Origin of the sequence: Streptococcus sp. 9903 (assembly GCF_013276625.1) — a bacterium.
In the GTDB taxonomy this organism is placed as follows: Bacteria; Bacillota; Bacilli; order Lactobacillales; family Streptococcaceae; genus Streptococcus.
The window spans coordinates 1-57,671 of the sequence record NZ_VMLI01000004.1 but is presented as its reverse complement, the minus strand read 5'-3'; the positions used below and the strand labels follow the sequence as shown (position 1 = coordinate 57,671).

Below are 57,671 nucleotides of genomic sequence, written 5' to 3'. Positions count from 1 at the left end.
CGTTTTTCCAAAAATAAATTTAAAGCGTTTTTGAATGTCTGATTCCTTGATTTTTACCGCCAAACCTTTATTAGCAAGAAGGAAAACTCCTGCTTCAAATAAGCCACTGTAGAGAACAATCCACCCAATCGATACATTCGAGATTTTCAAAAATGTACCTAAAAGAATATCCAAAACACTACTCAAGAAAATAATAAGAAATAATCTGTATTTCATATAAATCACCTCCTTTTACTACTATTTCCAATCTACTATATCGCTAAAAGTTTAACTTGCTCTAAAAGCTCCCCAAGCCGCTGTACAAAACTGTGCTCCTAAAACCCCGCCGGCAAGAGTTCCCACAACTGGGATAACACTCCCCAGAGCTGCACCTCCTATTGTACAAATTCCTAATGCTTGAACAACTTCTCCAGCCCCTACTTTATCTCCACCTTCAACACGAGCAAGCATTTCATTATCCATAACAGAAAATTGTGACATTGTTTTTGTATTCATGATGAATACCTCCTTTTTATTTTTAATTTTTGTCTTGTTGCAACCTTGACAACATCAATATATCATAATTAACTGATATCATTTCTTTAAAATCATAAAATGTCTTTTTTTCATCACGAAATGTTTTTCATAAATTTTATCAAAGACCAAAACTAATATATACTATCGTCAACTATAAAAATCAATGATTCATCTTACTTAATAAAAATTACTGTTCATGACAATATAAATACCGTTTACGATTTAGCAAGAAGTTTTTTAGTAAAGTTTGGCATAATATACCTATCTACTATATGAAAGGAATTGCCAATGACTTCTTATAAACGTACATTTGTTCCTCAAATAGATGCGAGAGACTGTGGTGTCGCTGCCTTAGCCTCGATTGCTAAATTCTATGGTTCAGATTTTTCTCTAGCTCACTTGAGAGAACTTGCAAAGACCAATAAGGAAGGGACGACTGCTCTTGGCATTGTAAAAGCCGCAAATGAAATGGGATTTGAAACAAGACCTGTTCAAGCAGATAAAACTCTCTTTGACATGAGTGATGTCCCCTATCCATTTATCGTTCACGTTAACAAAGAAGGAAAACTCCAACATTACTATGTTGTCTATCAAACAAAGAAAGACTATCTGATTATTGGTGATCCTGACCCTTCTGTAAAAATCACTAAAATGTCAAAAGAACGCTTTTTCTCTGAATGGACTGGAGTAGCTATTTTTCTAGCTCCCAAACCCAGCTATCAACCCCATAAAGATAAAAAGAATGGTCTACTAAGCTTCCTTCCTCTGATTTTCAAACAAAAATCTCTCATTGGTTACATTGTTCTCTCAAGCTTATTGGTCACGATTATCAATATCGGTGGTTCTTATTATCTCCAAGGAATCTTGGATGAATACATTCCAAATCAGATGAAATCAACTTTAGGAATCATCTCAGTTGGTCTGGTTATAACCTATATCCTCCAGCAAGTCATGAGTTTCTCCCGAGATTATCTCCTAACTATTCTGAGTCAGAGATTAAGCATTGATGTGATTTTATCCTATATCCGCCATATTTTTGAACTTCCTATGTCTTTCTTTGCGACACGTCGTACAGGAGAAATCATTTCACGGTTCACAGATGCTAACTCTATTATAGATGCCTTGGCTTCTACCATTCTTTCTCTTTTTCTGGATGTTTCTATTCTGATTCTTGTAGGAGGCGTCTTACTGGCACAAAACCCTAATCTCTTCCTTCTTTCTCTTATTTCTATTCCTATATACATGTTCATCATCTTTTCTTTTATGAAGCCTTTCGAAAAAATGAACCATGATGTCATGCAAAGTAATTCTATGGTTAGCTCTGCCATTATCGAAGATATCAACGGGATTGAAACTATAAAGTCGCTCACGAGTGAAGAAAATCGCTATCAAAATATAGACAGCGAATTTGTAGATTATTTGGAAAAATCCTTTAAGCTCAGTAAATATTCTATTTTACAAACGAGTTTAAAGCAGGGAACAAAATTAGTTCTGAATATCCTTATCCTATGGTTTGGCGCTCAATTAGTCATGTCAAGTAAAATTTCTATTGGTCAGCTGATTACCTTTAACACACTTCTTTCTTACTTTACAACTCCTATGGAAAATATTATCAACCTCCAAACCAAACTCCAATCTGCGAAGGTCGCTAATAACCGTTTGAACGAAGTCTATCTAGTCGAATCTGAATTTCAAGTTCAAGAAAACCCTGTTCATTCACATTTTTTGATGGGCGATATTGAATTTGATGACCTTTCTTATAAGTATGGTTTTGGACGAGATACCTTAACAGATATTAATCTCACGATTAAACAAGGAGATAAGGTTAGCCTAGTTGGAGTCAGTGGTTCTGGTAAAACAACTTTAGCAAAAATGATTGTCAATTTCTTTGAACCCTACAAAGGACATATTTCCATCAATCATCAGGATATCAAAAACATTGATAAAAAAGTCTTGCGCCGTCATATTAATTACCTACCCCAACAAGCCTATATCTTTAATGGCTCTATCTTGGAAAACTTAACCTTGGGCGGTAATCATATGATTAGCCAAGAAGATATTCTAAGAGCTTGTGAATTAGCTGAAATCCGTCAAGACATTGAAAGAATGCCTATGGGCTATCAAACTCAGCTCTCTGATGGAGCTGGTCTATCAGGAGGACAAAAGCAACGAATAGCCCTCGCTCGTGCTCTTTTAACTAAAGCTCCTGTTTTAATACTAGATGAAGCTACTAGCGGTCTTGATGTCTTGACTGAGAAAAAAGTTATAGATAATCTTATGTCCCTCACTGATAAAACCATTCTCTTTGTAGCCCATCGTCTCAGTATAGCCGAACGAACCAACCGTGTCATTGTTCTTGACCAGGGGAAAATCATTGAAGTTGGTAGCCACCAAGAGTTAATGCAGGCTCAAGGTTTCTACCATCATCTATTCAACAAATAAGGAGAATGTCATGAATCCTAATCTTTTTAGAAGCGTCGAGTTTTATCAGAGACGTTACCATAACTATGCGACAGTGTTAATTATACCTCTTTCATTACTATTTACTTTCATCTTGATTTTCTCCCTTGTTGCTACAAAAGAAATTACTGTTACTTCCCAAGGAGAAATCGCCCCTACAAGTGTCATTGCATCCATTCAGTCAACCAGTGATAATCCTATCCTTGCTAATCATTTAGTGGCAAATCAAGTAGTTGAAAAAGGGGACTTACTCATCAAATACTCTGAAACAATGGAAGAAAGTCAGAAAACTGCCTTAGAAACTCAATTACAAAGACTTGAGAAGCAAAAAGAAGGACTTGGAATTTTGAAACAAAGCTTAGAAAAAGCGACTGATCTTTTTTCTGGCGAGGATGAGTTTGGCTACCATAATACCTTTATGAATTTTACTAAACAATCCCATGATATTGAACTGGGTATCTCAAAGACTAACACTGAAGTTTCAAATCAAGCTAATCTTACCAATAGCAGTTCATCAGCTATTGAACAAGAAATTTCAAAAGTTCAACAACAAATTGGAGAATATCAAGAGCTGAGAGATGCTATCATAAATAACAGAGCACGCTTACCAACTGGCAATCCGCACCAGTCAATTTTGAATCGTTATCTTGTAGCCTCACAAGGACAAACACAAGGAACTGCAGAGGAGCCATTTTTATCTCAAATTAATCAAAGTATTGCAGGTCTTGAATCATCTATCGCAAGCCTCAAAATTCAGCAAGCTGGTATCGGAAGTGTAGCAACTTATGATAACAGTTTAGCAACCAAAATTGAAATACTCCGCACTCAGTTTTTACAGACAGCCTCACAGCAACAACTAACCGTGGAGAATCAATTAACAGAATTAAAAGTACAACTAGATCAAGCAACGCAGCGCTTAGAAAACAATACCTTAACCGCTCCAAGTAAAGGTATCATTCACTTAAACAGTGAATTTGAAGGTAAAAATAGAATTCCAACTGGTACAGAAATTGCTCAAATATTCCCTGTCATCACAGATACAAGAGAAGTACTAATCACTTACTACGTATCTTCTGACTATCTACCTCTACTAGATAAAGGACAAACTGTAAGATTAAAACTGGAGAAGATTGGAAATCACGGCATTACCATCATCGGCCAACTTCAGACAATTGATCAAACTCCTACCAGAACAGAGCAAGGAAATCTCTTTAAACTAACCGCTCTTGCAAAACTATCTAATGAGGATAGTAAACTCATCCAATATGGCTTACAAGGTCGCGTCACTAGTGTAACTGCAAAGAAAACATATTTTGATTATTTCAAAGATAAAATTTTAACCCATTCTGATTAATTTTCAGATAACACTCTAGAACTATTTATTATCTTATCAAAAAGGAGAATCTTAACATGGATAAGAAACAAAACCTAACTTCATTTCAAGAACTAACAACTACCGAACTCAACCAGGTTACAGGTGGAGGATTGTGGGAAGAGCTATATGAAACTATAACAACACCATTAAAATTACGGACTACTTTCAAACCATAAAAAATCTATAGAATTATAAAAACGCATAATATCAGATTTCAAAATGACTGATACTATGCGTTTTATCATGAAAAGATTATAAAAGATACAAGTCACCCATCCCCACCTATACTTCTATCTCTAAGACTTGTTTAAATCTAAAATTAGAACTTGTAGTTTTTAGAATGATATTTGGGTATTTTGTCAAAATACTATTAACATTAGACAAACCAACTCCTCTATTCTGCCCTTTAGACGACATTCCTCTCTCAAATATTTTTGTAACATCAATCTCTCTATCTAGGGTCGGATTTTGGATAATCAAAACTTGCTTATTATTTCTCATATCTTCAAAAAAACAAACACTTAGAGGTTCCTCGACAGTGGCGCTTGCAGCGGCCTCTATCGCGTTATCTAACAATATAGAAACAACTGTTAAAAAATCAATTTCCTCAATCTTTTTGATAACGATTGGTTTTTCTATTTCTAAAGAAACTGGCACTAGTAAACTCTGAGCCTCGGATAATTTTGAGATTAATAAACTCTTCAAGGATAAATCCTCTATATTTCTCAATCTCACTACATCAAATTTTGTATCTTTTAAATTTTTCCCTGAGTCTTTCAAGACACTGTCATAAATTTGAGCAACTAAATCAATATCTTTTCGGTCTATCCCTATCTTTAAACTTGTTAAGATATTTGCATAATCATGCCTAAAGCTTCTAACCTCTTGATAAAGTCCTTCTACTTGTTTACTATAGCTCTTAAGATTTTGAAGTTGAATCTCTTTTTGAAGTACTAAATCTTTTTGCAATTCCTCACGTACATTTCTGTCCAGTATATTGACAAAATAGATAAATAAAAAGAAATAGATTGCAGTTATAGCTCCTTGATAATGATTTACAGATAAATTCAGGCTGTTTTTAATGTAACCAATAAAAGGAATAAGGATAAAATAACCCAACATTGCAGCATTAGCAATCCTCATTATTTGAGCTAAATGTTTATCCAACACTTTACTTCTTAGATAGCTAAAATCATACTGAAAAACTTTTATTATAAGCAAAGATAGGAGACTTGCTAAAATTGAGAAAATGGTAGCATCGTAATAAACATATATGTCTGTTAAACTAGCAAAATTAGGAATAATAAAATCAACAAAGAAATCATAGATAATCGACCAAAATGTGATAGGAAACAGAGCATAAAAAAGTGTCAATATCAGACTGTACTTCTTTTTATCCAACAAAAATGTGTAGATAATAAAAAAGATGGGATAATCTAGTACTGTAATAACAACAGGGATATAGAACGTCTTAATCAAGATTAAAAGTAAAAACTCTAATAAAAAATAGAAAAACAATAACTCTAAAGATCTCTTTATAGTCAATTGATAGCCATAAATTTTTGCATGAAGAAATAAAAGTATGTAAAAATTCAAAGATACTAACACAAATGACATTTACTACTCCTTACTATCATGTAAATCTTTAACTATATTCAGCAATGCCCTCATTTTTAACCTAGATACTAGGCAACTTGACCCGTTCTTCAAATAGACTAGTTTTTCTTCCTTATCTATTGAAGAGATATTATAAGGATTCACAATAAAAGAACGATGACACTGAACCAATCTGGGTTCTTGTTTCAATATATCAGAAATTTTACCGTAAAACTCTATTCTTTCTCTCATAGAATAAAGAACTAGCTTATGAGGAATCATTGACGTTTCTATATAAAGCAAATCCGAAAATGGAACCTGAACGAGTGCTTTAGAATTTGTAAACACAAAAGAATCTTCAGTCATTAGTTGATGTTTATTCTTGTGAACATAAGCGATTGCCTTTTCCACACGTTCCCTAAAAGCACTTTCAGGTAATTCCTTATCAATAAAATCTAAAGCTGATACTTGATATTGAAAACTAACAGGCATAAATTCTGAATGAGTTGTTACAAAAACAATGACTGCATTTGGATCTCTATCTCTGATTTCCAAAGCAATATCTAACCCTTTTCTAACATCGTTTTTAATTTCAATATCCAAAAAGAAAAGTTGATGACCTCCACGTTCCATCATATCTTCTAACAATTGATTTGGTTTACCATAAACACCACAGTGCTTTACTTCCCAACAATTCTTCTCTAAAATATCATACACCAGATTTTCCATCCTAGTCTGCTGTATAAAATCATCCTCTAATATAAAGATATTCATTTCTCGTCTCCTTTAGTATTTAACCATCTTTCTTTTACAGTTTTAAAATATCTTCTAGAGCAGCTAATATCCGATACTCTTTCATCCATAAATAAAATGGTCTTCGTTTCATACTTCAATCCTATTACTTTGGATAAGTTAACAAGAAACTTTCTATGACACCTGAACAATTTACCCAGACTCATTTCCTCAACTCTAGCTAGGCTCATATACTTCTCAAATACTCCATCAGCTGTAATAAAAATAACAGCATGTGCCTTCGTAGGATGTGTTGTCACATAGTAAACCTTAGAATGAGGCACTTTAACAACTGCTCTGCCTTGGCTTAAAATATATTCTTGCATATTTTTCCTCCTTACTCTCCTATATCATATCAAAACTAGTATCCTATGATGGAAAAAATCTTAAAAGGTATCTGAGTTATCATAAATGGTTATTTTTCAACATTTCATGCTAACATTTATACAATCTAAGATTTCGACATCTTCTATCGGATGTTTTTGATATGATAGAGCAAGAGGAGAAATATGGATACAATTCAAATTCTACATTTTTCATTATTAGGATATATCATCACAAGTGACATCAATTCTTATATTAAAGAAAACTTATCAACAAAAATGAGAATTATAGTTTCTAGGCGTATCATCTATTCCTATAACACTACTACCTATTTTATCATAAAATCAATGTTTTTATCTTCAGATACAATGTATTCTTATATAGAAGATATACGACTCCGTTCTGAATTTGCCAACATTATCATCATAGGAAGTTACATTGATTATGATAAACTTTTCCGTAGTCATTACAGAATATTCGGTGTCATTGATACAGCTAGAAATCATTCTTTACAATCTATACGACAAGAAATTCACTCATATTTAGATGATATTTATAACAACCTGAAATAAATTAGGTTTGGTAGTCTTTATACATTTCCTCAGCATACATGGCTTCAAAAACTTTCAAAAAACCACTGCTCTCCCCAGACCAACCTGAGGAAAGCAGTGATTCTTATTTTAGGAGTTAGGAATGAATACACGAAATCAATTGATCTTATGATTTTTTGTTTTTCAAGAATTCATCGTATTGTTTTTGCATTTCGTTCAATACTTTTTCGTAGGCACCTTCAGATTTCAATTTTTCCATCAATTCTGGAATCGCTTTATCTGGGTCTACAGTACCAGTGTTGATAGCTGTATCAAATTGTTGCATTGTGTTAGAAATAGCTGAGATTTCAGATTTCACATTGTCAGTGTTAAAGATAAATCCAAGCGCTGGAGATTCTTTAGCTTCTGCCAATTCTTTCTTAGAATCTGCAATTTGTTGATCTGTAACGTTTTCGTTGATGTAAAGAATCCAGTTGTTACCAGTGTTCCATCCACTCATGTGAGTGTTTCCTTTGTAGCCATCAAGAACGCGAACACGGTTTTCTTTACCTTCAATTTTTTCCCAGTTCTTGCCTTCTGGACCGTAAACAAGGCCGTTCAAAAGTTCTGGGTTCGTATTCAAGAGGTTCAAGATTTCCATTGATTTTTCTTTGTTCTTAGAGTTGTTTGAGATGACAAAGTTAGCAACTTGTGTTGTTTGGTTTTTCTTAATAAAGTTTGTGATTGGTTTGATTTGGATGTCTTTGTTAGCAACGCGTGAGAGCAAGCTGTTACCGTAGTCAGCTGGTCCTACTGTCTCTTCACGAACGAACCAAGTATCTTGTTGAAGGTCAAATGTAGTGTCACTTGTTGCGACGTCTTTTGGAATGTAGCCAGCTTCATAGAATTTGTGAAGAGTCTTTAAGTGTTCTTTGAAACGAGGCACTTCGTAACGGTTTACAACTTTAGTAGTATCACCTTCAAGGTCAATAACGAATGGAAGCCCGTTTGCTACTGGATAGTCAAAGTTCTCAGAAGGGATGAAGTTCTTAGTAGCTGCAAATGGTACTACGTCTGGAGCTTTTTCTTTAATTTGTTTCAAGACTGGCTCAAGAGTTTCGTAAGAAGTAACACCTGAAATATCGATACCATATTTGGCAAGGAGAGTTCCGTTGAAGGCAAAGTTTTGAGATGATGCAACGTTGGCCGCAACTGGAACAGCGTAAATTTTACCATTTACAGTATTACCCTTGATGTAGGCTGGGTCAAGTGCTTTGTAAAGGTCTTTACCTTCTTTTTTGTACAATTCTGTCAAGTCAGCGTAAGCACCTTTTTGAGCATTTACAATGTAGTTATCTGCAAAGGCGATATCATAGTTTTCACCAGATGATGTGATAACTGACATTTTCTTACCATAGTCACCCCAGCCAAGGTATTGGATATCCAATTTGGCACCAACTTTTTCTTCGATGATTTTGTTGGCATTTGCTAACAATTCATCCAAGTTGTCTGGTTTGTCACCGATTTGGTACATTTTGATAACAGGTTTGTCACCTGAATCAGCAGCTTTTTTGCTGTTACCTGTCAAGTTTCCACAAGCAGCAAGACCTGCAGCCAAAGCGACTACACTAGCAGATGCAAAAGCATATTTTTTCCAGTTTTTCATGATAAAAACTCCTTTTTTTATTTTTAAACTTATAAACAATGTAATGATCTTATACTCAATGAAAATCAAAGAGCAAACTAGGAAACTAACCGCAGGTTGCTCAANNGACTGACGAAGTCAGTTACCTATACCTACGGCAAGGCGACATTGACGCGGTTTGAAGAGATTTTCGAAGAGTATTAACTTCACACAAGGGAAGTTGGGAACTGAGAAATGTTATTTCTCAATAAGCACTATTCTTTCACACCACCGATAGTCAAACCTTTTACAAAGTAGCGTTGGAAGAATGGATACAAAATCGCGATTGGAAGGGTTGCTACCACAACCATGGCCATACGACCTGTTTCTTTCGGTAGAGCAACTCCCAGTTGACCAGTCAAGCCGACCGCTTTGGCAATGTAGTCCATATTTTGTTGGATTTGCATGAGCAAATATTGCAATGGATACAAGTTGTCACTCTTGATGTAAAGAAGGGCGTTGAACCAGTCATTCCAGAAACCAAGAGCTGTCAAAAGCGTGATGGTTGCGATACCTGGTAGTGATAATGGCAAACAGATTTGGAAGAAAATCCGAGCCTCACTAGCACCATCGATACGAGCCGATTCGAGAATGGCTTCTGGGATGGTCTTCTTGAAAAAAGAACGCATCAAGATGATGTTAAAGGGTGAGAGAAGCATTGGAACAATCAAGGCCCAAACAGTGTCACCAAGCTGAAGCACACGGGTCACCATGATATAACCTGGTACCAAACCAGCATTGAACAACATACTGAGCAGAACGAAGATGGTAAAAAATCTGCGATACTTAAAGGTTGTCCGTGAAATAGCGTAGGCATAGGTTGTTGTGATAAAGACATTTGTAAATGTCCCAACTACGGTTACAAAGACAGAAATGAAGAGGGCCTGTAAGATTTTATCCTTAAACTGTGCCAAGAACTCAAAACCGTCTAATCCAAATTGGGATGGGAAGAAGCTGTAGCCGTATTGGAGGAGGCTTTTCTCGTCCGTCACTGAAATAATGATAACGAATACAAAAGGTAGGATACAAGAGAGGGCAATCAAACCCGAAATGATACTGAAGAAGATATCTGCTTTCTTACTGAAGGAGTGAATGCCGACATTATCAATTTTTTCTTTTTTAATTTTCTTTTCTGTCATATTCTCCTCCTTTCTAGAACAAAGCTGAGTTTGGATCAACTCGTCTTGCCAGTAAGTTTGATAGAACCACCAGAATCAATCCGACTACTGATTGGTAGAGACCTGCTGCTGAAGCCATCCCGATATCCGCTGTCTGAGTCAATCCGTTATAAACATATACGTCCAAAACGTTGGTTACGTTGTAAAGCTGACCAGCATTGTGAGGGATTTGATAGAAAAGACCGAAGTCTGCACGGAAGATATTTCCGACTGCAAGGATGGTCAATACAGTTACCAATGGTGTCAACTGCGGAATGGTTACATTGCGAATCCGTTGCCATTTGCTGGCTCCGTCTACTGTCGCTGCTTCATAGTAGGTTGGATCAATTCCCATAATCGTCGCATAGTACATGACACTGCTATATCCAAAACCTTTCCAAATACCTAGGAAAAGTAGGAGATAAGGCCAAATTCCCAAATCAGCGTAGAAGTTGACTTCTTTTAGACCAAGACTTTCCAATAAATGATTGAACACCCCTTTATCAATATTTAGGAAGGCATCTGTAAAGAAACTGATGATAACCCAAGACAAGAAGTAAGGGAACAACATAGAAGTTTGGAAAATCTTCACCATTCTCTTGGAACGGAGTTCACTGAGGATAATGGCAATCCCTACAGATACAACTAAACCTAGAAAGATAAAGCCAAGATTGTAGAGGACCGTATTTCGTGTGATAATAAAGGCGTCTCTTGAACTAAATAAGAATCTGAAATTATCGAGTCCGACCCATTTACTATTTATGATACTATCTATGAAACCATTACTGGTCATGTGGTAGTCTTTGAAGGCAACCACGTTCCCAAATACTGGAATGTAGAAGAATAGAATCAACCAGAGTGCTCCTGGCAAAACCATCAAGAGAAAGATCCAGTTGTCTCTCAAGGTTTTTGAAAACTTATTCATAATTTCCTCCCTTTTTATTTTGATATCCATCTAAAAATTCCTTTTTAGACTTTTGATAACGATTACATTATTAGTATACTCCTATTTGCAGATTAGGTTAAACTCCTAATTATAGAAAAAACTCCACAAATTATGTAGCAGATTTAAAACTTTATCACCACTATCAAACAAATGTCCTAAATCAATTGTTTATTTTATCTCTATTTGCACCGTGATGGCGTCACTCTGTTACCCTGTGCTAGTCTCTCAAACAAAATTTTAGGAGCAATGAAGCCCACTATTCTTAGAAAAAAGCCTATTATCAAGTTCCATAGACTTTTGACCATAGAGGTTTTTCTCTTTTTAACGTTTTTTCTCAAAACTCATCCTGATCTCTGTCTAAAAATAAAGGTACTACTTTTCCCAACTTTTTTAGAAAGCTAATACTCTTCGAAAATCTCTTCAAACTACGTCAGCTTCCATCTGCAACCTCAAAACAGTGTTTTGAGCAACCTGCAGTTAGCTTCCTAGTTTGCTCGTTGATTTTCATTAAGTATAAGGCAAGGCCAAATCAATTTATAACAATGTTTTAGAAGCGATATTGTACTAGTCCAGACTCAGTTCATTATAGTGTCTGATTTCTCCCAGACTGACTCCCTACAAAAAGTGCAAATAAGAAATCTCCAGCTTAGTAACTATCAGTGAGTTCTCGAGTCTGAAAATTTTTCAATATACCTCGTTATTGAACAGTTACAGTCAGCCGTCCACTTCCTGACATGCAAAAATCTCCTAGCAGGCTTTCCTGCTAGGAGATTTTCTTATGAGAGGTACTTGTTTCAGCTTTGAAAATCGGACTTATTATTCGATAATTATCAAACAATCTACCAATTAAGCTTCTTCGTCTTCTTTACGACGACGGCCTGCAAGACCAAAACCAAGTAAGGCACTTGCGGCTGCTGCTACCATAGCTACAGTAGAATCTGCTGTACCTGTATTTGGCAATTCTTTAGATTCTTTAGGCGCATTTGCTTGTGCTGATGCTTCTTGGTTGGCATTCGCTGCTTGAGTTGTAGCTGGAGCTACAGCTGGTGTTTGAGATGCTTGATCCTCAGCTGGAGTTACATGGTCAGCTACTGGAGAAACTTTAGCCATGAAGTCTTCAATACGTTTCACCATTGTATCTACTTCTGCTTGACTTGCGTCTGCGTTAGCAAATACTTTCTTAGCATCTGCTGATAATGCATTCGCTTCTTTTGCAGTTTCTGCATCAAGCTTAGCTGATTCTTGGATGATTAGCTCATCTAGCTGATGAATAGCACTTTCTAACTTGGATTTATTCACTTTGGCTTGAGTGTTCGTCATTCCGTTATCGGCAGAAGGGCCGTAGTTTTCACCATTATATGGAGGTATCATATCTTGATTGTTTGGTGAAATCACTTCAACTGGAACTTCAAGTTTTTGTACACTTCCATCCGCTAGTCTTAATGTCACTGTAGAAATTTTAGTACCGATAGTATTCGTATCAGGCAATACCATCTTGATGACTGAGATTTCTTCTGGTAAATCTAATTTCGCTAACACATCTGCTTGGGAAAGGGCTGTGCCACGTTCAACTTTCACTCCTCCATTGATTAAAGCTTTCAGGGCATCTTCTAGTTTTAATTCTGGAAGATCAGTTACAAGTGCATCTTGATCAACTTGGTATAAGAAGGTTCTGAGAACTTTATCGAGTTCTGATTGTTTTGTGGAGTTGTCGATTGCTTCTAATGCTTTTTCTTTTAAGGCTTCAACTGTATCAAGTGCTTTTTGCTTTTCTTCATCAAAAAGTTTTTTATCTGCTTTGATACTTGCAATTTTTTCATTTGCTGTCGTTTCAACTACTTCTCTAGCTTCTACAGCATCAAGTAATGATTTTTTCGCAATTTCTAAAGCATCTTTTGCCTGAATTGCTAGTTCTAAGGCTTTGTTAACTTCAATTTGTGAAGCATTTTTATTATCAATAACTTTTTTAACTTCTTTTAAAACTTTCTCTGATTCTTCTTGTACTTTTTTATACTCATCAATCGTCGCTTTGGTTTTTCCTTTTGTCGAATCTTCTAAAATTAAATTATTTAATGCGTCAGTGGTGTTTATCAATGGTTCTTTATCAGTTGGTGCTCCATCTAAGGCTTTTTTAGCCTCTGTAATGGCTTTGAGCGCTTCATCTACTTGGGTTTGCGTAGCGTTTGGATTCGAGATAACGTCAGCTGCTGCTGATACCGCCGTATCATACGCTTGTTTCTGAGCGTCTGTTCCGTTGTAGTACTTCGCATCCGTTGTTTTGGTGTTTTGCGCATCTGTTGTTGAAGCTGTTTTTAAGGCTTCTTTATCAGTTGGTGCTCCATCTAAGGCTTTTTTAGCCTCTGTAATGGCTTTGAGCGCTTCATCTACTTGGGTTTGATCCGCATTAGCATCAGCTATTACTGTTTGTCCACTTTTTATCGCTTCATCATATGCATCCCTCTTTGTTTTATCTGCATTATAATATTTAAAGTTTCCTTTAACAGTAGTTTCTTCTCCTACCGCTTTTCTTAACTCCGTCTTATTTCCTTTTTCAACTAACAAGCTTTTAGCTTCATCTAATTTGCGTTTTACTTCCTCTACTTTTTGTAATACTTGACTGACCTCATCTTTAGTTGCATTTCCTTGTTTGGCTAAAATAGTCCTTAGTTCTTCTTTTAATGACCGAATGTCCTGATTGTACTTATCAAACTCTTCATTGTATTTATCAATGCTTTCAGGCGTTTTATTTTCTGTTGATACCTTTTTCAACGCATCAACTTGCGCAGATAGATTAGTCTTTTCTTCATTTGTTGCCGCAGGTACTAAAGCTTCTTGTTTTGCTAAAAGCGTTGAAAACGCCTTTTTATAGTCTGCTGTTGTTTTTAACTGTCCAGTAAGAAGATTACGTACTTTTTCAAGTTCAGCTGTATATGCATTGATAGTATCGTCCGTTTTCCCTGCCTTATCAGTCGTTTCCGTTTCAAGTAATTTATCATAAATTCTTTGTAAGAGGTTCTTCGCAACTATACTTGTATCTTGATTTACATTGAAGTCCAATCCAGTAATAGGTAAAGAGTACTGTAAATAAGATGAATTATAACTCATACCAGCTTGATGTTTGTTTTCCAAACTAATTCTCACCTTATATGAAGTTACTCCCTTTGGTAAATTAATTTCTCTACTTGTAAATGTCCCTCCTGTTGCATTCGGTCTATTTTCAGTTAAAGCTAATTTTTCTTCTATCTGTTCTTTTGAAAGACTATTAGCACTAAAAGTCTGATTTTTTGCATTTCCATCTCTTGCAGCAACTACTTTCATTTCAGGACTATTCACGTTTTTTTCTGGTGAGACTACTGCCGTATAAATTAACTGTTCATTGCCATTTTCAATACTGAACACTTCTACTTTATATTTAGCTTTTGATCCATTATTATCACCAGTATAACCCGTTTTAAAGTTCACTGTTACTTTTGTTCCTTCATTCGAAGCATATGCTTTAAAAGTTTTTTCAATTCCATCAAACCACTTAGCTGCTCTCGCTGTTTGTGCACCGGGTTCATTATTTTCTAAATAGGGTTTATCATCATAGACTGGTTCGTCTCTATTCTGTTTAGTAACTAATTTTGATAGTAATAAAATATATTCACTACGTCTATCAAACGATTGCTCCCTAACCCAAACCTGATTAGTTCTAGTAATATTTACTGTATATGCTGGGAAAACTCCAGCTTCAGTTTTTCTAGCAATCGCAAATTTCCCATTTTCACCTACTGCTTTCCATCCACCAAATTCTTTAATTTCAGCAACACTACCCTTTGCAATATTTTTTCCATCCCCTAATGCATCCATATTTTGAATTTTTTTATTATTCTCAATAACTTCAGGCAATGCTTTTAACTTATCTGCTAACGTTTTTAAATCCGCATTCTCTGCAGGTGCTGTGTAAGTCTGGTTTGCTGATGGATCAGTATCAGTCGTTGTCTCACCTGTTCGGAATGGATTGTTTCTATCTAGGGCTTGTCTATTACGTGGATCATGTTGTCCTGAGTTTGCGATAGAGTTGGTTCCTGTAGCTTTCTCAGTATTGCTTGCTTTCTTACCGACAGTCGCTTTTCCTTCTGTAGTATCTAGTTTAGGACTTTCCACTTGCGCTTTAGGCTTACTACGTAAACCGCTGTTCACTGTCGTAAAGAGTCTTCTATAAGCTTTTGTCAACTCCTCTTGACTTGTGGCTGTTGTTAGGGCAAGTTTTGCTAATTCTAAATGTTCTTTAAGGGTTGCGACACTTTCATCTGTCTTAGTCGCATAGCTACCTGAGGCTAATTTAGCATCAATTTCTGCTACGTAATCTTCCAGCTGTTTTTTATCCAAGTCAGATGTAGCTTTTTCTTCTGCTTTTTCTGTTGCTGAAGCAGTCGATGATACTACTGGCGCTGGAGTGGCAGTAGTAGATGTTTCTTCTTTCTCTTTTGAAACAGTAGGTGATTCGACTGATGATGCGCTTGCATCAGTAGATGTTGGAGTAGTTGTTTCTTCTTGACCTTTCGGAGCAGTTACCTCACTGGCACCAGAATTTCCATCCAACTGACTGACTACTGGAGTCGCCCCGTAGGTTCCATTCTGGACATCTGGGTCTTTCAGTGGTGAGCCTTGTCTTCCCTCATTAGTTGGGGTTACACCTTGCTCTGTGGCAGACACTGTCCCATTTCCTGGAAACATGAACAAGGCTGCTACCGCAACACTAGCAGCACCAAAACTAACCTTACGAATCGAAAACCGCAAGCGTTTTTCTCTATCTTCATTACCTTTATAAAACATATATTATTTTGCTCCTTTTCCGATAATTATCGGTTAATATATAATGGAAGGACAAATAAAAAGCCCCCCCCCCTAAAATATTTATGCATATTTTAGACTGGCATAATTTATTATACTCTTTTTTGTTTTATAAATCAAATGTTATGAACTAAGCTTGGTATCATGCATCTTATCCAATTCTTCTGTTTCACGCGAAACACCCTGCGCCAGGCAAGGTGTTCTTGTTTTTAAGTTGTATAAATCGTTGAAGCTGTCGCAATGGTATGCCATTGGTTGGCTGTTGTGGCTGCGAAGCCCTTGTCTGCGTAGAAGTCGTTAAATGGCAGGATTTCCACTTCCAGCTCGTCGATGCGGTCAAGCTGACCAGCCAGATAAGCCTCGATACGGCTTTCTGCTCGCTTGATGCGTTGCAAGAGTCCGCCCATACGGATGTCAACTGTATCCAAACCAAAGACCTTGTTTTCCTTCAACCATTGATGGCTAAAGAGGGCATGGAAGTGTTCGATCGCGCTTCTGAGTTCTGGTAATTCTTGCCTTGCGATTTCTTGTAGACTTTCTTTATCGCCCACTTGGTAAGCCTGACGAATGCGTCTTCCCACATCCACTTTGCTACTTAAAATGGCATTCAACTGAGCCTGAGTTTCAAAGAGGTAAGAGTAAGCACCAGCTTTTTCTTTGATTTCATCAAGTATCTCAGCAGCCTGATCGAAGTGTGGTTTGTCCTGTTCAGGTGTCATGTGTCGGTCAAGAATGGGACAAAGAACATCCTGATAAAAGACATAGCGGTTGGGATTGATGCCACTGAGATTTTCTGGTAGATCTGGCAAGAGGTTAGCAAGGTCAATCTGCATAAAATCCTCAACCGATAGGCCTGTATTGGTCTGGAAGTGTGCAGACAAACAGTCTAGGTCATTGCGGTAGCTTAGTTCTGCCCAGATTTGCAAGCTTGGGAGAATAGAAAACTGGGCTGTTTCACCACCATTGTCCCCCCAACCAGTCACGATGACTTCTTTGATTTCATTGGCACGGCAGGCTTTATTGGCCTCAATAGCTACTAGACGGCTAAAATGGTTGTGAGGTGTAAAGCCAATCCACTTCCAAGCTCCCCCTGCAAAGGCAAGGTCATGACTAATCTTATGATGGTTGCGGAAATTGCGATTGTATTTTTCCTCGCTATCCTGGTAATAATCCCAGTAAACCAAGGTCACACGATCTTTGAGGCGGTCTAGGTATACACGAGTTTCCTCTGGGATTTCCACGTCGCGGTCGTACTGGCCATCTGCTGACATAAGTTTAAAGAACATATCGCTCCACATCTGGCAGTGGAAACCATATTTGTCTGCAATATCCAGCACGCGCTCCAAGTGTTGGCACATGAGAAGACTACGATCCACAACACCGTTCAATATCAAGTAACGTCCCAAGCCAACCAAGTGTGCTTCGTCCATCCCAATATTGACCTTACGGGTTTGCAGTTTAGATAGAGTAGCAAACATGCCGTCAATCAGGTCATAAACCTTTTCTTCGCCAATGAGAAGAATATCCTCCACATCACGGAGCTCCTGCACTTCCTTGACACCCCATTTGACAAAGGCTGACAAGTGGGCCAAGGTCTGGATGCAAGGCACAAAGGTCATGTCAAACTGCTGGGCATAGGCTTCGATTTCCTGCAACTCCTCAGCTGAGTAGGCTCCACGGAAATAGCCAAAGTAAGGCTGCCTTTCAATCTGGTAAGTGTCTTCCATGTAAAGTTCAAAGGTTGAATAGCCCATGAGAGCTAAGAGTTCAATCATCTGCTTGGCAGAAGCGACATTCAGCACCGCATTGCGCGAACAGTCAGCCATATAGGCTAAATCTTCGTAAGCTGCTTGTTCCTCAATCTCTACTTTATCACCTTCTGCTAGAACTGTTGCCAACAAGGACAAGGCACGATAAAGTTGGTGAGGTTTGCGGTAGGTCAATTGATAGTGACCATCCTCACCCTTGATAGAGATAGAAGCTTGATCAGACTGAGTGACTAACACCTCAACATCTGGTAAAGAAATATGCTTTGTCAGCAAGTCGATTGCCTGAGTTTGTTTGGGACTAAGCCCTGTAAATCTTACCATTGGTTTTCCTCCTGTAACCAGTTGACAAGGGCACCGTAGAGATTAGCATCTGCATGATAGGTGCAGGCTTGGATGACGGGTGCGACCGTATATTCTTCGTAGGTATCGACAAAGTCGTCAACAGCTTCCTTGACACCTTGAATAAAATCTGGATTTTGACTGATAGAGCCACCCAGGCTAATGACATCTGGATCGATGAGATACTGGATATTGAGCAAGCCTTGCGCCAAATTGCGGTTCATGCGCTCAATGGCTTCTTGGCAAAGGGCATTTCCTGCTGCGGCTTCTTGGTAAATCTTGCGGCCGTTCCAATCAGTCTGACCAGATTTTTCAATCACGTAGCGCACCATATTTCCAGTTGATGCTAGTTGCGACCAGTTGTTGAGCTTTTCAGCAGGGGCAAGGGTTGTCATATAGCCAAATTCTCCACCTAGGCCGTGGCGACCTCGATGAAGTCTACCATTGATAATCATGGCTCCGCCAATCCCTGTCCCAATTACGACACAGGCTGCATTTTCAAGTTCTGGATGAGCCAGTAATTCACTGAGTCCAACGCAGTTGGCATCATTTTCCAGATGGACAGGAATCTGATAAGAGCTAAGCGCCTCATACCAAGAAAATCCGTGAATGTAGGGCACCGCACTGAAGCCATCAATCACACCTGTCTCTTGATTGACCGCACCTGGAACGCTCATAGCAATTCCGCTGTAATCCTGTTCTGACAAGCGCTGGTCTAGCCAAGCTAGTAAATCCTCCAAACTTTCAGGCGTTGGAATACTTGTCTTATCTAGTATTTTCCCATCAGGAGTCAGACTGGCAAACTTAATCCCAGTCCCTCCGATATCAATCGTTGCAATGGTCATTTTTTTTACCATAAAAAGGGGCAAATCAGCAGTTAATTCTTACCTTTTCGCCCCTCCTTTCTATCTTGTAGTATTAGTTATCAAACATTTTCAAAATCTTAAATTTCTTCTTTTTTGATGAATTCTGTACGAATCTCTTGTGGTGAAATGAGGCCTGAATGAACTGGATATGGTCGTTCAAGCAGGTCAAGGAAGAGATGTTGACTTTCCGGTACACGTACATTTTCACTACACATATTGTAATAACGAAGGACATAGCCTTCTTCATTTTCAGCTACCTTAAAGGCTGTTGGACAGATTTGCGGTATGCTGAGAACAGAATGGCTCAAGAGGCTACCAGTCGCAGCCACGCTTCCTTCTTGTCTAGCAAGCTGAAGGCTGGTAAACGGTGTCTGCAAGGCTTTAGCACGACGATAGGCTGAAAAGCGTTCTTGGGCTTGGTGGCATTCAAGCGCAAACTCGACTTCAAACTCACGCAAGCATTGTGCTTCTGGTGTTGGGAAGTAACCCCAGTCACCTAGCTCACCTGATGCACGCAAAATAGTCACTGCAATGGTGTCGTCTCCAAGGATTTCGTATTCATTCAATCCCTTGTTGGATACAGTTACACCCTTTTCATCGTCATACAGACTGACAAAGGCTTGTTGGTGTTGAGGATTTTCAGGATTTTCCCATGAAGCAGCTGGTTTGTTTGGTCGTGTCACCACCTCATAGATGCTTTCAGAATCATTGCTTGGACGCGTGTTATGAGTCTTGACCAAGAGACGGATACGGTGGTCTTTGGCAGTGTTAGTAAAGCGAGTCTTGCAACGGATTTGTGGATTATCAACGAAGATAGTCATCTCAGTTTCAAGAGGAATGCTTGTCAATTCTTCTGAACGTCCAGCTTCACGCTTCATAAACTCGATGATGCCTTTTTGCTCTTCTTCTAGCTTTTCATCTGCACTGACAGGCACGGTCAATTCATGTTTGAGCAAGATTTTAGCATAGCGAGCTGTGTTTTCCAAGACCTCGTAGCCCTTTAATTCTGCATAGATTGGCTCTGTTCCTTTTGGTTGGAAATAGATATACTCGTTTCCGATGTCACCACGGTCTTCGAAGCGGATAAAGTCTTCATAGGCTTCGTGAGTTGTCTTGTCATAGACTGTGATGTTGTCATCCACACTCACTGTTACAAATGGCGTATCAATCACTCCGTTTTGGTAAATACCGTCGCGGTGTTCTTGCTCTCCTTCCAGCAATTGGAAGGTTGTCCAAGAGAGAGGTGTTAGATGAACAGGGATGGTCACGCGCACTTGACGAGCAATACGAGCTTGGCGGAACTTGTCTTTTGGTAAATCGTACTCAAAATTTGCCCCAAGATCCTCGATTTTAGCCTCTACAGGACGCCCATCCAAGTCCTCCACACGGTAGCTTGGCAAGGTTAAGGCAGCCATCTTCTTGTAACCTTCTGTTGGGTGCAATTCCTTGAAATCACAAACCGCAACATCAATCACTGTACTGACAGTATCAACCTTATCATGCAAGCCTGTGTTAATGACAGTAAAGAGATAATCACTTTGAGCCTTAGCTGTAGCGATTTTACCCTTCCATTCGTTGAGAAGATTGCTCTTAACAAAGTTTCCAACTTGATTGACCTTGGCAAAACGCGTTTCCATCTCGCGGTGAACTTCGTCCACGCTACAGCCACAGATACTATCATGCGGCGCGTTCTGCAAAAGAGTTTTCCAAGCATAGGTCAACTGATCCTTGTGGTTATGACCCCCAGTGATAATCGTCAAGGGTTCTACAACTTGCTCTAGGAGATTGCTATTTTCTTGGAAGGCTTGTTTGAGATAAATACGAGATGAAGAAGTGTTGGCAAGTGTGTACCAGCCGTCTGTTTCCTGACTGGTCAACTCACCTGTAACCGTTGATAACTGCTCTGGTAGGGCACTTTCCACGGCTTGTACATATTCATCAAAAGAACTATGAACAAAGGTTACATCTGGGAAGAGTTCATTTGCTACACGAATGGCTTCGCTCAGATTTTTCTGAACAGGCTGGTGGTCACAGCCGTTCATCATCAACCATTGGTTGGTCGAAGCATAGTCACGCACGTCTGCCAGTTTTTGTTTCCAGAAGGTCAAGGCCTCGTCTTTATCAACTGGGATTTCATTCCCATTACTGTACCAGTTGGCAAAGAGAATCCCGAGGACACGACTTCCGTCCGCACCCTGCCAGTACATTTCTGAAAACTGGGAAGTAAACTGCTCATCTTCGAGGACTTGGTTGTCAAATCCAATCGGTTTCACACCACGACCAAAGGCTGCCACATGAATGCCTGATTTTTGAAGGATTTGAGGAGCTTGTCCCATATTTCCAAAGGTATCTGGGAAGTAACCAATTTGAGTAGATTTACCCCATTTTGCAGCCTCCTGCTGACCAATAAGAGTATTGCGGACATTGGCTTCACTTGAAATCAAGTAGTCATCCTGCAAGATGTAAAATGGACCAATTTTAAGCTTGCCCTCGTCAATGTAACGTTGGACTTTGTCGCGATTTTCAGGGCGAATTTGCAAGTAGTCGTCAAGGACAATGGTTTGACCATCCAAGTGGAAGCTCTTGAACTCAGGGTCATTTTCAAAGAGATCAAAGAGATTGTCAAACAATTCCACCAACTGCATACGGTGGCTTTCAAAAGGCAAGTACCACTCACGGTCCCAGTGACTATGTGAGATGATATGTACGACAACATTTTCCATGAAGTAAAACCTCATTCTAAATTTAAATTTTTATTGTTAACGTTTTTGGATGTAAATTTGTGATTCTTTCCAAGAATCAGTTGCGCTAAAGCATGTTCCTTAGCGAATATCCAAGTAATCCAAGACCAATTCACAGAACATCATGTTAGCCCAAGAGAACCATTCACGAGAGTAGAGAGTTGGATCGTCCACGTGGAAGCTTTCGTGCATGACACCTGTACCACCATCACAAGCAACCAGCTGATCCAGCAAGAATTTCTTCTCTGCCTTATCACTTGTTGTCAATCCTTGGATAGACAGAGCGATTGGCCAGATATAGCGATAGAAGGTATGGGAACTTCCGAGGCCGCTAGCGTATTCTCCTTGGTAGAAATATGGATTTTCAGGGCTCAGAATGGTACGGCGAGTAGCTTGATACACTTCATCATCGACCGAACAGTAGCCCAGATAAGGCGCAGCCAACAAACTTGGTACATTTGGATCATCCATAATACTAGCATTTCCTAGACCATCCACTTCAAAGGCATAGATTTTCTCGCCCTTGCTGTTGCTTGTGTAGGCGTAGTTTTCAATTCCTTCTTGGATTTCATCCTGGAGACGCTTAGCATCAGCAATAATGCTCTCGCTATCAGCTAGATTCAATTCTGTAAAGATTTCTTGCACATAACCCAAGACTACTACAGCAAACATATTTGACGGAATCAAGTAACTATACTGACAACAGTCATCACTCGGACGAAAAGCGGACCAAGTCATACCTGTCACTGCAAAATCAGGGCCAAAGCCATCATTTACCAAGGTGTCTTCCTTACGGTCCGTATCTCGGACAAAACGATAAAGAGAGTTGTTGTGATCTTGTTCTACCGTCCAAAGATGGAGAATTTCCTTAGTCGCTGCGACAAAAGTCTCATCAAACTGACTAGTTTCGCCAGTTTCTTTCCAGAGGAGATAAGCCAACTGCAAAGGATAGCAAAGCGAATCCACCTCGTACTTGCGTTCCCAAATCCAGCCATTAAGGTCTGTATGGTCGGTCTCGTGATGCCCCTTCCAGTTTTCCTCAATGTTGAAGGAATTGGCATAAGGATCCTTGAGTACCAAGGTCATCTGACGCTTGACCAAACCTGCAATGGTCTGACGCAGGAGCGAATCTCTTTTAGCCACATGCAGGTAGGGTCTGAGTTGGGCTGTCGAATCTCGAAGCCACATAGCAGGAATATCCCCAGTCAAGACAAAGGTTGAACCATCTTCTAGGATTTCAACCGTATTGTCCAAGGTGTCTGTGTAGCAACGCTCGAAAACATCCACCCACTCTGGATGGTCCTTAGCCCGCTCTGCTACTTCATCTAGCCATTCTCTAACAATTTCTTTTGAATAAATCATCGTGCAGTATCCTCTTTCAAACAAGTTTCATTTTCAGTATATAGCTTTTGAGACAGAAAATACATACACAAATGATAGTCATTTTTCTACAAAATAGTTATCTTTGAAACTCCTTTTCTATAGGCTATCTTTTTCTGATATAATGTAGAAAAACAGCTAAAGGAAAGACTATGAAACCACTACTTGAAACCATCGATACCCGCTTTGGGACTGCCAGCAAGCATGCCTTTTCTCGGGGAAATACCCTGCCATACACAGGCGTTCCTTTTGGGATGAATTACTTTGTGCCCCAGACCAGTGACCAGGAGGGCTCTTGGTTTTTTGATCCACATCTGCCTATCTTTCAGGGGATTCGATTGACCCATCAACCAAGTCCTTGGATTGGGGACTACTCTTGGCTCCTTCTGACACCTATCACCGGTCAACTGGGTGGAGACAGCCTCTTCCATCGTCAGTCTTCCTACGATATGGATAAGGCCTCTTTCCAACCTCATTATCTGAAGATTTTCTCCCTGCGCTATCAGATTGAAACCCAGCTCACACCGACTTGCTACGGTGCTTCTATTCGTTTGAAGCAAAAGCAAGGCAAAGCCCTCTCCCTCTATCTTCACGCAGCAGATGAACTGACCGTAGAGCAAGTAGATAAGCGAACTCTTGCCCTACGACAAGAAGGAAAAACTGAAACCAACAAAAATCCACTAACTATGTTCACTGCCCTGCAAATGAACACGGATATTCTTGCTATCAGCCAAGAAGGTGGAGACTGGCGAATTGACTTAGCAAGTAGTCAAACCGAGATTCAGCTAGCCACTTCTTTCATCTCTCCTTCTCAAGCACTGCTTAATCTACCTCAAGAAGATTTTGATAGCTGTAAATCAAGTGCCCAAGCGGATTGGGAAAATCTCCTCCATCGTTTTGACATTATAGAGATAGGAGAGGCTGACCGAACCTTCTTTGACCACTGTCTCTACAGACTCTTCCTCTTCCCGCAAACTTTTTATGAGGTTGATGAATCAGGGCAAGCCATCCACATGGATCTGTCTACTGGCACTGTCAAGTCTGGTGTCCTCTTTAGCAACAATGGTTTCTGGGATACCTTCCGTACCACCTTCCCTCTCTTTGCCCTTGTCATACCAGAGCATTATCGTCTCTTTTTAGAAGGCTTTCTCAATAACTACCGCGACACTGGATTCCTTCCAAAATGGCTAGCTCCAGATGAACGGGGTATGATGCCAGGTACCCTGTTAGATGGCATTATCGCAGATAGCGCCTGCAAGGACATGGCTCCCGACTTGGAAGAAGAACTCCTCCAAGCCATGCTTGAAACAGCCAGCAAGGCCGACCCTCTCGGCATCAATGGTCGTCACGGACTAGCCCAATACCAAGAACTAGGCTACCTCTCTACCGACCACCACGAAAGCGTCAGCCATACCCTAGACTATGCCTATAGCGACTTTTGTATCGCCAGCTGTGCTGAGAAACTAGGAAAAACAAACATCTCAGAAACTTATAAAACCGCTTCACAAAATTACCGCCATCTATTTGATGCTGAGACAGGTTACATGCGAGCGCGAGACAATCGAGGCAACTTCCGTCCTGACTTCTCTCCTTATAGTTGGGGACGCGACTATGCCGAATGTTCAGCCATCCAAGCAACTTTAGGCGTTCTCCACGACATCCCAGATTTAATCCAACTTATGGGTGGAAAAGAAGCCTTCAGCAACTATCTTTTGAAAATCTGTCAAGATGCTCCCCTCTTTGAGACAACAGGCTATGGTTACGAAATTCACGAAATGAGCGAAATGGCTACTGCTCCTTTTGGACAAATAGCCATTTCCAACCAGCCTAGCTTCCACATTCCTTATCTCTTCCGTTACAGTAACTACCCTGACTACACTGCCCTTCTTATCAAGACCTTACGTCAAAAAGCCTTTCACCCAAGCTGGCAAGCCTATCCTGGCGATGAAGACAATGGTAGTCTCTCGGCCTGGTACATCTGGTCAGCTCTCGGATTTTATCCGACCTGTCCAGGCAAACCAAACTATGATCTCGGAATCCCTCTCTTTAATCACCTCCGTATTTACCTAGCTAAAGAAAATAAATGGCTAGATATTCATACTGAGCAAAACCACAGCCATTTCAACTTTGTAAAAGAATGCCGACTGGATAAAACACTTGTATCAACTATTCAACACCAAGATCTCCTAAAAGCTGAACAACTAACCTTCACCCTCAGCTGGTTACCAAGTCACTAGCTAGTAGACAAAAGAACCTTTGTATCGTGCAAAGGCTCTTTTATTTTATGAAACTTGTACTTGAAGTTGATCAACCAACTGTCCATCAACAGTCAAATTGAGATAGAAATCCAAGGTCTTATCAGCAGCAAAATACAGGGTTGGTAGATGCAAATCTTTTTTGCATTCCCCTGCTTGGAATTGAAGGATTTGAATCTCGTCCTGATAGGCGACACCATGGACACCTGTCCCTGGTTGAATCGAAATCTTAGCTTCCAAAGGAGTATTACTTTCGCTACGTTCAATCCTAAAATGAAGAGTCTCTCCCTTTGTCACAGCTAGACTTTTTTCTGCAAAAGCTAACCCCTGAACAGCTACTGTTTGTGATAACCTCGGAGTTTTATAGAGGGAAATCTTGGTCAATACAGGCATAGATTGTGCCTCGGTAATTATCACGCGCACCTTCTGTGCCTCTACTAGCGGACCTCGCAAGAGACGCTTATGACCAACGGTAAAGCCCATGCCAAATTCTTGCCAGACACCATCCACCTCTACTTGCACATGAAAAGCAGCGATTCGTTGCCCCAGCTTCAAATCTTCTCTTAACTCAAGCACATCGAAAGTTTTAGGCGCCCCTAAGTCTAGTTCTAGCTGGATGGGCAAGTCTGCAGCGCTTGCCCAAGAGCTAGTTTCAAGGCCGTCTGTCAAATGGCGACAAGCAAAGTCTGCGGAAAGAGCAGGACCAGATACCTCAGCTCCCAGAGCCAAATCTTCTTTATAGAGCTCATTGCGATAGGCCGCAAATTCATAGAGGCGTTCAATATCCTTTGCATCAAAGAGCCCATCTTTATTCGGCGGAATATTAAGCAAGAGTGGAGTTCCCCGACCCACCGAGTGAAAGTAGATTTCGATCAACTCCTCAAGTGACTTAGGATCCTGCTCTTCATGGTAAAACCAACCCGGCCGGATGGAAACATCTGCCTCACCGATTGAAAAAATAGTGCCTGAAGAATCTCCATGCTGAAGATAATCCAGCTCTGCTTCTGTTCCTAGTTTGTCAGGATTCACCTTTTGCCACAGTGGATCACCTGCATACCCTCGTTCATTGCCAATCCAGCGGATACTAGTGCCTTCTGTTGAAAAAATTAAGCAATCTCCCTGCAGTTCACGAATGGTTTCAAACCATTTTTCAAATTCATAATTGACCTTTTGAGCGCCCTCTCCTCTGGCACCATCCATCCAGACCTCAGCAAATTTTCCTGCATTACCATAAGCAGGATTTGATAAGATTTCCTTCAGCTGAGCCAGATAATAGGCATTATAGTCCGCCTCTCGCTCCACATGATAGAGAGGACTGTGGGCATCCCAAGGTGACAGGTAGACCCCCATATCCATATCAAACTCTGTGGCAGCTTGGGATACTTCAAGGAGCAAGTCCCCCTCCCCATTCCTCCAAGGACTGGCCTTGACCGAATAATCCGTATAAGCCGTCGGATAGAGGACAAAGCCATCATGGTGCTTGACCACCAAAATCAATTTTTTGAAACCCGTTTCCTTGAGCACACGCACCCACTCACGCGCATCTAACCTTGTCGGATTAAATCGTTCAGGATCTTCCTGACCGGTCCCCCATTCCTGGTCATAAAAGGTATTAGGCCCAAAATGGATAAAGGCTGCTAGTTCATCCTCTAAATAAGCTAGCTGGGCCTGACTAGGCAAGGGCCCATGCGGTTTTATTTCTCTTACCATACTATTTCCTATCTACATTTTTCTTAACTTTTTTGGCATGTACTTGCAACTCTGTTAACGCTAGAGGGCTTGTCAAGTTTTCAAATCCAAGACGAAGGGCATAAGTCTCTACCTTATCAAATTCAAAACGAAGCTCTTCATCCTTGTCGCTTGAAACTTTTCGGATAGCTGATACAGGGCGCCAATTCTCCTCTTGCTTGAGCAGGGAATCCTTATCCAAATGGTTGGGAGTTCGAGGTAAGCTAGGCTCATTCCCTACATAATAATCAATAAAAGTAGGCTCCATCGCCACGTATTCTTGATTTTCAACATAATACAAGGTCACGTTATCCACAAATCGCGGTTTTAAAATCCCTGCATCTCCAAAAAGCATGCCCACGCTGGCTTGCTCTGACTTGGTAATCCAAGTATTGGCTGTCGATTTCTTCCGAGCAATGACCTTGTCATTGAGATATGAGGCTGGGTGATTCGGCTCTGAGTGAGAAGCAAAGACCAGAGGCAGGTTAGACCCTGTCCACTGATTGGAAATAACTTCCCCATCTACACTGGCACCTGTCACATGAATGGTGACTATTGCTGGCAACTCACAGCCCGCTACCTGCCCTGTGAGAACGCATTCTCCTACCTGAGTATAGATTTGAGGATCGAGTTCATCCCAAGTCACCTTGGCTGTATCTCGTCTGCCATCTGATAAGACTAGCTTGACTCGGTCTGGTAAATGTGGGACTTCCTTGACAAGCGTCCAAACCCTTTCAGGTTCAATAGCGGAAATCCCTTGGACACAAACCTGAGCAGAAGCCTTTAAATCCAAACCCTCTAGCTGACCAGATACCGTAAACTCATGAAAGCTTGCCATATCTTCTTCGGATATTGCCTCCCAAACAACCTTGACTCGTTTTGCACTCCCGAGCTCATAGTCCACCAAAACTGAAGATGGCAGCTGTGGATAAGTTCCCTTAGCTGTATACAAGCGAAGTGGTCGTACAGAAACTGCCTGCCCTAGTGAGGTATTTTCTGTGACCTGCAAATGAGTTTGATAGGTTTTGCCTTGATACATGGCTCGGATAGCCAAGTCGCCAGCAGACAAACAATGAAGCACTCCCTGCTTAATAATGGCGTGGGCACTACCACTCGTCTCCCAAATCACTTCACTATTCCCCACCTTGTTCACAGGGTTATCCACAGTTTGTGGATAAAGTCCAATGGCTGGGGAATCTCCTTCTTGTAAACCGGTCTGCTTGTCCATTCGAATCTCAAACAAGCGCTGATTTTTTACTGGCTGGCAAACCAAAGTCTCTCCCACTAAGAGATCAAAACTTGCTTGCTCTAGCCCTCTGGCACTGGCCTTTACTCTGACTAGACCCACCTGCTCCAAGCTCTGAACTAAGAGGACACCTCTGCCATGAAAGGCTTTCCTCTGAAACCGACCATTTTTCTGGGCTTGGTAACGTTCACGACTAGCCTGCCTACCATTATCCACACCCACAATGCGAGCAGGGCCTTCAATTTTAAAATGAAGCTGATTGGAAGCGCTCGGCACCCAATTTCCATCCTTGTCCAATACATCAAAATAGAGATAGAGGAGGTCTTGCCCATCTGGCTCCAGTTGTGATTTCTCGGCATGTAACCCAATCTTAGCAGGCTTACCTGCAGTCACCACCCTATCTTCTGCCACAAGCTGACCTTGACGGTCATAAGCTACAGCACGCAATTCTCCCGGTTGATAAGCCAAAGGCCATTCGAGATAGAGTTGGTCAGAACCTTCTCCCTCTTGGTATTTTCTACCATCTGAGGTCCATTTTTCCTGAAATATCTTCCTACCTTGGGATTTTCCATTGAGAAATAGCTCTACCGAACCAGCATTTGAATACACTCGAACAGGTATATCCCCATACTTATCCACAACTTGTTGATAACTCTTGTGAATTTCCCAATTCCAATGGGGCAGGATATGAACCATAGGATGCTGATCTAGGTCCAACCACTGACTTTGATAGAGATAATAATCATTTTTAGGAAGCCCTGCTGTGTCTACAATTCCAAAATAAGAACTCTTGACGGGCGTGTCATTTTGGTTGTGCCAAGGAGTCGGCTCGCCGATATAGTCCACTCCTGTCCAGATAAACTGCCCCGCATAGTCTAGCCGATTTCTATCTGCTATCCAAGAAGCCGTCGCTGTCTTCCCCCAAGGAACCCGATCATTGCCATAGTCTGACTGTTCAAAATTCCGCACGCGGCGATTATCCCCAACCCATTCCTTAGCTGGGCGAAAATAGCTGTCACGCGTCCTTGTAGCCGATGAGGTTTCAGATCCGTAAAGTCGCCACTTGGGATGTCTTTTGCGAATCCCATCAATATTATCTTCCGAGTAATTTAAGCCCACCACATCCAGCAAATCAGCAATCTTTTCATGACCTCCAGACCCATCTCCAAAACGGAACTGATCCATTCCCATGGTCACAAAACGGCTATCATCAACCTCCTTAACCCTTTCTAGCAAGCGTTTGATCGTCTTCAATGAATGAGCATCTCCATTTGCTTCGCTGACTTCATTTCCCAAGGACCACATAAAAATCGCTGGATTGTTCTTGCCACGTTCAATCATAGTGCGCAAATCATAATCTGACCAGAAATCGCCTGCTTTCGCTTCTGGATGATTCGCTTCTTCCTCAAAAAAGCGACCATAATCATATTCTTTCTTGCCTCCATACCAGGTATCAAAGGCTTCTTCTTGGATAAGTAGCCCCATTTTGGCAGCCACACCCAGCAAAATACTACTAGCTGGATTATGGGTGATTCGAATCGCATTGACACCCATTTCCTTCATCTGGCGCAAGCGTCTCTCAGCAGCTGACCTGTTTTCCACAGCTCCCAGCGCTCCGTAGTCATGGTGCAAACAAACCCCATGAATCTTCAACCAGCGACCATTTAGAAAGAAGCCCTTATCCGCTTGCCAATCCATATAGCGGTAACCAAAGGTCTCCTCTTCTTCATCAACCAAAATGCCATTTTTGTAAAGGCGTGTCTTCAATTGGTAAAGGTGAGGGGATTCAATATCCCAAAGCAAGGGTTGAAAAATTGATATGGCTTGTTGGAAAGAATATTTGTCCCCAGACTCAATCACTAGAGAGTCTGTCGCCTGCCAGTCTGACAGCTGTTGTCCATCATACCAGATACTCTGCTCCAAATACACCGACACGGACTGAGGTCCATCATTTGAAACCTTACTTGTAAGCTGAGTCTCCACCCATCTATCTCTTTGTTCCTTTAGCTTGGGACTTGCTATCTTAATCCCATACAAATCCAGATGAACTGCATCTGTAATCAACAATTTTACTTCTCGGTAAATACCGCTACCAGAGTACCAACGACTGCTAGGTTGCTGATTTTCCACAAAAACCGCAAGCTGGTTGGCCGTCCCATCATTTCTTAGATAAGGCGTGATATCATAAGAAAAGGGTGTATAACCATTGGGATAATAGCCCAGCACTTGCCCGTTGATATAGACTTGGGCATTCATGTAAACTCCATCAAACAACAAACGCACCGATACAAGACTGGCATCTTCTTCCAAGTAAAACTGTGTCCGATACCAAGCCTGACCCCCGTTTAACTGACCACCCTCATTTTGCGCTGGCGAATACTGGTCAAAATCATTGTAAATACTCCAGTCATGTGGCACTTGAATAGCCTGCCAATTTTCTCTCTGAAAATCCGGTGCCAAGGCTTCTTCTTTCCCCACCTCCTGACTAAAAAACCAGTGATTCCGTAAAACTTCTTCTCTTCTCATACAAGCATTCCTCTTTAAACAAGTCTATTGACTTGACTATAGCACAAAACAAAAGCGCTTTCAAGATTTCCTCTATCACTCCCTAAATACTCGGAAAAGATTCTATAATTTGTGGAAAAGTCTGAAAATCACTCCATATTCAAGCAAACTGTCATTTTTAAGAAATAAGATCAAACCTTACAAGAGCGCAAAAAACACCTCTCTGAATGTTCATTCCAGAGAGATGTCCCTTTTGTCTTAACTATTGTAAATCGACTGTCTAAAGTCATCTGAATCTTTGAGATAAGCTTTATAAATCGCTTTTTTCAGTTTTTGAACTGGGGTTTCGATAAAGCTATAGGTGCTAGCAGTTGTTTTGCCTGCTTTAATCTGTTTCAACTCCTCTTGGACAGCTTTCTGCATCAATTCTTTTAACTTCTGACTTGTCAGACTTACTTCCTGACCTTCATATTGGATTGTCAAAGGTTTCAATTGATCAATCTTAGCTACTCTTTCCTTAAACTGTGCTTTTTTGAACTCAGCATAACTCTTACCATTCAAAACTTGATTGAAAATGTAAGTATCGGATAAAGGCTTGTTTTCAGCCTCTGCTGCTTCTTTAAACTGATTTGACACATAAGGAACAAATCCTTCATAATAGCCCAAAGCAGCCATCAATTCAAAGGCTTGTTTTCTAAAGGTGATGTCCCCACTCATACCAAAATCATTTTGACTAACACCATAAATGGTATCAAACATATCCACTAAATAATACCCATTAGCTTGAATAGTACCTTTATCAGTAAATCCTTTTATAATGTAACGGTTCACTAAAATATTATTATCAATCAAGCTATTGATATCCGTTAGTTTTTCCGCTTCTGCCAGTGTGATTTCTGAGATTTTTTCACTCTTGTGCGTAGCTTGAACTGCTGGATTTGTGTATGTTACGGGTGTTCTAGTCCCAGTTGAAGTAATCGGAGTTATTTTCTTGAAGTATTTAGTTTTATCTGCCGCTGAAAGTTGTTTTGTTGCTTCCGCTTCTAAATAATCTAAACTATATAACACATCAAAACTTCCATGCATATAAGATTTCAAGTCTGCAGCTGTTTTAAATCTATCTGGTGTTTTGTTGTAGAAACCATTTTTATTAGTTTCATCATAAACAAAGTTTAAGTTGAAATATGTATCTTTTGCTGGTGTGTAAGAATTCTCGAAGATTCCTCGAGCATAAAATTCTGCAGCGGTACCATCTCGACGACCATGATTATTAAACAGAACTGTTCCGTCTAATAAGTGCGTCATTTCATGAGAATAAGTAGCTGAACCCCTATCATCCAGAACCCTATCTATAAAGTAACGGACACCCACTCCATTTGCTTCTGCACCTACATTTTGCGATGGTGAATACAGTCCTAGAGGTGTCATAAAGTCTTTAACCCCTTTATCTGCTGTTGGTCCCGATTCTTTAGACCATGTAGTATTTATTCTAGCATTTACGTCTGCAGTATATTGTTTCATCGTATCTACAATTACTCTATTTGTAATTAGTTTCGGACGATTTTCTTCTTTTGTAATTCTGTATAAAGTATCAACATAATTAGCCTGTCTTGTCGCAGTTAATTCTATCAATGCTTTAACCTTATTAAGCTCTTCGGTATACTTAGCTTTATTGGTTTTCTCTAAAGAAGTATCCATATACGTTCCGATGTTTCCGTAGGTTACCGTCGCTATGTTAGTTATAGCATACACGCTTGGCTCTTTGATATTTACCAAACCTAATAATGTAGCTACATTTTGTTGTCTTCTACTTTCAATTTGAAGATTTTCAGCTCCATATTTCTCAGGAGGAGTAGTTAATTTTGTATATAAGTCTACTTTTTCATCAGTTTTTTCTTTCGAAGCTTTTTCAACTACGATAGCTTTAGTCGCTTTCTTCAACCACGTATCACCATCCATATTAGTGAATGTAGTTCTGTTGTAATCTAGGAAATCTAATAATGTTGGTTTATCTGTAATTTTACCAAAGTATTTCTCAAATGTTTTTGGACTATTGGTTAATCTTAATTCATCATAACTCATAGACCCAAGGTGTGTTAACCAATCTAAAGCAGTAACCTCTTTCTTACCAAATGAGCTTGGATTATAAGCTAGAATATCACGGATATTGGTATCTCCAAAATCAATATTATAAAAACGATTGATATAGGATAATCCTAGTAATATTTTCTCTTTATTAGCTTCAATATCACCTTTTACTTTTTCTCTATTTTGTTGATTGTCACCTAAAATACTCAAGGTATGCGCCGCAACTTTTTTCAAACTAGCTTCTAAATCGGTTTTAGTCGCATCGAGTATTTCTTTAATCGATAATTTTTCAAGATATTCTTTTCGTAGAATTTCTCTTACTTCATCATCCCTTATCTGCGGCTGCGTTTTTTTCAACTCACTGCGTTTTTTATAAAAATCGCGGTCTATTTCTAAAGCCGGCGGAGTTAGTTGTGCTTTAAAGTTTTCATCTGTTAAGAAGTCTACAGACTTCATTTCTCTACTAGCTTCCGTCACATCCACTGCATTTTCTAACTCGCTATTTTCTGGCAATAGATGTGGTTTGTCTTCTTTAGTACCAACCAAGATTACTTTTTGTCGCATAGCTTTAGTTGTTTCAGTCTTCTCTACTGGATTTGATAACTCTCCTGTCTCCGGATTAACTTCATAAGTTTTAGTGACGGTTGTTTCCCCTTGCTCACCTGCATCTTCAACTACTTCTTTTCCTTTCGGAAGTTCAGGAACGTCTTTTTTCACCTCTGTAATTTCTATAGGTGATACTATCTTTTCTACATTTCCAACTTTTACTATTTTGTCTTTAGCTGGAGTGTTTTCTGTTGTAGTTTCTTCTGAAATAGCTCCTGTTTCTTGATTTACTGTGTATTTTGTAGTTGATACTGTACGCCCTTTTTCACCCGGTGTTTCTACTTTTTCCTTATAACTTAGCGTCTCATCTGCTACATATCGTGTTTCAAACGGAGTATCCTTTATTTCAACCTTAGACTTAGTTCCTACTGCCGTTATTTTCGCCTGCATTGACTTAGCGACTTTTGTCGTTACAGTCGGCTCAGTTAAGTCTCCTGTTTGTTCATTTACTTTGTAAACTTTTATTGTTGTCGTTTCTTCGTCCTGACCCTGATTTCTGACTTCTTTGACACCTTTATCAAGTGACTCATCCGCAACAAACTGTTCACCTCTTTTGACTGTTGATCTTGTTTCTTCTACATTCCCAACCTTAACAACTCTATCTACTGGATGTTTTTCTATCTTTGTTGAAGTGTTTTCTACTATTTTCCCAGTACTTTCATCAAAACTGTAAGAAGTAGTTGTCACTTCCTTACCATTTTCGCCTACTACTTCTACTCGTTGCTCTTTGTAATTTAAGGCTGGTGAAGCTTTATATGTTGTTTTATATTCCAATACTTTTTCTTTAGTTACTGGACTTGGGACAGTTGGTTTCTTCTGAGAATCTGACTGATCTTGAGGAGCTAAGGGGTCAGGCTGAGCAGTTGGTCCTGGTTCGTTTCCTTGACTTGGGTTGACCTCTGGAGATGGAGGCGTTTGTTCTGGTTGTTTTTGGGGTTCTTGTGGGGCAGACTCACCAACATCTTTTACCCCCTCAACTGAATTCTCCAGCTGGTTCTCCTCACCCTTTTGTTCCGCAGGAGATTGATCTTCTTCGCGTCCTGATTCCACGACTGGGCTTGCTGGATCAGAATCTTTGGTCTCAGCAGTTTCTTTAGAGGGTTGCTTAGACTCAGTACCTTGTTGGGCAAGAGTTTGATTTTCCTCACCCCCTGATTCCACGGCTGGGGTTGCTGGATCTGGTTGCTTCGGCTCGGCTTCGGGTTTGTCAGGTGTTTGTTTCTCGCCTGGTGTTGCTTCTGTACCCGGCGTTTCTTCTGCTCCTGGTCTTGGTTGTCCTATTCCATCAGCTGGTTTTGTCTCTGTTTCATTCTCTACTATTGGAGTTTTTTCAGGTTGAACTGGTCTACCTTCCTCAGATTTTGGTGCAACTTCTTCCTTAGTCCCAACTGCAATCACCTTGTCCACCGGCTCTTTTGTAATTATATTTTCTATAACTTTACTAGATTTTTCCCCATTAACGATAGTGACTTCCGTATAGATGGTGCGTTCACCAACAACACCTTCTTGAACAACTTTAGTTTGCCCTTTAGCTAAGGTTGCATCTTCTTGTTCTATCGTTTGGAAAGCAACCTCCTCTGTAGTGACTAGCAATTCTGGTTTCTCTACTGTGGCATTTAACACACCTTCCTCAGGACTTGTTTTATAATCACTATTATCTTCTGCTTTCGGTTGTTCTACTTGGGGATTTCCTGCAACTTCTTCCTTAGTACCTATAGATCCAATTTCAGCAGGAGCTTGTTTGCTTGCAGGAGCTTCAACAATTTTCTCAACTGCGTAGGATGGTTGAGGAGATTGCACAAGATCTTCAGTCGAGCTAAAATGAGATGCAGTCTGTGGTACAATCTTCTTAGATTGAGGTTCTGAACTGTCCTCCTTTTGAGATAATGCTGGCGACTCTACTTTATCAACAGAAAGTTCCTTGCTACCACTATCTCTTACCAAATAATATCCCGTAAATTCATATCCTTGGACTGTTTCAGGACTTGGTAAAAACTGACCTTCTACTCTCTTAACAAGGGCTGGTTGCAATTCTACCAGATTTTCTAAAGCAGAGATGGATGCTCCCCAACCACCAACAGCAAAGACTGTCACAAGGAAGTAAGACGCTCCCTTTTTTCTCTTGATTAAAGTGAAGGAAAGCAATAATAATCCTGCTCCCAAGATAAACATCCCATCATTAGAAAAAAGACCTGTTTCTGGTAATCTTGTAGCTAATTTTCGATAGATAAAGTAGTATTCTTTTCCCTCTTTTACCTCAATCTTATTTTCTTCAAACCATTGCAACTCAGATTTCAGCTTTTCAGATAAATCCTGCTCATCCAAATAATGACTTGAAATTAGTGTTGAATTCGTTTCTGTAGCCTGTACAGGTTGAGCACCCATACCAGCAAAAAATAAACTCGTTCCTAGCAAGACTGAACAAGCTCCTATTGCATATTTCCTCAAAGAAAAACGCTGCTTTCTCTCAAATTGAAATTCTTTCATCCCATCTCCCATCATTCATTATTACTGTATATTTAGTATATCAGAAATCGTTTGTATTCACAAATCTTTCTAGTTATTCCCTTATCATTCCAAGTTAAGGGCAACAACATACAATAATTTTTAGTTAAATGTATATCAATGTTCTTTGCTTTTCTTAACAAACGCAATACAAAAAGAGCCTGTTGCCAAGCTCTTTAATCTATTATTTCTTCTCAGCACGGAGGGCTGACAAGATTTGTGTACGGATATCATCCACACCATTTGGCGTATTTGGTAGAAAGATGGTTTGATTTCCTTTAGAGGCAAAGGTATTCAAGGTATCCAAGTACTGGTTAGTCAAGAGGATGGACATGATTTGTTCTTCTGTCATGCCAACATTGGCTTCCTTGAGTTCAGTGATAGACTCTGCCAATCCATCCACAATCGCCTTACGTTGTTGGGCAATCCCCACACCATGAAGACGGTCTTTTTCTGCTTCGGCTTCAGCTGCAGTGACGATTTTAATCTTATCAGCTTCCGCCAATTCTTGCGCTGCGACCCGCTTACGTTGCGCCGCATTGATTTCATTCATAGATTGCTTGACTTCTGCATCTGGTTCGACCTTGGTAATCAAGGTTTTCACAATAATATAACCGTAAGTAGTCATTTCTTCTGCTACTTGGTGTTGGACTTCAAGGGCAATCTCATCTTTTTTCTCAAACAATTCATCCAAGGTTAATTTTGGAACAGAAGAGCGAAGAGCGTCTTCGATATAAGATTTAATCTGAGATTCTGGACGCATAAGTTTATAGTAGGCATCTGTCACGCTCTGTTCATTGACACGGTACTGAGTCGCTACATTCATCATAACGAACACATTGTCCTTGGTCTTGGTCTCAACCACAATATCACTTTGCAGCAAACGCAACTGAATCCGCGCTGCAATCGAGTCAATCCCAAAAGGCAAGCGAATATGAATACCGCTATTGGCAACCTTTTGGTATTTCCCAAAGCGTTCAATAATCGCCACCGACTGCTGACGAACCACATAAACCGTACTCAGTGTGACTATCACCAATAGGAGCACACAAACAATCAGAAAAATCATGAAAAATATTGCCATAATGGAACCTCCACAAGTATTTTTCTAGTATTATAGCACATTTAAAGAAGGCTGTACCGTTTTTACTGCGATTTTTCCTGAAATGTCAATAATTAGAGATGAATTGTCCTATTGTCGTCTAATTTCTATCAATTTAAGTTACATATATTAGAAACCTTGCTCAGAATATTTCTAGCTCCGTTATTTATCCAAGTACTATCTGAACTTTTCAAGCTATGGCTAACTAAACAAAACAAATAACAGCTAACCCTTTAATAGGATAACAAAAACATCATTACAGTGAACCGCACTCCAATAGTTCAAGCATTAAGCAATGTTGATGATCTAAATTTATTGTGGTATACTATTTTTGTCATCGGTTACCGATTACGTTCCTATGGGTTCGTGAGAGGAGGTGAAACTAATGAGCCTTATCATAGAGCTCGCTCTTACTATTATAGCGGATGTTATAGCTGGAATTATCTTGTATTTCGTCTGCAGATGGCTAGATAGTAAGGAGTAGACCGACTGACTAGCCTATCAACACCCGTTAAATCGCTAAGATACGTCAAAAAAGCCCTTAACTACGGCAATAGTTAAGGGCTTTGGTGTTCTAATGAACCTTATCAATTAACTATATTCTAGCATATAATCTACAATAGTTCAAGCATTAAGTGAGGTTGATGATCTAAATTTAGTGTGGTATAATACTTTTGTCATCGGTTACCGATTACGTTCCTATGGGTTCGTGAGAGGAGGTGAAACTAATGAGCCTTATCATAGAGCTCGCTCTTACTATTATAGCGGATGTTATAGCTGGAATTATCTTGTATTTCGTCTGCAGATGGCTAGATAGTAAAGAGTAAACCGAGTGACTAGCCTATAAACACCCGTTAAATCGCTAAGATACGTCAAAAAAGCCCTTAACTATCGCACTAGTTAGGGGCTTTGGTGTTCTAATGAACCTTATCAATTAACTATATTCTAGCATATAATCTACAATAGTTCAAGCATTAAGTGACCTTGATGATCTAAATTTAGTGTGGTATACTATTTTGGTCATCGGTTACCGATTACGTTCCTATGGGGTCGTGAGAGGAGGTGAAACTAATGAGCCTTATGCCTGAGCTTGCTCTTACTATTATAGCGGATGTTATAGCAGGAATTATCTTGTATTTCGTCTGCAAATGGCTAGATGGTAAGAAGTAGACCGACTGACTAGCCTATCAACACCCGTTAAATCGCTAAGATACGTCAAAAAAGCCCTTAACTATGGCAGTAGTTAGGGGCTTTGGTGTTCTAATGAACCTTATACACTAACTACATTCTAGCATATAAGCCCAGATATTTCAAGAGTTTTATTTATTATTTAAAGTTCCTTAGTTCTGAAAGGTATTTGATTTTTCATCAATTCATTTAAAAATACTATACAAATTTCTTTACATTTTCCATAAGTGTGATATAATGGACTCAATAAGATAACTTGTGAAGGATAAACGCTGGGTCCCAGAATGGGGTAGACTGAAAGGTTGAGCATTCCTATGTGCCTGGGGTTATCTTTTTATTTTGATTTTTTAAGGCTCTCTACAAAGTTTAGAGGGTCTTTTTCTATTCCTGTAGAATATACCAAAACACCCCTTAACTATGGCAGTAGTTAGGGGGTAGTATTCTAATGAACCTTATCCGATAAAATCATTCTAACATATAAGCCCAGATATTTCAAGAGCTTTATTTATTGTTTAAAATTCTGAAAGGTCTATAATGAAGTTAGCCATCTAGTATCAAAAAACCGACTAGCTCCTATGAACTAATCGGTTTCTCATCAATGCGCCAACATTTCTTGGGCGATTTCTTGTCCAGATAGGTTATCTGGGTAATAGGTTGGCCAGTTATCCATTTCTTCAAAGAGGGCTTCTTGGCTTGTGCCTCCAAAGAAAATATGGAAATGTTCTGCCTTAACTGGGGCGATATTGTGGTCACTAAACTGAACATACTTGAACTGTCCAGCATCCGCATCCGTGGCTTCAAAGAGGAAGCGCACACCACGATTGCCTTTCTTATAAGTCAAGATTTTCTTGCCGACATACTTGTAAGTGTATTTCTTACTTTGTCCACCTTGAACAAATTCCATAGTATTATCAGTAATGTTGATCTTAGTGACATCTGTCTGATAGCCTTTTGTATAGTAAGCCTTGTATTCAGCCTGAGTCATCTTACCAGTCAACTTAGCCTTGTAGTCAAAGACTTGGTCAAACGTACCATCTTCAAGGAAAGGATAAACTGATTGCCAGTTACCTGCATAGTCACTCAAGGTGCGATCCTTGACAGCTGCATCCTCGAAGTAACCATTTTGAACTGTTTTGGTATCCTCTGCCTTTTCAGGCTCGATTGCTGGGCCTTCTTGGTCTGTTGTTTGTTTCAAAGCTTTGAGGTTTTTCTCCATGATAGAGATATAATTTTCTCCCGCCTTGGTGTCCTCTTCTGTCAGACTTTCTAAAGGATTGAGGACATCTGTTTTGACACCTGCTTCTTTTGAAAGTGTGTTAGCAAGAGCTTGTGAAGCATTTTCTTCAAAGTAGATATAGGCAATTTTATTTTTCTTGACGTACTCTGTCAACTCTGCCAAACGAGCAGCTGATGGTTCTGCATCTGGAGAAAGACCTGAGATTGCGACTTGTTTGAGTCCATAGTCCAAAGCAAGATAGTTAAAGGCAGCGTGCTGAGTCACAAAGCTCTTTTGTTTGGCTTGAGACAAGCCTTCTGCATAAGCCTTATCCAAGGCTTGCAATTTTTCGATATAGGCAGCTGCGTTCTTTTCAAAGGTCTCTTTTTTATCAGGATAATCTGCTGACAAGCTATCACGGATGTGCTCTACAAGTTTAATGGCACGGACTGGTGATAACCAAACATGGGGGTCAAACTCATGGTGATGGCCTTCTTCTCCATGGTCATGGTCTCCCTCTTCTTCCTCACCACCTGGCAAGAGCAACATATCGCCTGTCGCCTTGATGGTTTTCACTTTTTTCTTATCCAAAGTATCTAGCAATTTAGGAACCCATGTTTCCATATTTTCATTTTCATAAACGAAGGTATCTGCGTCTTGGATTTTGGCAACTGCCTTGGCAGAGGGTTCATATTCATGGGGTTCTGTCCCAGCACCGATGAGGAGTTCCACATTAGCAGTATCTCCTGCGACTTGCTTGGTAAATTCATAGACAGGGTAAAAGGTTGTCACGATATTGAGTTTGCCATCTGCCTGTTTTTGATGGGAACAAGCCACTAAAAACAAGGCACATAGACTGGCTAGTAATAAGCTAATTTTTTTCATCTTAGTCTCCTATTTGATAAAACGTCTTACTAAACTAATGAGCAAGAAAACAGTTACAAAAATAATGGTAATACTTGCACTGGCAGGTGTTTCTGCATAGTAGGAAATGTAAAGTCCTGCTACCATTCCCAAAAATCCAATAGCACTGGCAAGCAGCATAACCGATTTAAAGTTTTTCCCCAGACGCAGGGCAATACTAGCTGGCAAGACCATGATGGTCGATACCAAAAGAGCTCCTGCAGCAGGAATCATAAGGGCAATGGCCACCCCTGTTACCATGTTAAAAAGAATAGACATGGTACGAACTGGCAAGCCATCCACAAAGGCCGTATCCTCATCAAAGGTCAAGATATACATTGGACGAAGGAAGAGGAAGGTCAAAATCAAAACAACCGCCGCAATGACAAAGAGGGAAATAACCTGTTCTTCGCTGATAGTCACGATTGAACCAAAAAGATACTGGTCCAAACTCATAGAACTAGAGCTTTTTCCCTTGCTCATGACAATCAGAGAAACAGCCAGACCTGTTGACATGAGAATAGCTGTCCCGATTTCCATAAAGCTCTTGTAAACCGTACGGAGATACTCCAAAAAAACCGCCGCAATCAAGACAATAGCAATAGTTGAAATAGTCGGAGAAATCCCTAGTACCAGACCAAAGGCTACACCTGAAAGCGAGACGTGGCTAAGAGTATCACTCATCAAACTCTGACGGCGCAAGATGAGGAAGGTTCCAAGAACTGGCGAGAAAAGACTCATGGCAATAACCGCCAGAAAGGCACGTTGCATAAAGTCATAAGATAACAAACTAAGCATGGCCCACCTCCTGATCATTCTCATGAACGTTGAAACAACGCCATGGCGAGTCTTGGTTACGAACTAGATGAATATTGCGATCCGCATAGTCCTTAACTTCTTCAGGATCATGAGTAATCATCAAAACAGCCTTGCCATGATGATGGGCGCTGTGATGCATGAGTTCGTAAAATTCGTTTTTACTTCCTGCATCCATCCCCGTTGTCGGCTCATCTAGGATAAACACATCTGGATCAGAAGCAAACATACGCGCGATTACCGCTCGCTGCTTTTGTCCTCCAGATAGAGAACCCAAGCGTTTGTCTCTGTGTTCCCACATGCCAACTGAGTCCAGACTAGCCTTGATATGCTCCTCATCATGAGCATTCAAGCGACGGAACCAGCCTTTTCGCGGATAGCGACCTGATTTGACAAATTCATAAACCGTACTTGGAAAACCTGCATTAAAACTGGCAATCTGTTGAGGAAGGTAAGCTATTCTCAATTTCTTACCCTGCGTATTTGTCTTTGAAATGGTCACCCTACCAATGCGTGGTTGGAGAATTCCAAGACTGGCCTTGATCAGTGTCGTCTTAGCTGCCCCATTTTCCCCAGTCAAGGTAACAAATTCCCCACTATCAACACTATAATTGATATGCTCAAGAACAGGCTCCTTATCATAATAGAAGGATAAATCCTCTACCGTAATATATCTCATTATTTGATTTCTCCTACTAAAGCAGTCAAAAACCGCTGGATCACTTTTTGTTCATTTGGAGTAAACTGAGTCGCCACTTCTTCATAGGTTAAAAGTGTATGCTCATGGTGATGATGGTGCTCCTCAGCGATTGGACGAGCCAAATCAGTCAACTGATAAAAAATCACACGCGCATCCTTCGGATCTTTAGATGTTTCTAACATCCCTTCCTTGACCAAAGACTTGATGGCCTTGGTAACTGCCGCCTGACTGACATTGAGACGACGGGCCAATTCTGAATTGGTTAAAGATTCCTCCGACAAAAGCATGAGAATGTGCTCCTGGGTATTGGTCAGGGCCACCTCACTAGTGCAATGACCTATTAGGATTTCATGTTGGTTTTCCGCCTGTAAAATCACCTCATTCAAAAAGCCATCGATATCCTTCGCTAGCTGTCTCATATCTGACTCCTTTCCTTTTGGACTTCTCTTTTTTAAGAGAAAAATACTATTCTTTGACATTTTATTTACCAGTTAATTATATCACAAGCAAAAAAAGAGTCAAGAAAAAACGTGAAAATAGGCTTCATTCTTGAACTCTTCTATATCATGATCTATTGAAATTCTTTGACATCTCCATCGTATGTCGCCCAATCTTTGCTGAAAAAGCGCTCATTCAAGTGGTAAGTCGGAGCTGGTGTGGGATTGGATAGGAAAGGATCAACTGCCTTGTCAAAAGCCAACCAACCCAACCAACCAAGGTGAATGGTATCCTTCATAAAGAAAGGCTCCCCGCCGTCCTTAGAAAAATCTGCTATATTGGTAAAACCTTGACTTTCTAATTGGTAGCGAATCTTCTGCACCGTTTGTTGGTACATATCCTCTCGTAAACCAGCGTAGTCCATCCATTTTTTATTAACAGGTGGAATGATAAAAATCGGGTTTACCCTAGATTTAGAAAACTGTGTTAAAACCAACTGCAAGTCATTATACTCTGGCGACTTGAGATAGGTAAAGCTTTTCTGAGAGTCCTTTAATTTCTTCAGATCCTTCTTAATCTGCGTATTATAGAAATAATTTTCCATTCCCAGATCATTATTGGAAGTATTCTTTTCAGCATCTGCTTTAACGACATCTTCTATAGCTTGATAAGAAAACTGGTCTGGCAAGGTCTTTAAATACTTAACTACATGCTTATCATAATTGACATAGCCTCTAACTGAAAACTGCCCAAAAAAGGAAGCTTGGCGTTCATTAAACCGAGCCAATAATTCAATCATTTCATTGTCTGCCGTCGACAATTCTTCTTTACTTGCCAACTTCTGAACCAAATCCTTCATAGCTACGTTAGGAAACTGCTGTAGTAAGCGAGTCGCCGCATATTGGCTAGCCTGATCTCCAGATTGATGTTCCAGAAAACTGGTCAACTGGTCTCCATTAAAATACTGCTGAAAAGCTGCTGGCTCATAGCCATATTTACTGAACCACTGGGGTGAGATAACATACACAACTTGTTTATTCTCTAGCTGTGGCAACATCTGTTGCATTCCAAAATACTGGTTAAGCGATGCAGCTCCCCTCTGTCCTAAAAGATACGGACGGTAGGAGCGATTATACTTCTCAGCCAAGACTGCAGGATGAGCACCGTCAAAACGAAGCCATTCACTAGAGCCAAAGAAGGGAACAAAACGTATGTTCGGATCAGATAGTGCTCTGACCTTTTGACTTCGCTCCTTAAAACTATCGATAGTAGTAGCCACTGCTGAACGCTTTTCAGCTCCTAGATTATGACGCATCTCAGTAGGATAAAAGAAAATGAGCAGAAAAACCAACAAACCAGCTATCAAGACCGGTCCGAAGATCATCCATAAGCGTTTAAGCATTTTGTAGCTCCATAATACCAGCTATGATTTTATTGGCTGTATTCCAGTCGTCGCGACCAAACTCTGTTACAGGGACACGAATGTCAAAACGGTTCTCAATCTCTACAATCAACTCAACCGTTCCCATACTATCCAAGACACCTGCATCAAAAAGATCTTCATCCATCATGTCAGAAACATCTTCCATAAACAACTCATCAATAATTTCGATAACTTCTGATTTGATATCCATATTTTATTTCCTTTATTTTTTAAACCATAAATCATTCAAAAATCCAGAAAAGATTAAGAATGACAGCATGACGACATGGAAGGTGATAACCATGCCAAGCAACTGAATCCAGCGATTCTCAGGTAGAGCAGGCTTCCCTGCTTTTTTCCGTTCCTTATTGAGCGTTTTTTTCTTACGAACCCAAGCGTCATTGATGACCAGTCCAATCCCATGAAAGAGCCCATAGGCGATGTAGTACCAGGTCACACCGTGCCAAAATCCCATAATCAGCATATTTACAATGTAGGCCACACTTGAAGTTACATTACGATTTTTAAAGACCTTCTTTCTGGTCAATACCATCACCATTCGCATAAAGACAAAGTCACGGAACCAGAAAGAGAGGCTCATGTGCCAGCGATTCCAAAATTCCTTTAAATCCCTTGATAAAAAAGGTTTGTTAAAGTTGATAGGGCTACGAATTCCCATCAAATTTGAAATGGCTAAGGCAAACATAGAGTAACCCGCAAAATCAAAGAAGAGCTCCATACCAAAGGTATACATAACCGCTAAAACATAGGGGTTAAAGAAGCCACCTGACTGCAAAGCTAGATTCTTCAGAGGAGGCAACAAAGTCTCTCCTAAAATATGAGCCAGGATAAACTTGTACAAAAATCCCCACATAATATAGCGAACAGATTCATCCAACATATCCATCAACTCATCCCGCTCAGGAATGGTCTGATAATTTTCATTAAAACGCTTAAAGCGATCGATTGGGCCACTTGAAAAGGTCGGAATGAAGAGAAGAAAACGGAGGAATTCCCAGAGGGTAAAATCCTTAATCACTCCATCTCTCAGCTCGATGATAATCCCAACCGAACGAAAGGTCAGGTAAGAAATACCCAAGAACCCAAGCAAAGACTGCGTTCCATTGATAGCTGGCTGCACCTTGACAAAGATAATCGGAAGGAGGGATAGAAAGCTAACTAGGTAGAAGACCCACTTGCCATCCTTACTTTTTCGATAATGCTTGTAGAAGAGTACGAGCAATATTTCCCAACAAAGGTAAATACCCAAGGCAGCCAATTGGTTAGTCTTCCCACCTACCAGCATGGTAACGATAAAGAAGAGACTAACCAATACCTCGTACCAGGCGAATCGTTTCTTGAAAAAGAGGCCGATAAAGATGGGCAAGGTTGCAACAATCACATAGACAAAATACTGAGGATTGCCATATGGCTCTAAATGAGGAAGCTGTTGAAAGAACTCCATCATCTCTTATTCACCTCGTTAATCAATCCTTTGATGTCAATCTTTCCATTTGGAGTCAGTGGCAAACTGTCTCGGTAAAGAAATTTGGACGGCATCATATAAGACATCATAATATCTGTCAAGTCTTCCTTGATAGCCTTGGTAATATCGATATCACGCTCAAACTGTTCACGGACACCATCTTTTAAGATGACATAGGCCAACAGATTTTGTACCTTGTGGTCCTTATTATAGCGCGGTACTGCGACAGCAGACTCGATAAAGCGAGACTTATTGAGGTTTTGAGAGACATCTTCTAACTCAATGCGGTAACCGTTAAACTTAATCTGGAAGTCCATGCGTCCGCCGTAGAGAAGCAAGCCTTCATCTGTCATAGTTCCCACATCGCCTGTATGATAGGCTGGCAGACCTTCAAACTCAAAGAAGGCTTCTGCTGTTTTTTCAGGATTGTTCATATAACCTTTTGAAACAGCTGGTCCAGAAACAATGATTTCTCCCTGTTCACCATTTGGCAATTTATTTCCTTCCTCGTCAATGATAAAGGTTGGAGAATCAGCCTTGGTATAGCCGATTGGTAGACGTTTGAGAGTCGCTAACATCTCGCCTGTCACAGCAACGGCTGACAGAGCCACTGTAGCTTCTGTTGGACCGTAGGCATTGATGATACGGGCATTTGGGAAACGCTCACGTAGTTTTTGAGCCGTTTTAACCGTCAATTCTTCACCATCAAAGTAGAAATGCGTGATTCCAGGCATTTTCTCACTATTAAAGTCTTCTGACAACATGGCCATATCCGCAAAAGAAGGCGTTGATGTCCAGATAGCGATTGGCAATGAAAAGATGGTCGCAAAGAGTTGCTTAAAGTCCTGAGTAATAGCTGAAGGAAGAGCGAAAAGTGTACCACCAAGTGCTAATGTCGGTGCCCAATACATGACAGACAGATCAAAAGAATAAGGTGGCTGAGCCAGCATTTGCGGACGACTTGGCGTCGCAAATTCCTTGTCCGTAATCATCCAGTTGGTAAAGCTGAGGAGATTATCATGTGAAATCTGCACTCCCTTTGGCTTACCCGTCGTACCAGAAGTAAAGATAATGTAGTAGTTATCATCGCCCTTGACTGGATGCGTGATCTCATAGCTAGTCCCTTGAGCAAAGGCTTCTTGAACCTGATCCAGAGTCATCATCGGTGTAGAAACCTGCCCCAATGGAAAGTCTGAAATGGCAATAATCAAACTTGGCTCTGCAACTTCTAAAATAGCCGAAACTCGCTCCAAGGCCGAATGGCTATCAATTGGAATGTAGGCGTGACCTGACTTAGTCAGCGCTACAAAGGTTGCCAACATTTCATATTCTTGGCCACCAAAAACAACCACAGGAGACTTCTCAGGCAAGCCTAGTTGGTCAATGGCTACAGCCAAACTATCCGAATCAGCCTTTAAATCGCCATAAGTGTGTTCCTGCCCCAAAACATTATAGACAGGATAGCTAGGCTGGGTCTGAGCAAAATGCTCAATGGTTTCAATCATATCTGCTATTGGTTTATTTGACACAATAGGGATTCTCCTTCAAGTTAAAATTCATTATAGATAAAGCTTCCTTGACCCTGACCAAGATAGCTAAAGAAGTAAAGCAGCCCTAGAAAGATAAGAAAATACAAGGCTGTCCGACCAAGAAAGAGGTACAATTCTTTTCTCTGTTTCATCAAGAAAAACCATTCATTTCTGTAATTTTTGCTAAATAAGATAGACTCTTACTATAGTATTTTTCTACTATTGTACCACTTTATAGACTAGTTTTTCAATTGTTTACCGTACATTTTCACTAGATTTCAGTTTATTTTAAGAATTATGCGGTTTTTCTATGTATATTTCAAATAGAGTGATCCTGGGCAAAAACTCCATTTCAGGAGACAATGAAGGGAATCTTTCCATAATAAAACGCACAATATCAAGTTTTTCAACACCTGATACTATGCGCTTTTCTAATTTTTCAAGACTTTTTAACCAGTCTCTTATTTAAAATAATCTCGTCTGATATAAATTAAAATAGCTTCTATCATCAGACAAATGGCTGATAGCCAAAAACTGATGCTAATACCAAAACTCTCAGTAATATAGCTCATTAGCAAAACAAACACTGAAAATGCTAGTGTCGAAATCACTTCAAGAACGGAATAGACATTAACCAAATGATTTTCCTCTACTGTTTCCTGAAGAAATACAGTTTCAGGAACTTCTTTTAGTTGCGATAACATACCAACTAAAGCTGACAATAATAAAAACATCTGTGCGTTTGGAAAATATAGAATAGTCAGTGTCACTATTGCCATAGCTACAAGAGGAAAAAGAATACTTTCCCATTTAGCAGCAAGGAACTTTTCAGATAGCCTAAAAGCAATTAAGCCACTAATTATAATACCAATAGAGTATGCTGTATTAGAATATCCCCAGTAACTTTCCGTTTTATTTAATAACTCAGTTACAAAAACAAGCATAATGGAAGAAACCCAAATCGTATTTGAAAAAATTTCCAATAAATTTGCTGATACAAAAAGTCTTAATCTAGGATCTCTAGTAACTAAATTCCAACCTTTGAACAAAATTTCAAGATTAGTTTCTGACTCTAACACCTCCACTTCAGCCTTAGGAAGAAATAACATCAGAAAGCTAGAAATGATATACAAGATTAAAATGATAAACGTGGTAGGTAAGAGACCAATTGTTGCAAATAAGAGTCCACCTAATCCCCAACCCACCAATTGAACAGCTTCACCACTCATTGATAAGGCTGAATTAGCCTTACCCAAATCGGTCGCATAGCGTGGCCACAATAGCATAGGAAACAGGTGCTGCAAAACCATCTAATATGGAAATTACAACAACAAACAGATAGGTCACCAAAGGCGCTACTGATTGCATTAGTATAAACATCCCTACCAGTATTGATAATAATATAGTCTTTCCAAATTGGGATAAAGATAAAACCCTATTTAGCGCTAACCTTTTAGTAACCAAAGGAACTAAAAGACTCGCAACAAAAGAGGATATCCCTATTAAAATGGGAACTAGTGATGTGGCAATTACTGATTTTGAAATAATGTATATGTTAGCAATGATTGTTACTCTAAAGAAAATATCTGCTAAATTTGCAAACAATTGAGAGACTAACAACTTGACAAATGAATTAGACATGTAGCTCTCCTATAACATAAAAATATTTAACTGATAAATGGTATAGTAGACTTTGTTTGATAACTATTTGACACAAGATTAGGTGGTCAGAAATTGAATTTTTAACATTCCAACTTAGCCATCGTTTTTAGGTTTCACATCTTTAAATCAGCTAAAACAATCCATAATATAGCATATATATTATAGCTGACAAGATGCCAAACAAGTCTATTTATTTTATTCTATATTTTCCCAAATCAATTACTTGATTATAAACCGTTTCTGAATCAATATGATGAGCAACTTCAATCAAAATGATAGGCAACTGCAAAAGTAACTGGCGCACTTGATATGCATTGTCCTTGTCTAAGGATGATGTAACCTCATCCGCCAACACAATGTCTTTTTGTCGAAGCAGACAGCGAACTAATTCAAGTCGTAAACGTTGTCCGCCTGAAATGTTTTCTCCATTGTTTATCAGTTGATAATCCAAGATATTGGTGATTTCATTCGTTAATCCAACTTGTTCTAGGCAACAGAGTAATTCTTTATCTGAAATCTCCTGTCCTAATGTTAAATTTTCTCGGATTGTCCCATGTCTGAAAAATGGATTCTGAGAGATATAAGCGACATTCCCTTGATAATGAGTAAATTCTCGACCTGATTTATCACGTACGATAATTCTACCACTATTCGGACTTATCTTTCCTGCTACCAACTGTAGGAGAGTTGACTTTCCGGTACCACTAGCTCCCTTTATTAAAACTTTACTTGGCTTAGTTAATCTAAGTGACAAATCATAAAAGAGCACTTGCTCTCCAACCTGTTTTGAAACGCCCTCCAAAACTAGCTCAGCTAAAGATTCGACTGTCGGATATGATGTTTCTAAACAAGATTCTTCCAATAATGAAAATATTTTTTCTTTCACTGTTTGCGATCGCTGTATATCAGATATGCTATACATAATTCTTTGAATAGGTCCGCTAAGATTCATTGTAGCTATATACATAGAGACCAAACTAGCTGTTGTTAACTCTATACCGCTCTTTTGTAATAAAAGACCAAGTGCAAGAGGTAGTACCTGACTAAGGAATTCTAAAGGACCATTGAAAAAATAAACGACATTGCTAGTCCATTCATTTTTCCAACGAGCATTCTCGTAACACTCGTTGTTTTTTCTCATCTTAGCAAAGTTTTCTTTACTAGCGCCATAAAAATATATCGTATCTGCTCCCTTAAAAAAATCTCCTACAGATAGATGAAAAGCTTTTTGCATTTCCGAAAAATTTGCACCACTTTTCATTAAACGATTATTCATTACCCATTGAGGTAATGGTCGAAGAAAAGAGAACACGATAAAAACAATACCAAGCCAAAAATTTTGCACCAAAATAAAAACAATCGTTGTACAAAGTATAAAAACTCTTCCAACTATCATATCCAAGGGTAAAAAGAAGCGATTATAGAGCAGTTCCATATCTTGTGTAACAATTGAAACTTTTTCATCATATACAAAGTTTTCTTTCAAAAATAATTTCTTAATAAGCTGATCTTTTAAACGAATTTGAAGATGACGTTGCAGATTATTACTAACAAAATTTGCTAGCAACATCGTGCTATAAAAAAACAGGTGTAAACACAGGCCATATAAAACAAAGTATGAAATTGTACCAATTGTAAGTTGCTCTTCACGAATATTCAATAGCTTATCCAATAACAATGGCTTTATTAGAGCCATCCCGCTATTCAAAAGCACTCCTATTAAAAAATAGATAAAAATATTAGTTTTAATGTATTTTAGAAATTTCATAAATAAGCCTATCTAAAAGAAAGCGAATAGATATAAAAGCCTCAGTCTAAAAGTTATAAACAAATTAACTCCAACTGAGACTATACAATAATTTAATTAACCTATATATGATGCTGTTTATTAAGAGTGATTATTTTTACTATTGAAAAATAATTCTCCTGTTTCACTTTTCTTTCTTAAAATATATGGAGATAGAACTTGCATATTAAATACCTCAAAATTCATAATTATGGTGACAACTTCGAAAAATCCTATCGCTCAAATACAATGAACTGATAAAACAACTGTAATTGAAATTTCTAAAGACAATTCTACCAAAATATTATTTCGAGATACTTCCTTTCCCATATCTGCACACTACCCTTTATCTGCTAAAATTTTTTCTAAATGTCCCTCATAATTCTTTGCCAAATGGTTACTTCCCGCTAATTTCATTGCTCCAATACACTTCCTCATTTCAATAATTGCTTTGCAATCCGTCTCTTTTTTATAGCGATATAGATATTGGGCATACTGGAATACCAGCCGTTCATAAATTTCAGTTTCAGTGAAAAAGCATTGGTTTAGTCGTTTTTCAAAATACAAAGCATCAAGAAATTTTCCTCTTTCAATACATGTGATATATCCGTTCAATAGCATAGATGAAATCAGTCGTCTATTATTAGGAATTTCTTTATAAAAATCAGAACGTCTGGACATCTCTCTAGCCAAAACCATAAAGACATCGTGTTTTAGGACATCTAAAGTATTTGAAAAAATCAATAATTCATAGTATCCCCAGTATTCAACACTAAAGAGATAGTCAGTTAGATAAGATAAATCATCACCAGAATAATAAGCTTCTCCAGATAAATCTTGTAAACGAATTTTTAATAAAATAATGTTAAGCTTATGAAATTTCTCTTGTTTAGAATCTGACTCCATCTGAGAATAAAGTAGTTTTTTCAACCCATCAACATCATGATTTGATACAAAATGCCTAATCTTTGATAAGAGTTCGTTCAGTTCATCACGATGAAAATCATGAACAGCATACATAAATTCATCAATAGGCATGTTAATTTCATCCAAAATAGCCATAAATTTTGAAATGGTTAAATCAGTCTCTCCCTTTTCAAAACGTGAGAGCTGTGATGTTGATATACCAGCTTTTTCGACATCTTTTAAGCGAAACCCTCTAGATTCTCGAAACTTTTTAAAAATTTCTCCAAATTTTTTCATAATATCTCTCCAACAAGCATATATGGGAACAGTTTTTGATTTTTAATATTTTAGCATAAAATAGAAGAAAATAAAAGTGAGGTATTTCACATGAAAAAACAAAAATTATTGCCTTTATTATTCCTAATTTTGGGAGGAATTATGATTATCGTTGTTGGCTAGTACTAAGAAATTAGTTACTAAAATACTTACATCTTCAATCGAAAAAAGATACTGGAGAAAAAGTCTTAAAAATCATAAAAACGCATCATATCAGGTGTTGAAAACTTGATATGATGCGTTTTATTATGAGAAGATTTACTTCATTTTTTGCTGAAATTGGGCTCTTGCCTAAGCTCTATCAAAATAATTGTTTTCTAATACTCTTCGAAAATCAAATTCAAACCGCGTCAACGTCGCCTTGCCGTACTCAAGTACAGCCTGCGGCGAATTTCCTAGTTTGCTCTTTGATTTTCATTGAGTATAAATTAGAAAAGTGAGAACACAAGCACGGCCAAGGCTGCACCAATAACAGGTCCCACAACAGGAATCCAAGCGTAAGACCAGTCTCCGTCTCCCTTGTTTGGAATTGGCAAGATGCTGTGCATGATACGAGGACCGAGGTCACGCGCAGGGTTCAAGGCATAGCCTGTTGTCCCACCTAGTGATAGACCGATACCGACAATCAAAGTCCCCACTGCAAAGGTTCCGATACCTGCCTGAAAATCGTAAAGACCCAAAGCAAAGATTGTCAATACCAATACAAAAGTTCCTAGGATTTCACTAATCAAGTTTGATACAGTATCTTTGATGGCTGGCCCAGTACTGAAGGTTGCTAGGATATTGCCTGCATTTTCTTCTGCCTCATAATGCGGTTTGAATTGCAACCAAACCAAAATCTGACCCAGCATAGCCCCTGCGAACTGGGCTAGGATATAAGGGAATACCGATGCCCAAGGCAGACCACCTTTTAAGGCTACACCAATGGTCACAGCTGGGTTTAAATGAGCTGGACTGAGCTTGCCAGATACAAAGACTGCAACTGCAACTGCAATCCCCCAACCCATAGTAATCACAATCCAACCTGAGCTGTTGCTCTTGGTTTTAGGAAGAACCACACCTGCAACAACACCATTTCCTAGAAGAATCAGGATTAAAGTCCCTAAAAATTCTCCAAATAATTCATTCATCATCTTTCTGTCTCCATTAAAAAGGAGGAGAGGGTAGACTAGGAGTCCTGCCCGCCACCTCTTTTATTTTTTCTTAATTTTTTAATTCTGCTAAATCGTTGTTAGCGAGAGCCGCTTCGACATCCGCACGGTAAGTTGCTTTTTCTTCTTCTGTCCAGTCATAGAAGCGTCCCATTTCATCCAAAACTGGCTCAACGATGCTATCCAAACTATCACGCATAAAGAGCATGTGGTTGGTACGACGAAGGAGGAAGTCAACTGGGCTAAGAGCCAACTCATTGCGCATTGCATAGTGAAGGGACAAGGTATCTGCCAAGCTGAGTCCTGGTGCTTGTTCCAAGCTGTGAGCAAGGGCAAAGACTTTCGGTGCATTTGAACCGTAGAGATTTGCCAGATAATGAGCTTCCTTGCTATCCAAACCACGTGACACTCCAAGTTGAGCAAAGGCTTCGATTTCTGAATCTACATTTGCTGGGTTCAATTCCCCACCTGAAACAGGGTAAGTCTTAGAATTGATGAGTTTAAAGCTACGGTCAAATTCTGCTTTGAGGATGCCAACCACGCGCTCCATAGCTCCTTCAGCCATCTTACGGTAGTCTGTGATTTTACCACCAGCAAGAGTCAAGAGACCATTATCATCACGGTCCAAGCTCGAACCACGAGAAACTGCAGATGGGTCCAAATGTTTCTCAGAGGTGCTGCTTTCAAGCTTGCTGACAGCAGACTCAACATCTTCACGCGTTTTTTCTTTAGAGAGATAAGATTCAACAGTCGCAATCAAGTTGTTAAAGCTTTCATCACTGATGGTTCCGTTATTTCCTCCATTGTAGTCAGAAGCGCTATTGCCTGCGATCAATGGACGAAGACCTGCCCAGCTACTTTCTATATCATCAATGGTAATGTTGGCTTCTGGGAAGCGGTTGTTGACAATGCCAAGTAGGTAATCTACATCTTCCTGAGTCACTTTTGGATGTTCCAAATCACCTGTGTAATCTGTATCAGTTGTACCAAAGTAAGTCTTGTTTTCACGTGGGAGAACAAAGACCATACGACCGTCACCCAAACCTGTGTCAAAGTAAACTGGCTGTGAAACCTTGATCTTACTTGAATCCACTACCAAGTGAACTCCCTTAGTTGGACGCATTTGTGAGAATTGTGTTCCCTTATTAGACAAATTACGCACCTTGTCGCTCCAAGGACCTGTTGTGTTAATCACCAGACGCGCCTTGATTTCAAAGACTTGGTCTGTCAAGAGATCACGAGCTACAACACCTGTAATCTTGCCACTTTCGTCAAAGAGGAAACCTTCTGCCTTCACGTGGTTAGCAATGAGGGCACCGTCTTGGTTAGCACGTTTGATATTTTCAATCACGAGACGCGCATCGTTGTTACGGAAGTCAAGATAAACTCCACCTCCTACCAAGCCTTCTTTCTTCAAGTTTGGCTGGCGTTCCAAGACTTGATCCTTGCTCAAAACCTTGTTGGCAGCTGGCGTGTTATTAACCCCTGCCAAGAGGTCGTACAAGTCCATGGCTACTTTAAGACGGAAGAGGCTGAAGGTTGCTCCATCTTCATCGTAAACTGGTAAGAGCATTGGGTCCGGTTTTGGAATGTGTGGGGCAATTTGTTGAACCACTGCACGTTCAGAAACTGTATCTGAGACCACTTCTACGTCAAATTGCTTAAGGTAACGAAGTCCTCCGTGAACCAATTTAGTTGAACGGCTAGATGTCCCTTCTGCGAAGTCCTGCATTTCAATCAAACCAGTCTCAAGACCACTGGCTGCCGCCTGCAAGGCTACACCAGCCCCTGTGATTCCTCCCCCAATAATCAAGAGGTCCAGGGTGCGTTCCTGCATTTTTTTAATTGATAATTCACGTGTTTTCTTTGAAAATTCCATATTTACACACTTTCTAACTGAGTCGCTTTATTCTGCCAGTATTAGTCGTCTACTTCCGCAAAGACTTGCGTTGCTTTCACAGCCTTCTTCCAGCCCTTGTAGAGTTGTTCCTTGCGCGATTCGTTCATCGATGGCTCAAAAAGTTCTCCTGTCTCGTTCAAGAGTTTCAACTCATCCAAGTCTTTCCAGTAGCCTACTGACAAACCTGCTAGGAAGGCCGCACCTAGAGCTGTTGTTTCCAAGTTTTTGGCACGTGCGATATCGATTCCCAAAATGTCAGCTTGGAACTGCATGAGGAAGTTGTTCATAGCTGCACCACCATCCACCTTCAAGACTTGGATAGCTGTCTGAGCATCCACTTGCATGGTGTCGATGATGTCACGCACTTGATAAGCGATAGATTGAAGAGTTGCCTTGATAAAGTCTTCCTTACTTGTTCCACGAGTCAAACCAAAGACAGAGCCACGAGCATTTTGGTTCCAGTATGGTGCTCCTAGTCCTGTAAAGGCTGGAACTACATAAACTTCATCATCATTGTGAGAATCACGAGCGTATTTTTCAGATTCTGGTGAGTTCTCTACCATGCGAAGACCGTCACGAAGCCACTGAATGGCACTTCCTGCGATGAAGATAGAACCTTCCAAGGCATAGTAAACCTTGCCATTGATACCGTAACCAATGGTTGTCAAGAGGTTGTTCTCAGACAACTGCATCTCTTCACCAGTATTCATGATGATGAAAGAACCTGTTCCATAAGTATTCTTGACCATACCAGGCTCAAAGGCCAACTGTCCAAAGAGGGCTGCCTGTTGGTCACCAGCCATACCTGAGATTGGGACTTCTCCACCGTAGAAATGGAATGGGGCTGTCTTACCGTAGATTTCAGAGTTAGAACGAACTTCCGGAAGCATAGCCTTAGGAATGTTGAGAATTTCCAAAATCTCATCATCCCATTTAAGTTCTTTAATGTTATAAAGCATGGTACGAGCTGCGTTTGAGTAGTCCGTCACGTGAGCCGCACCGTCAGTCAATTTCCAAACCAACCACGTATCGATGGTACCAAAGAGCAATTCCCCTTTTTCTGCTCGCTCTTGAGCGCCTTCTACATGGTCCAAAATCCAACGAACCTTGGTCGCTGAGAAGTAAGCATCGATAATCAAACCAGTTTTTTCATGGAATTTTTCCACATAACCTTGGCTTTTTAGTTGTTCAGCCAGAGGTGCTGTCTGGCGTGATTGCCAAACGATAGCGTTATAGATAGGGAGCCCTGTTTTCTTATCCCAGACAACAGTTGTTTCACGTTGGTTGGTAATCCCGATTGCTTCGATTTGATTTGGCTTGACACCACTTTCGATGAAAGCACCCGCAATAACTGACTGAACAGAGTTCCAAATTTCATTGGCATTGTGCTCTACCCAACCTGCCTGAGGGAAAATCTGAGTAAACTCTTTTTGACTCGAGCTGACCTTTTCCCCTTTTTTGTTGAAAATAATGGCACGAGAACTTGTAGTTCCCTGATCAATGGCCATGATGTATTTTTCTTGTGACATGTGCTGTCCTCCTGATAAAGATCTTGAGGATGTTTCCTCTTTACACTAACTAGTATACAAAATAAAGCGCTTTCTTGTTCATCAACTTTTTTTAATTTTTTAAAAAATGTGAGTAGATTGTGTGAATTTCACAAAAAATATGAATGATTTACAATAGAGAAGAACTTTTCTTGGTACAACAAAATAAAAAACGCATAATATTAGGGAACAAAATCCTTGATATTATGCATCTCATTATGAAAATGGAGAAGACAGACAAAGGCTGTCCTCTCCAAATATCAGTTTTTTATCAACCCACTATAGTTGATAAAAATTTATAGAAATTAGTTTTTGCGTTTAGCAAATGGAAGGGCACCAAGGAGTAATCCTAGGAATCCTAATGATGCAATTGCAACATTATCTTTTCCACCAGTATTTGGAAGTTCTTTCTTATCATCTGCTTTTGCAGCTGGAGCTTGATAAGTGTTATCTTGGCTAGTACCTGCTACTGCTGGTGCTGCCGTTGCTGGGGCTTCAGCTGCTGGTGCAGCAGGAGTATCTGCTCCAGGAGCTGGTGCAGCAGGAGTATCTGCTCCAGGAGCTGGTGTTGCAGGTGTCTCATTTGCTGGTGTAGACGGTGTTGTTGAACCTGATGAGTCTGCTGGAGTTGAAGCTGGTGTTTGTGTTGGTTTGTTAATAATATAACGGTCACCAGGGTAATCTCCACCATTTCTACCTGACTGTTGTTCTATTTGAGGTCCCTTATTATAATTTCCATCTACTTTTCTGTAGTAGTTAGTAATAATACCATCTTCATCAATAAATTTCACAAAAGTATAACCTGCAATTGGTTTACCTTTGAAATGACCTTCTTCAGCATTCAAAATATCAGCATTAGTATCAATATCGACATAGCGTGTAACTTTTAGAACTTTTTTATCTTCTTTTTGATCTAAAACTTCAGATTCGTTGCCTGCTAAGATTTTTAAAGCTTCTTCTAAATCAGCTAAACGGTTTTTTAAACCTTCTTTATAGTAATCTTCAACGCCTTCATTTTCTTCAGCGTCTTTGATTTCCTCTTTAACTTTATCGATTTCGTCTAAGATTTTATTTTCTTCTGTTGGTTCTAATCTCTTAAGTTTTCCGTCTAGTTCATCTTCAGCTTTTTCTAAGTCAGCTTTCTTAGCTTCTAATTTTTCTTTAGCTGCAGTAACATAGTCAACTGCGTCTGGATTATTTTCATTGTCAGCTACTAATTTTTCTAAGTCAGCTACTTCTTTTTCTAAATCAGCTACTTTATTTTGAAGATCTTCAACCTTAGCATCTTCAGAAGGTTTGCTTGGTGCTGGTGTTTCTTCAGCTGGGTTTGCAGGTTCA

General features: G+C 39.7%; 37 protein-coding genes and 1 pseudogene (1 of these 38 running past the window's edge). 5 read left to right on the top strand and 33 right to left on the bottom strand.

Features of this window, described 5'->3' with window-relative positions; all coding sequences use genetic code 11:
* Together HT696_RS02160 and HT696_RS02155 are read right to left on the bottom strand one after the other, a co-directional pair.
* Positions 1 to 216, bottom strand: partial view of an immunity protein gene (locus tag HT696_RS02160; protein ID WP_173213199.1) — the 5' portion only. The gene continues 159 nt to the left of window position 1, outside the view; the window shows 216 of its 375 coding nt (coding positions 1-216); the start codon lies at positions 214 to 216; its stop codon lies beyond the left edge, outside the window.
* A 51-nt stretch (positions 217 to 267) separates the two neighbouring features.
* Positions 268 to 495 (bottom strand): Blp family class II bacteriocin, encoded by a 228-nt coding sequence (locus HT696_RS02155; protein ID WP_164226314.1) that lies wholly within the window; start codon positions 493 to 495, stop codon positions 268 to 270.
* Between the two features lie 309 nt (positions 496 to 804).
* On the opposite strand from HT696_RS02155, the gene blpA reads away from it, so the two are divergent.
* The 3 genes from blpA to blpC are packed head-to-tail and all read left to right on the top strand — an operon-like array spanning position 805 to position 4,527.
* Entirely contained in the window at positions 805 to 2,958 is a 2,154-nt protein-coding gene (gene blpA / locus HT696_RS02150) for a peptide cleavage/export ABC transporter BlpA (RefSeq protein ID WP_173283258.1), read from the top strand.
* Between the two features lie 10 nt (positions 2,959 to 2,968).
* Complete coding sequence (locus HT696_RS02145) at positions 2,969 to 4,330, top strand: bacteriocin secretion accessory protein (protein WP_173283256.1); 1,362 nt, start codon at positions 2,969 to 2,971, stop codon at positions 4,328 to 4,330.
* 56 nt (positions 4,331 to 4,386) lie between these two features.
* Positions 4,387 to 4,527, top strand: coding sequence for a quorum-sensing system pheromone BlpC (gene blpC, locus HT696_RS02140; protein WP_173283254.1), 141 nt, complete (start codon positions 4,387 to 4,389; stop codon positions 4,525 to 4,527).
* 106 nt (positions 4,528 to 4,633) lie between these two features.
* Here blpC and HT696_RS02135 read toward each other — a convergent pair whose 3' ends face one another.
* From HT696_RS02135 to HT696_RS02125, 3 genes are read right to left on the bottom strand one after another with little or no spacing between them, the layout of a single operon-like run.
* Positions 4,634 to 5,968, bottom strand: a complete 1,335-nt coding sequence (locus tag HT696_RS02135) for a GHKL domain-containing protein (protein ID WP_173283252.1) — start codon at positions 5,966 to 5,968, stop codon at positions 4,634 to 4,636.
* Between the two features lie 3 nt (positions 5,969 to 5,971).
* Positions 5,972 to 6,721, bottom strand: coding sequence for a response regulator transcription factor (locus tag HT696_RS02130; RefSeq protein WP_112444770.1), 750 nt, complete (start codon positions 6,719 to 6,721; stop codon positions 5,972 to 5,974).
* Positions 6,718 to 7,065, bottom strand: coding sequence for a LytTR family DNA-binding domain-containing protein (locus tag HT696_RS02125; protein WP_173273195.1), 348 nt, complete (start codon positions 7,063 to 7,065; stop codon positions 6,718 to 6,720). The genes HT696_RS02130 and HT696_RS02125 overlap by 4 nt, the downstream gene beginning before the upstream one ends.
* A 183-nt stretch (positions 7,066 to 7,248) precedes the next feature.
* On the opposite strand from HT696_RS02125, the gene HT696_RS10625 reads away from it, so the two are divergent.
* Positions 7,249 to 7,635 (top strand): hypothetical protein, encoded by a 387-nt coding sequence (locus HT696_RS10625; protein ID WP_240150237.1) that lies wholly within the window; start codon positions 7,249 to 7,251, stop codon positions 7,633 to 7,635.
* Positions 7,636 to 7,780: 145 nt separating this feature from the next.
* Here the strand turns inward: HT696_RS10625 and HT696_RS02115 are convergent, their stop codons facing one another.
* From HT696_RS02115 to HT696_RS02070, 8 genes are all read right to left on the bottom strand, one after another.
* Positions 7,781 to 9,259 (bottom strand): ABC transporter substrate-binding protein, encoded by a 1,479-nt coding sequence (locus HT696_RS02115; RefSeq protein ID WP_101514822.1) that lies wholly within the window; start codon positions 9,257 to 9,259, stop codon positions 7,781 to 7,783.
* Positions 9,260 to 9,492: 233 nt separating this feature from the next.
* On the bottom strand, positions 9,493 to 10,416 hold the full coding sequence (locus tag HT696_RS02110) for a carbohydrate ABC transporter permease (RefSeq protein WP_173283250.1): 924 nt from the start codon (positions 10,414 to 10,416) through the stop codon (positions 9,493 to 9,495).
* A gap of 13 nt (positions 10,417 to 10,429) precedes the next feature.
* Complete coding sequence (locus tag HT696_RS02105; RefSeq protein WP_007284784.1) at positions 10,430 to 11,359, bottom strand: sugar ABC transporter permease; 930 nt, start codon at positions 11,357 to 11,359, stop codon at positions 10,430 to 10,432.
* A gap of 867 nt (positions 11,360 to 12,226) precedes the next feature.
* Positions 12,227 to 16,198, bottom strand: coding sequence for a YSIRK-type signal peptide-containing protein (locus tag HT696_RS10620; RefSeq protein WP_240150236.1), 3,972 nt, complete (start codon positions 16,196 to 16,198; stop codon positions 12,227 to 12,229).
* A 227-nt stretch (positions 16,199 to 16,425) separates the two neighbouring features.
* A complete protein-coding gene (locus HT696_RS02085) occupies positions 16,426 to 18,306 on the bottom strand; it encodes a beta-N-acetylhexosaminidase (RefSeq protein ID WP_173283248.1) in 1,881 nt (626 codons plus the stop codon).
* Positions 18,300 to 19,169: an ROK family protein gene (locus HT696_RS02080; protein ID WP_173283246.1), complete on the bottom strand. Its 870-nt coding sequence runs from the start codon at positions 19,167 to 19,169 to the stop codon at positions 18,300 to 18,302. The genes HT696_RS02085 and HT696_RS02080 overlap by 7 nt, the downstream gene beginning before the upstream one ends.
* Positions 19,170 to 19,267: 98 nt before the next feature.
* Entirely contained in the window at positions 19,268 to 21,913 is a 2,646-nt protein-coding gene (locus HT696_RS02075) for an alpha-mannosidase (RefSeq protein ID WP_173283244.1), read from the bottom strand.
* A 99-nt stretch (positions 21,914 to 22,012) separates the two neighbouring features.
* The gene (locus tag HT696_RS02070; RefSeq protein ID WP_173283087.1) at positions 22,013 to 23,293 is read right to left on the bottom strand and encodes a glycoside hydrolase family 125 protein; all 1,281 of its coding nucleotides are present in this window, start codon (positions 23,291 to 23,293) and stop codon (positions 22,013 to 22,015) included.
* A gap of 170 nt (positions 23,294 to 23,463) precedes the next feature.
* On the opposite strand from HT696_RS02070, the gene HT696_RS02065 reads away from it, so the two are divergent.
* Positions 23,464 to 25,548 carry a GH92 family glycosyl hydrolase gene (locus tag HT696_RS02065; protein ID WP_173283088.1) on the top strand — a complete coding sequence of 695 codons (2,085 nt, stop codon included), beginning with the start codon at positions 23,464 to 23,466 and terminating at the stop codon, positions 25,546 to 25,548.
* Positions 25,549 to 25,593: 45 nt separating this feature from the next.
* Here the strand turns inward: HT696_RS02065 and HT696_RS02060 are convergent, their stop codons facing one another.
* From HT696_RS02060 to HT696_RS01965, 20 genes and pseudogenes are all read right to left on the bottom strand, one after another.
* Positions 25,594 to 27,276: an alpha-L-fucosidase gene (locus tag HT696_RS02060; RefSeq protein WP_173283241.1), complete on the bottom strand. Its 1,683-nt coding sequence runs from the start codon at positions 27,274 to 27,276 to the stop codon at positions 25,594 to 25,596.
* A 1-nt stretch (position 27,277) separates the two neighbouring features.
* A complete protein-coding gene (locus HT696_RS02055; RefSeq protein WP_173283239.1) occupies positions 27,278 to 31,066 on the bottom strand; it encodes a sugar-binding domain-containing protein in 3,789 nt (1,262 codons plus the stop codon).
* Between the two features lie 237 nt (positions 31,067 to 31,303).
* Entirely contained in the window at positions 31,304 to 36,226 is a 4,923-nt protein-coding gene (locus HT696_RS02050; RefSeq protein WP_173283238.1) for a ZmpA/ZmpB/ZmpC family metallo-endopeptidase, read from the bottom strand.
* A 202-nt stretch (positions 36,227 to 36,428) separates the two neighbouring features.
* Positions 36,429 to 37,313 (bottom strand): SPFH domain-containing protein, encoded by an 885-nt coding sequence (locus tag HT696_RS02045; RefSeq protein ID WP_025168872.1) that lies wholly within the window; start codon positions 37,311 to 37,313, stop codon positions 36,429 to 36,431.
* Positions 37,314 to 39,129: 1,816 nt separating this feature from the next.
* A complete protein-coding gene (adcA, locus tag HT696_RS02040; protein ID WP_109588237.1) occupies positions 39,130 to 40,635 on the bottom strand; it encodes a zinc ABC transporter substrate-binding lipoprotein AdcA in 1,506 nt (501 codons plus the stop codon).
* A 9-nt stretch (positions 40,636 to 40,644) separates the two neighbouring features.
* Positions 40,645 to 41,451: a metal ABC transporter permease gene (locus tag HT696_RS02035; protein WP_000950030.1), complete on the bottom strand. Its 807-nt coding sequence runs from the start codon at positions 41,449 to 41,451 to the stop codon at positions 40,645 to 40,647.
* Positions 41,444 to 42,148, bottom strand: a complete 705-nt coding sequence (locus HT696_RS02030) for a metal ABC transporter ATP-binding protein (protein WP_023941156.1) — start codon at positions 42,146 to 42,148, stop codon at positions 41,444 to 41,446. Before HT696_RS02030 ends, HT696_RS02035 begins: the two co-directional genes overlap by 8 nt.
* Entirely contained in the window at positions 42,148 to 42,588 is a 441-nt protein-coding gene (gene adcR, locus HT696_RS02025; RefSeq protein ID WP_173218783.1) for a zinc-dependent transcriptional regulator AdcR, read from the bottom strand. Before adcR ends, HT696_RS02030 begins: the two co-directional genes overlap by 1 nt.
* A gap of 152 nt (positions 42,589 to 42,740) precedes the next feature.
* Positions 42,741 to 44,009 carry a D-alanyl-lipoteichoic acid biosynthesis protein DltD gene (gene dltD, locus HT696_RS02020; protein WP_112444716.1) on the bottom strand — a complete coding sequence of 423 codons (1,269 nt, stop codon included), beginning with the start codon at positions 44,007 to 44,009 and terminating at the stop codon, positions 42,741 to 42,743.
* Positions 44,002 to 44,241 (bottom strand): D-alanine--poly(phosphoribitol) ligase subunit DltC, encoded by a 240-nt coding sequence (gene dltC, locus HT696_RS02015; RefSeq protein WP_050197725.1) that lies wholly within the window; start codon positions 44,239 to 44,241, stop codon positions 44,002 to 44,004. Before dltC ends, dltD begins: the two co-directional genes overlap by 8 nt.
* A 12-nt stretch (positions 44,242 to 44,253) precedes the next feature.
* Positions 44,254 to 45,498 carry a D-alanyl-lipoteichoic acid biosynthesis protein DltB gene (gene dltB / locus HT696_RS02010; protein WP_173283236.1) on the bottom strand — a complete coding sequence of 415 codons (1,245 nt, stop codon included), beginning with the start codon at positions 45,496 to 45,498 and terminating at the stop codon, positions 44,254 to 44,256.
* Positions 45,495 to 47,045 (bottom strand): D-alanine--poly(phosphoribitol) ligase subunit DltA, encoded by a 1,551-nt coding sequence (dltA, locus tag HT696_RS02005; protein WP_173283234.1) that lies wholly within the window; start codon positions 47,043 to 47,045, stop codon positions 45,495 to 45,497. Before dltA ends, dltB begins: the two co-directional genes overlap by 4 nt.
* Before the next feature lie 20 nt (positions 47,046 to 47,065).
* Entirely contained in the window at positions 47,066 to 47,197 is a 132-nt protein-coding gene (locus tag HT696_RS02000; RefSeq protein WP_000813667.1) for a teichoic acid D-Ala incorporation-associated protein DltX, read from the bottom strand.
* A gap of 309 nt (positions 47,198 to 47,506) precedes the next feature.
* A pseudogene (locus HT696_RS01995) lies at positions 47,507 to 48,686 on the bottom strand (ryptide export MFS transporter).
* A 211-nt stretch (positions 48,687 to 48,897) separates the two neighbouring features.
* Positions 48,898 to 50,475 (bottom strand): ABC transporter ATP-binding protein, encoded by a 1,578-nt coding sequence (locus tag HT696_RS01990; protein ID WP_050073592.1) that lies wholly within the window; start codon positions 50,473 to 50,475, stop codon positions 48,898 to 48,900.
* A gap of 357 nt (positions 50,476 to 50,832) precedes the next feature.
* Positions 50,833 to 51,696 carry an Rgg/GadR/MutR family transcriptional regulator gene (locus HT696_RS01985; RefSeq protein WP_061438586.1) on the bottom strand — a complete coding sequence of 288 codons (864 nt, stop codon included), beginning with the start codon at positions 51,694 to 51,696 and terminating at the stop codon, positions 50,833 to 50,835.
* Positions 51,697 to 52,163: 467 nt separating this feature from the next.
* Positions 52,164 to 52,868: an MIP/aquaporin family protein gene (locus tag HT696_RS01980; RefSeq protein WP_000980822.1), complete on the bottom strand. Its 705-nt coding sequence runs from the start codon at positions 52,866 to 52,868 to the stop codon at positions 52,164 to 52,166.
* Positions 52,869 to 52,938: 70 nt separating this feature from the next.
* On the bottom strand, positions 52,939 to 54,765 hold the full coding sequence (glpO, locus tag HT696_RS01975; protein WP_173283232.1) for a type 1 glycerol-3-phosphate oxidase: 1,827 nt from the start codon (positions 54,763 to 54,765) through the stop codon (positions 52,939 to 52,941).
* A gap of 41 nt (positions 54,766 to 54,806) precedes the next feature.
* Positions 54,807 to 56,315 (bottom strand): glycerol kinase GlpK, encoded by a 1,509-nt coding sequence (glpK, locus tag HT696_RS01970; protein ID WP_049511829.1) that lies wholly within the window; start codon positions 56,313 to 56,315, stop codon positions 54,807 to 54,809.
* Between the two features lie 323 nt (positions 56,316 to 56,638).
* Positions 56,639 to 57,671 (bottom strand): LPXTG cell wall anchor domain-containing protein (locus HT696_RS01965; RefSeq protein WP_173283230.1); only part of this gene is annotated, 1,033 nt, incomplete at its 5' end.

What these genes read in the sequence shown, in the direction of transcription:
- HT696_RS02050 (WP_173283238.1), bottom strand. Translation starts at nt 36,226, where the DNA reads ATGAAAGAATTTCAATTTGAGAGAAAGCAGCGTTTTTCTTTGAGGAAA.
- HT696_RS02085 (WP_173283248.1), bottom strand. Translation starts at nt 18,306, where the DNA reads ATGGTAAGATTTACAGGGCTTAGTCCCAAACAAACTCAGGCAATCGAC.
- dltB (WP_173283236.1), bottom strand. Translation starts at nt 45,498, where the DNA reads ATGATGGAGTTCTTTCAACAGCTTCCTCATTTAGAGCCATATGGCAAT.
- HT696_RS02030 (WP_023941156.1), bottom strand. Translation starts at nt 42,148, where the DNA reads ATGAGATATATTACGGTAGAGGATTTATCCTTCTATTATGATAAGGAG.
- HT696_RS02045 (WP_025168872.1), bottom strand. Translation starts at nt 37,313, where the DNA reads ATGATTTTTCTGATTGTTTGTGTGCTCCTATTGGTGATAGTCACACTG.
- HT696_RS10620 (WP_240150236.1), bottom strand. Translation starts at nt 16,198, where the DNA reads ATGTTTTATAAAGGTAATGAAGATAGAGAAAAACGCTTGCGGTTTTCG.
- HT696_RS01985 (WP_061438586.1), bottom strand. Translation starts at nt 51,696, where the DNA reads ATGAAAAAATTTGGAGAAATTTTTAAAAAGTTTCGAGAATCTAGAGGG.
- HT696_RS02130 (WP_112444770.1), bottom strand. Translation starts at nt 6,721, where the DNA reads ATGAATATCTTTATATTAGAGGATGATTTTATACAGCAGACTAGGATG.
- HT696_RS02060 (WP_173283241.1), bottom strand. Translation starts at nt 27,276, where the DNA reads ATGGTAAGAGAAATAAAACCGCATGGGCCCTTGCCTAGTCAGGCCCAG.
- HT696_RS02080 (WP_173283246.1), bottom strand. Translation starts at nt 19,169, where the DNA reads ATGACCATTGCAACGATTGATATCGGAGGGACTGGGATTAAGTTTGCC.
- dltC (WP_050197725.1), bottom strand. Translation starts at nt 44,241, where the DNA reads ATGGATATCAAATCAGAAGTTATCGAAATTATTGATGAGTTGTTTATG.
- HT696_RS01980 (WP_000980822.1), bottom strand. Translation starts at nt 52,868, where the DNA reads ATGATGAATGAATTATTTGGAGAATTTTTAGGGACTTTAATCCTGATT.
- HT696_RS01990 (WP_050073592.1), bottom strand. Translation starts at nt 50,475, where the DNA reads ATGAAATTTCTAAAATACATTAAAACTAATATTTTTATCTATTTTTTA.
- adcR (WP_173218783.1), bottom strand. Translation starts at nt 42,588, where the DNA reads ATGAGACAGCTAGCGAAGGATATCGATGGCTTTTTGAATGAGGTGATT.
- HT696_RS02145 (WP_173283256.1), top strand. Translation starts at nt 2,969, where the DNA reads ATGAATCCTAATCTTTTTAGAAGCGTCGAGTTTTATCAGAGACGTTAC.
- HT696_RS02125 (WP_173273195.1), bottom strand. Translation starts at nt 7,065, where the DNA reads ATGCAAGAATATATTTTAAGCCAAGGCAGAGCAGTTGTTAAAGTGCCT.
- glpO (WP_173283232.1), bottom strand. Translation starts at nt 54,765, where the DNA reads ATGGAATTTTCAAAGAAAACACGTGAATTATCAATTAAAAAAATGCAG.
- HT696_RS02110 (WP_173283250.1), bottom strand. Translation starts at nt 10,416, where the DNA reads ATGACAGAAAAGAAAATTAAAAAAGAAAAAATTGATAATGTCGGCATT.
- HT696_RS02155 (WP_164226314.1), bottom strand. Translation starts at nt 495, where the DNA reads ATGAATACAAAAACAATGTCACAATTTTCTGTTATGGATAATGAAATG.
- HT696_RS02035 (WP_000950030.1), bottom strand. Translation starts at nt 41,451, where the DNA reads ATGCTTAGTTTGTTATCTTATGACTTTATGCAACGTGCCTTTCTGGCG.
- glpK (WP_049511829.1), bottom strand. Translation starts at nt 56,315, where the DNA reads ATGTCACAAGAAAAATACATCATGGCCATTGATCAGGGAACTACAAGT.
- adcA (WP_109588237.1), bottom strand. Translation starts at nt 40,635, where the DNA reads ATGAAAAAAATTAGCTTATTACTAGCCAGTCTATGTGCCTTGTTTTTA.
- dltD (WP_112444716.1), bottom strand. Translation starts at nt 44,009, where the DNA reads ATGCTTAAACGCTTATGGATGATCTTCGGACCGGTCTTGATAGCTGGT.
- HT696_RS02000 (WP_000813667.1), bottom strand. Translation starts at nt 47,197, where the DNA reads ATGAAACAGAGAAAAGAATTGTACCTCTTTCTTGGTCGGACAGCCTTG.
- blpC (WP_173283254.1), top strand. Translation starts at nt 4,387, where the DNA reads ATGGATAAGAAACAAAACCTAACTTCATTTCAAGAACTAACAACTACC.
- HT696_RS10625 (WP_240150237.1), top strand. Translation starts at nt 7,249, where the DNA reads ATGGATACAATTCAAATTCTACATTTTTCATTATTAGGATATATCATC.
- HT696_RS02055 (WP_173283239.1), bottom strand. Translation starts at nt 31,066, where the DNA reads ATGAGAAGAGAAGAAGTTTTACGGAATCACTGGTTTTTTAGTCAGGAG.
- HT696_RS02065 (WP_173283088.1), top strand. Translation starts at nt 23,464, where the DNA reads ATGAAACCACTACTTGAAACCATCGATACCCGCTTTGGGACTGCCAGC.
- HT696_RS02115 (WP_101514822.1), bottom strand. Translation starts at nt 9,259, where the DNA reads ATGAAAAACTGGAAAAAATATGCTTTTGCATCTGCTAGTGTAGTCGCT.
- HT696_RS02075 (WP_173283244.1), bottom strand. Translation starts at nt 21,913, where the DNA reads ATGGAAAATGTTGTCGTACATATCATCTCACATAGTCACTGGGACCGT.
- blpA (WP_173283258.1), top strand. Translation starts at nt 805, where the DNA reads ATGACTTCTTATAAACGTACATTTGTTCCTCAAATAGATGCGAGAGAC.
- HT696_RS02135 (WP_173283252.1), bottom strand. Translation starts at nt 5,968, where the DNA reads ATGTCATTTGTGTTAGTATCTTTGAATTTTTACATACTTTTATTTCTT.
- HT696_RS02105 (WP_007284784.1), bottom strand. Translation starts at nt 11,359, where the DNA reads ATGAATAAGTTTTCAAAAACCTTGAGAGACAACTGGATCTTTCTCTTG.
- HT696_RS02070 (WP_173283087.1), bottom strand. Translation starts at nt 23,293, where the DNA reads ATGATTTATTCAAAAGAAATTGTTAGAGAATGGCTAGATGAAGTAGCA.